This is a genomic window from Bacillus sp. AG4(2022) (assembly GCF_031844465.1).
Lineage (GTDB): Bacteria > Bacillota > Bacilli > Bacillales > Cytobacillaceae > Bacillus_AB > Bacillus_AB infantis.
In genome coordinates this window covers 916,155-973,135 of sequence record NZ_JAUZVH010000001.1, presented here as the reverse complement: position 1 = coordinate 973,135, position 56,981 = coordinate 916,155, and the positions used below count along the sequence as shown (strand labels likewise).

61 protein-coding genes and 1 tRNA gene (1 of these 62 only partly in view) are annotated in these 56,981 nt (G+C 45.7%); 47 read left to right on the top strand and 15 right to left on the bottom strand.

All coding sequences use genetic code 11. From position 1 onward, the window contains the following. The first annotated feature begins 10 nt into the window (after positions 1–10). The 3 genes from Q9R36_RS04785 (at position 11) to Q9R36_RS04775 (ending at position 3,598) form a co-directional block, all read left to right on the top strand. Positions 11–1,078, top strand: a complete 1,068-nt coding sequence (locus tag Q9R36_RS04785) for an ABC transporter ATP-binding protein (RefSeq protein WP_009794100.1) — start codon at positions 11–13, stop codon at positions 1,076–1,078. A gap of 1 nt (position 1,079) precedes the next feature. After that, a complete protein-coding gene (locus Q9R36_RS04780; protein ID WP_009794101.1) occupies positions 1,080–2,015 on the top strand; it encodes an ABC transporter ATP-binding protein in 936 nt (311 codons plus the stop codon). Positions 2,016–2,398: 383 nt separating this feature from the next. Then, positions 2,399–3,598 (top strand): putative glycoside hydrolase, encoded by a 1,200-nt coding sequence (locus tag Q9R36_RS04775; RefSeq protein ID WP_311224601.1) that lies wholly within the window; start codon positions 2,399–2,401, stop codon positions 3,596–3,598. 169 nt (positions 3,599–3,767) lie between these two features. Here the strand turns inward: Q9R36_RS04775 and Q9R36_RS04770 are convergent, their stop codons facing one another. Beyond that, positions 3,768–3,950, bottom strand: coding sequence for a hypothetical protein (locus Q9R36_RS04770; RefSeq protein ID WP_022543609.1), 183 nt, complete (start codon positions 3,948–3,950; stop codon positions 3,768–3,770). A gap of 259 nt (positions 3,951–4,209) precedes the next feature. Here Q9R36_RS04770 and Q9R36_RS04765 point away from each other — a divergent pair, with 259 nt between their 5' ends. The 6 genes from Q9R36_RS04765 to pepF all read left to right on the top strand — a co-directional run bounded on the left by Q9R36_RS04765 (position 4,210) and on the right by pepF (position 11,556). After that, entirely contained in the window at positions 4,210–4,785 is a 576-nt protein-coding gene (locus Q9R36_RS04765) for a GNAT family N-acetyltransferase (protein WP_022543610.1), read from the top strand. Positions 4,786–5,218: 433 nt separating this feature from the next. After that, the gene (gene spxA / locus Q9R36_RS04760; RefSeq protein WP_009794105.1) at positions 5,219–5,614 is read left to right on the top strand and encodes a transcriptional regulator SpxA; all 396 of its coding nucleotides are present in this window, start codon (positions 5,219–5,221) and stop codon (positions 5,612–5,614) included. Positions 5,615–5,968: 354 nt separating this feature from the next. Continuing rightward, positions 5,969–6,637, top strand: coding sequence for an adaptor protein MecA (gene mecA / locus Q9R36_RS04755; RefSeq protein WP_094768239.1), 669 nt, complete (start codon positions 5,969–5,971; stop codon positions 6,635–6,637). Between the two features lie 87 nt (positions 6,638–6,724). Then, positions 6,725–8,242, top strand: coding sequence for a cardiolipin synthase (gene cls / locus Q9R36_RS04750; RefSeq protein WP_311224600.1), 1,518 nt, complete (start codon positions 6,725–6,727; stop codon positions 8,240–8,242). 135 nt (positions 8,243–8,377) lie between these two features. Then, positions 8,378–9,622 carry a competence protein CoiA gene (locus Q9R36_RS04745; RefSeq protein WP_311224599.1) on the top strand — a complete coding sequence of 415 codons (1,245 nt, stop codon included), beginning with the start codon at positions 8,378–8,380 and terminating at the stop codon, positions 9,620–9,622. 104 nt (positions 9,623–9,726) lie between these two features. After that, positions 9,727–11,556, top strand: coding sequence for an oligoendopeptidase F (gene pepF, locus Q9R36_RS04740; protein ID WP_022543611.1), 1,830 nt, complete (start codon positions 9,727–9,729; stop codon positions 11,554–11,556). Between the two features lie 678 nt (positions 11,557–12,234). Here the strand turns inward: pepF and Q9R36_RS04735 are convergent. From Q9R36_RS04735 to Q9R36_RS04715, 5 genes are all read right to left on the bottom strand, one after another. Next, positions 12,235–12,414, bottom strand: coding sequence for a hypothetical protein (locus Q9R36_RS04735; protein WP_009794111.1), 180 nt, complete (start codon positions 12,412–12,414; stop codon positions 12,235–12,237). A gap of 249 nt (positions 12,415–12,663) precedes the next feature. Further along, entirely contained in the window at positions 12,664–13,542 is an 879-nt protein-coding gene (locus Q9R36_RS04730; protein WP_009794112.1) for a ClpXP adapter SpxH family protein, read from the bottom strand. Beyond that, positions 13,539–13,946, bottom strand: coding sequence for a globin domain-containing protein (locus tag Q9R36_RS04725; protein WP_009794113.1), 408 nt, complete (start codon positions 13,944–13,946; stop codon positions 13,539–13,541). The genes Q9R36_RS04730 and Q9R36_RS04725 overlap by 4 nt, the downstream gene beginning before the upstream one ends. A 286-nt stretch (positions 13,947–14,232) precedes the next feature. Continuing rightward, positions 14,233–14,853, bottom strand: coding sequence for a lytic transglycosylase domain-containing protein (locus Q9R36_RS04720; RefSeq protein ID WP_094768236.1), 621 nt, complete (start codon positions 14,851–14,853; stop codon positions 14,233–14,235). A gap of 35 nt (positions 14,854–14,888) precedes the next feature. Continuing rightward, positions 14,889–15,485 carry a CYTH domain-containing protein gene (locus Q9R36_RS04715; protein ID WP_101550863.1) on the bottom strand — a complete coding sequence of 199 codons (597 nt, stop codon included), beginning with the start codon at positions 15,483–15,485 and terminating at the stop codon, positions 14,889–14,891. 122 nt (positions 15,486–15,607) lie between these two features. Between Q9R36_RS04715 and Q9R36_RS04710 the strand changes: the two genes are divergently transcribed. The 4 genes from Q9R36_RS04710 to Q9R36_RS04695 all read left to right on the top strand — a co-directional run bounded on the left by Q9R36_RS04710 (position 15,608) and on the right by Q9R36_RS04695 (position 18,471). Beyond that, the gene (locus Q9R36_RS04710) at positions 15,608–15,970 is read left to right on the top strand and encodes a UPF0738 family protein (RefSeq protein WP_022543612.1); all 363 of its coding nucleotides are present in this window, start codon (positions 15,608–15,610) and stop codon (positions 15,968–15,970) included. A gap of 86 nt (positions 15,971–16,056) precedes the next feature. Next, positions 16,057–16,695, top strand: coding sequence for a GTP diphosphokinase (gene yjbM, locus Q9R36_RS04705; RefSeq protein WP_009794118.1), 639 nt, complete (start codon positions 16,057–16,059; stop codon positions 16,693–16,695). A 72-nt stretch (positions 16,696–16,767) separates the two neighbouring features. Then, a complete protein-coding gene (locus tag Q9R36_RS04700; RefSeq protein ID WP_009794119.1) occupies positions 16,768–17,565 on the top strand; it encodes an NAD kinase in 798 nt (265 codons plus the stop codon). Positions 17,566–17,583: 18 nt separating this feature from the next. Further along, positions 17,584–18,471, top strand: coding sequence for an RluA family pseudouridine synthase (locus tag Q9R36_RS04695; RefSeq protein WP_311224598.1), 888 nt, complete (start codon positions 17,584–17,586; stop codon positions 18,469–18,471). Between the two features lie 47 nt (positions 18,472–18,518). On the opposite strand, the gene prpE is transcribed toward Q9R36_RS04695, so the two are convergent. Continuing rightward, positions 18,519–19,259 (bottom strand): bis(5'-nucleosyl)-tetraphosphatase PrpE, encoded by a 741-nt coding sequence (gene prpE, locus Q9R36_RS04690; RefSeq protein WP_148950153.1) that lies wholly within the window; start codon positions 19,257–19,259, stop codon positions 18,519–18,521. Between the two features lie 156 nt (positions 19,260–19,415). Between prpE and mgtE the strand changes: the two genes are divergently transcribed. From mgtE to Q9R36_RS04670, 4 genes are all read left to right on the top strand, one after another. Beyond that, a complete protein-coding gene (mgtE, locus tag Q9R36_RS04685) occupies positions 19,416–20,789 on the top strand; it encodes a magnesium transporter (protein WP_009794122.1) in 1,374 nt (457 codons plus the stop codon). An 18-nt stretch (positions 20,790–20,807) separates the two neighbouring features. Next, entirely contained in the window at positions 20,808–22,667 is a 1,860-nt protein-coding gene (locus Q9R36_RS04680; RefSeq protein WP_148950154.1) for a monovalent cation:proton antiporter family protein, read from the top strand. A gap of 136 nt (positions 22,668–22,803) precedes the next feature. Further along, complete coding sequence (fabI, locus tag Q9R36_RS04675) at positions 22,804–23,577, top strand: enoyl-ACP reductase FabI (protein WP_009794124.1); 774 nt, start codon at positions 22,804–22,806, stop codon at positions 23,575–23,577. Positions 23,578–23,866: 289 nt separating this feature from the next. Further along, positions 23,867–24,415, top strand: a complete 549-nt coding sequence (locus Q9R36_RS04670; RefSeq protein ID WP_311224597.1) for a spore coat CotO family protein — start codon at positions 23,867–23,869, stop codon at positions 24,413–24,415. Between the two features lie 398 nt (positions 24,416–24,813). Here Q9R36_RS04670 and Q9R36_RS04665 read toward each other — a convergent pair whose 3' ends face one another. Continuing rightward, the gene (locus Q9R36_RS04665) at positions 24,814–25,311 is read right to left on the bottom strand and encodes a CotY/CotZ family spore coat protein (RefSeq protein WP_009794127.1); all 498 of its coding nucleotides are present in this window, start codon (positions 25,309–25,311) and stop codon (positions 24,814–24,816) included. Between the two features lie 172 nt (positions 25,312–25,483). On the opposite strand from Q9R36_RS04665, the gene Q9R36_RS04660 reads away from it, so the two are divergent. From Q9R36_RS04660 to spoVIF, 20 genes are all read left to right on the top strand, one after another. Further along, positions 25,484–25,819, top strand: a complete 336-nt coding sequence (locus Q9R36_RS04660) for a DUF1360 domain-containing protein (protein ID WP_022543613.1) — start codon at positions 25,484–25,486, stop codon at positions 25,817–25,819. A 394-nt stretch (positions 25,820–26,213) separates the two neighbouring features. Beyond that, positions 26,214–26,699, top strand: a complete 486-nt coding sequence (locus Q9R36_RS04655; protein ID WP_022543614.1) for a YhcN/YlaJ family sporulation lipoprotein — start codon at positions 26,214–26,216, stop codon at positions 26,697–26,699. Between the two features lie 12 nt (positions 26,700–26,711). Beyond that, on the top strand, positions 26,712–27,182 hold the full coding sequence (spoVAC, locus tag Q9R36_RS04650; RefSeq protein ID WP_035402683.1) for a stage V sporulation protein AC: 471 nt from the start codon (positions 26,712–26,714) through the stop codon (positions 27,180–27,182). Next, positions 27,183–28,199: a stage V sporulation protein AD gene (gene spoVAD, locus Q9R36_RS04645; RefSeq protein ID WP_311224596.1), complete on the top strand. Its 1,017-nt coding sequence runs from the start codon at positions 27,183–27,185 to the stop codon at positions 28,197–28,199. Between the two features lie 34 nt (positions 28,200–28,233). Further along, positions 28,234–28,590 carry a stage V sporulation protein AE gene (gene spoVAE / locus Q9R36_RS04640; RefSeq protein WP_022543615.1) on the top strand — a complete coding sequence of 119 codons (357 nt, stop codon included), beginning with the start codon at positions 28,234–28,236 and terminating at the stop codon, positions 28,588–28,590. 54 nt (positions 28,591–28,644) lie between these two features. Next, on the top strand, positions 28,645–29,367 hold the full coding sequence (locus tag Q9R36_RS04635; protein ID WP_396137102.1) for a DUF421 domain-containing protein: 723 nt from the start codon (positions 28,645–28,647) through the stop codon (positions 29,365–29,367). Positions 29,368–29,450: 83 nt separating this feature from the next. After that, entirely contained in the window at positions 29,451–29,582 is a 132-nt protein-coding gene (locus tag Q9R36_RS04630; protein ID WP_009794135.1) for a YjcZ family sporulation protein, read from the top strand. A gap of 150 nt (positions 29,583–29,732) precedes the next feature. Next, positions 29,733–30,941: an acyl-CoA dehydrogenase family protein gene (locus Q9R36_RS04625; RefSeq protein ID WP_101550848.1), complete on the top strand. Its 1,209-nt coding sequence runs from the start codon at positions 29,733–29,735 to the stop codon at positions 30,939–30,941. 18 nt (positions 30,942–30,959) lie between these two features. Next, the gene (locus Q9R36_RS04620) at positions 30,960–31,733 is read left to right on the top strand and encodes an SDR family oxidoreductase (protein ID WP_009794138.1); all 774 of its coding nucleotides are present in this window, start codon (positions 30,960–30,962) and stop codon (positions 31,731–31,733) included. A gap of 101 nt (positions 31,734–31,834) precedes the next feature. Continuing rightward, positions 31,835–33,451 (top strand): long-chain-fatty-acid--CoA ligase, encoded by a 1,617-nt coding sequence (locus tag Q9R36_RS04615; RefSeq protein WP_311224594.1) that lies wholly within the window; start codon positions 31,835–31,837, stop codon positions 33,449–33,451. A gap of 122 nt (positions 33,452–33,573) precedes the next feature. Next, positions 33,574–34,137 carry a TetR/AcrR family transcriptional regulator gene (locus tag Q9R36_RS04610; protein WP_101550845.1) on the top strand — a complete coding sequence of 188 codons (564 nt, stop codon included), beginning with the start codon at positions 33,574–33,576 and terminating at the stop codon, positions 34,135–34,137. Positions 34,138–34,207: 70 nt separating this feature from the next. Further along, entirely contained in the window at positions 34,208–35,095 is an 888-nt protein-coding gene (locus tag Q9R36_RS04605; protein WP_311224593.1) for a 3-hydroxyacyl-CoA dehydrogenase family protein, read from the top strand. Continuing rightward, positions 35,095–35,874: an enoyl-CoA hydratase gene (locus Q9R36_RS04600; RefSeq protein ID WP_094768225.1), complete on the top strand. Its 780-nt coding sequence runs from the start codon at positions 35,095–35,097 to the stop codon at positions 35,872–35,874. The genes Q9R36_RS04605 and Q9R36_RS04600 overlap by 1 nt, the downstream gene beginning before the upstream one ends. Before the next feature lie 13 nt (positions 35,875–35,887). Beyond that, complete coding sequence (locus Q9R36_RS04595; protein ID WP_009794143.1) at positions 35,888–36,304, top strand: acyl-CoA thioesterase; 417 nt, start codon at positions 35,888–35,890, stop codon at positions 36,302–36,304. Positions 36,305–36,321: 17 nt separating this feature from the next. Next, complete coding sequence (locus tag Q9R36_RS04590) at positions 36,322–37,389, top strand: phosphotransferase family protein (RefSeq protein WP_311224592.1); 1,068 nt, start codon at positions 36,322–36,324, stop codon at positions 37,387–37,389. Between the two features lie 36 nt (positions 37,390–37,425). Next, positions 37,426–38,169, top strand: a complete 744-nt coding sequence (locus tag Q9R36_RS04585) for a 2-phosphosulfolactate phosphatase (RefSeq protein WP_009794145.1) — start codon at positions 37,426–37,428, stop codon at positions 38,167–38,169. 36 nt (positions 38,170–38,205) lie between these two features. Then, entirely contained in the window at positions 38,206–39,972 is a 1,767-nt protein-coding gene (locus Q9R36_RS04580; RefSeq protein ID WP_311224591.1) for an acyl-CoA dehydrogenase family protein, read from the top strand. A 103-nt stretch (positions 39,973–40,075) separates the two neighbouring features. Next, positions 40,076–40,855: an enoyl-CoA hydratase/isomerase family protein gene (locus Q9R36_RS04575; RefSeq protein ID WP_009794147.1), complete on the top strand. Its 780-nt coding sequence runs from the start codon at positions 40,076–40,078 to the stop codon at positions 40,853–40,855. 11 nt (positions 40,856–40,866) lie between these two features. Continuing rightward, entirely contained in the window at positions 40,867–41,838 is a 972-nt protein-coding gene (locus tag Q9R36_RS04570) for a quinone oxidoreductase family protein (RefSeq protein WP_311224590.1), read from the top strand. 105 nt (positions 41,839–41,943) lie between these two features. Continuing rightward, a complete protein-coding gene (gene spoVIF, locus Q9R36_RS04565; RefSeq protein ID WP_009794149.1) occupies positions 41,944–42,198 on the top strand; it encodes a sporulation-specific transcription regulator SpoVIF in 255 nt (84 codons plus the stop codon). A gap of 55 nt (positions 42,199–42,253) precedes the next feature. Here the strand turns inward: spoVIF and Q9R36_RS04560 are convergent, their stop codons facing one another. Further along, the gene (locus tag Q9R36_RS04560; protein ID WP_311224589.1) at positions 42,254–44,539 is read right to left on the bottom strand and encodes a UvrD-helicase domain-containing protein; all 2,286 of its coding nucleotides are present in this window, start codon (positions 44,537–44,539) and stop codon (positions 42,254–42,256) included. A 248-nt stretch (positions 44,540–44,787) separates the two neighbouring features. Here Q9R36_RS04560 and Q9R36_RS04555 point away from each other — a divergent pair, with 248 nt between their 5' ends. Beyond that, the gene (locus tag Q9R36_RS04555; protein WP_022543618.1) at positions 44,788–45,069 is read left to right on the top strand and encodes a hypothetical protein; all 282 of its coding nucleotides are present in this window, start codon (positions 44,788–44,790) and stop codon (positions 45,067–45,069) included. Positions 45,070–45,091: 22 nt separating this feature from the next. On the opposite strand, the gene Q9R36_RS04550 is transcribed toward Q9R36_RS04555, so the two are convergent. From Q9R36_RS04550 to Q9R36_RS04535, 4 genes are all read right to left on the bottom strand, one after another. Beyond that, on the bottom strand, positions 45,092–45,766 hold the full coding sequence (locus Q9R36_RS04550) for a DUF421 domain-containing protein (protein WP_009794152.1): 675 nt from the start codon (positions 45,764–45,766) through the stop codon (positions 45,092–45,094). A 120-nt stretch (positions 45,767–45,886) separates the two neighbouring features. Then, positions 45,887–46,312: a GNAT family N-acetyltransferase gene (locus Q9R36_RS04545; RefSeq protein ID WP_009794153.1), complete on the bottom strand. Its 426-nt coding sequence runs from the start codon at positions 46,310–46,312 to the stop codon at positions 45,887–45,889. A 3-nt stretch (positions 46,313–46,315) separates the two neighbouring features. Next, on the bottom strand, positions 46,316–46,834 hold the full coding sequence (locus tag Q9R36_RS04540; RefSeq protein WP_022543619.1) for a YjcG family protein: 519 nt from the start codon (positions 46,832–46,834) through the stop codon (positions 46,316–46,318). Between the two features lie 251 nt (positions 46,835–47,085). Continuing rightward, positions 47,086–47,808, bottom strand: a complete 723-nt coding sequence (locus tag Q9R36_RS04535; protein WP_094768213.1) for an alpha/beta hydrolase — start codon at positions 47,806–47,808, stop codon at positions 47,086–47,088. Positions 47,809–48,122: 314 nt separating this feature from the next. On the opposite strand from Q9R36_RS04535, the gene Q9R36_RS04530 reads away from it, so the two are divergent. The 3 genes from Q9R36_RS04530 to Q9R36_RS04520 all read left to right on the top strand — a co-directional run bounded on the left by Q9R36_RS04530 (position 48,123) and on the right by Q9R36_RS04520 (position 51,776). Next, positions 48,123–49,121, top strand: a complete 999-nt coding sequence (locus tag Q9R36_RS04530) for a TAXI family TRAP transporter solute-binding subunit (RefSeq protein WP_009794156.1) — start codon at positions 48,123–48,125, stop codon at positions 49,119–49,121. Between the two features lie 173 nt (positions 49,122–49,294). Further along, positions 49,295–49,825 (top strand): DUF1850 domain-containing protein, encoded by a 531-nt coding sequence (locus tag Q9R36_RS04525; protein WP_311224588.1) that lies wholly within the window; start codon positions 49,295–49,297, stop codon positions 49,823–49,825. Next, the gene (locus Q9R36_RS04520) at positions 49,815–51,776 is read left to right on the top strand and encodes a TRAP transporter permease (protein WP_311224587.1); all 1,962 of its coding nucleotides are present in this window, start codon (positions 49,815–49,817) and stop codon (positions 51,774–51,776) included. The genes Q9R36_RS04525 and Q9R36_RS04520 overlap by 11 nt, the downstream gene beginning before the upstream one ends. A 171-nt stretch (positions 51,777–51,947) precedes the next feature. Here Q9R36_RS04520 and Q9R36_RS04515 read toward each other — a convergent pair whose 3' ends face one another. After that, positions 51,948–52,172: a hypothetical protein gene (locus Q9R36_RS04515; protein WP_009794159.1), complete on the bottom strand. Its 225-nt coding sequence runs from the start codon at positions 52,170–52,172 to the stop codon at positions 51,948–51,950. A 171-nt stretch (positions 52,173–52,343) separates the two neighbouring features. On the opposite strand from Q9R36_RS04515, the gene Q9R36_RS04510 reads away from it, so the two are divergent. The 3 genes from Q9R36_RS04510 to Q9R36_RS04500 all read left to right on the top strand — a co-directional run bounded on the left by Q9R36_RS04510 (position 52,344) and on the right by Q9R36_RS04500 (position 54,126). Then, entirely contained in the window at positions 52,344–53,171 is an 828-nt protein-coding gene (locus Q9R36_RS04510; protein WP_311224586.1) for an ATP-binding cassette domain-containing protein, read from the top strand. Beyond that, a complete protein-coding gene (locus tag Q9R36_RS04505; RefSeq protein ID WP_022543620.1) occupies positions 53,168–53,872 on the top strand; it encodes a hypothetical protein in 705 nt (234 codons plus the stop codon). Before Q9R36_RS04510 ends, Q9R36_RS04505 begins: the two co-directional genes overlap by 4 nt. 182 nt (positions 53,873–54,054) lie before the next feature. Further along, positions 54,055–54,126, top strand: a tRNA-Val gene (locus Q9R36_RS04500). Positions 54,127–54,229: 103 nt separating this feature from the next. Here the strand turns inward: Q9R36_RS04500 and Q9R36_RS04495 are convergent. Further along, positions 54,230–55,249 (bottom strand): LLM class flavin-dependent oxidoreductase, encoded by a 1,020-nt coding sequence (locus tag Q9R36_RS04495; RefSeq protein WP_009794162.1) that lies wholly within the window; start codon positions 55,247–55,249, stop codon positions 54,230–54,232. Positions 55,250–55,496: 247 nt separating this feature from the next. Here Q9R36_RS04495 and Q9R36_RS04490 point away from each other — a divergent pair, with 247 nt between their 5' ends. The 3 genes from Q9R36_RS04490 to Q9R36_RS04480 form a co-directional block, all read left to right on the top strand. Further along, entirely contained in the window at positions 55,497–56,087 is a 591-nt protein-coding gene (locus Q9R36_RS04490; RefSeq protein ID WP_022543621.1) for a molybdopterin-dependent oxidoreductase, read from the top strand. Positions 56,088–56,278: 191 nt separating this feature from the next. Continuing rightward, the gene (locus Q9R36_RS04485) at positions 56,279–56,608 is read left to right on the top strand and encodes a DUF3870 domain-containing protein (RefSeq protein WP_022543622.1); all 330 of its coding nucleotides are present in this window, start codon (positions 56,279–56,281) and stop codon (positions 56,606–56,608) included. 164 nt (positions 56,609–56,772) lie between these two features. Then, positions 56,773–56,981, top strand: partial view of a M55 family metallopeptidase gene (locus tag Q9R36_RS04480; protein WP_257990321.1) — the beginning only. The gene runs 616 nt beyond the window's last position; only the first 209 of its 825 coding nucleotides appear in the window; its start codon is at positions 56,773–56,775; the stop codon falls past the right edge of the window.

Sequence of the window (56,981 nt, the reverse complement as noted above, 5' to 3'; positions counted from 1 at the left end):
AGTGAGATAAATGGAAAAATTACTCGAAGTAAAAGATTTAAGAGTCTCATTCCAAACTTATGGAGGAGAAGTCCAGGCTGTCCGCGGCGTGTCCTTCGATCTTCATAAAGGTGAGACCCTCGCGATTGTCGGCGAGTCCGGTTCAGGTAAAAGTGTTACCTCCCAGACAATCATGAAATTGATTCCAATGCCGCCAGGCAGAATTGCTGGAGGACAAATTCTCCTTGATGGCGACGATATCGTTCCAAAATCGGAAAAGGAAATGGAAAAGATCCGCGGTAAAGAAATCAGTATGATTTTCCAGGATCCAATGACTTCTCTGAACCCGACAATGAGAATTGGCCGCCAAATCATGGAGGTGCTGATCAAGCACCAGAATATGTCATCTTCTGCTGCTAAGGATAGGGCGACAGAGCTTTTGCGCCTTGTTGGGATTCCAATGCCGGAGAAGCGTGTAAACCAATATCCTCATGAGTTCTCAGGCGGTATGAGACAGCGTGCTATGATTGCCATCGCACTTGCCGCAAGTCCAAAGCTTTTGATCGCGGACGAGCCTACAACAGCGCTTGATGTAACAATTCAGGCTCAGATTCTGGATCTAATGAAGGATCTTCAGAGCAAAATGGATACTTCCATTATCTTCATTACTCATGACCTTGGTGTAGTTGCCAATGTAGCAGACCGTGTTGCTGTTATGTATGCCGGCCAGATTGTAGAAATGGGAACAGTTGATGAAATATTCTATGATCCGCGCCATCCTTATACATGGGGGCTTCTGGCTTCCATGCCTAGCCTTGATAATGATGGAAAGACTGAACTTGCAGCAATTCCAGGTACTCCTCCTGATTTAACTAACCCTCCAGTGGGAGACGCATTTGCAGCGAGGAACCAGTTTGCATTGGCCATAGATTTTGAAGAAGAACCGCCAATGTATCAGATTTCTGAAACGCACTTTGCAAAAACATGGCTGCTCCATCCGGATGCACCGGAAGTAGAACCGCCTGAAGCTGTCAAGCGCAGGATCCGCAAGCTCTCTTCCACATTCGATAAGCCTGTTTTAGTGAAGGAGGGCAAATAAAATGGCTGAAAAGTTAATTGAAATCAAAAATCTAAAGCAGCACTTTAATGTCGGCCGCCCTAATATGGTAAAGGCAGTAGACGGCATTTCATTTGACATCTACAAAGGTGAAACGCTTGGCCTTGTAGGCGAGTCAGGCTGCGGAAAATCGACGACCGGAAGAACGATCATCAGACTGTACGATGCTACAGACGGACAAGTCCTTTTTGAAGGAGAGAACGTCCACGGAAGGAAATCTGCTAAAGAGCTGAAGAAATTCAACCGCAAAATGCAGATGATTTTCCAGGATCCTTACGCTTCCCTGAATCCTAGGATGACTGTAGCTGATATCATTGCTGAAGGCATTGACATCCATGGCCTTGCCACAAGCAAGAAAGAGCGTATGGAAAGAGTGTATGAGCTTCTTGAAACGGTCGGCTTGAACAAAGAGCACGCTAACCGTTACCCGCATGAGTTCTCAGGCGGTCAGCGCCAGCGGATCGGGATTGCCCGCGCTCTTGCCGTACAGCCTGAATTCATCATTGCTGATGAGCCGATTTCAGCTCTCGATGTTTCCATCCAGGCACAGGTAGTAAACCTGATGAAGCAATTGCAGCGCGAAAAAGGGCTGACTTATCTGTTTATTGCCCATGACCTTTCCATGGTTAAATATATCAGTGACAGGATTGGAGTTATGTACTTCGGCAAGCTGGTTGAAATTGCTCCGGCCGATGATCTCTACAATAACCCGCTCCATCCTTATACACAGTCCCTTCTTTCTGCCATTCCGCTTCCGGATCCAGAAACTGAGAGGACCAGAAAGCGTACAAGCTATGATCCTGCTGTCCACAATTATACGGACAGTGACCAAGTGGAGATGCGGGAAATTGCACCAGGACATTATGTTTACTGCTCTGAAAAGGAAGCAGCACAATATAAGGCCCAATACAAAAAATAACAAAAGACGATCTCATTCCGAGATCGTCTTTTGGCTTTTAATTACATCAAATAAAAAGAACAGCAAAAATTTTAGAATTATCGTTGCAGGTGATGTAAATAGCTAAGCTGTAAAAACGACCTATTTCGGAATGTGAAGTATCACTTTAACCCTTTTTCTCATTAACGCATTTTTCTTGTAATAATAATACAACATTTTGACAACAATTACTATTATAAATTTTCTATATATTCATTATTCCTATTAAAATCTTAAAAAATCCTTATTTCAAGTGTAATAGGAAAGAAGAGAGGGAATGAGTACTATGTTATTGCTTTTTACATATGTAAATGGAAGCAGGCTACCTTTATAATGAAAATACAAGGATAGAAGGGAGACGGAATATGAAGGCTCTGAAAATGACTGCGGCTGCTGCTGCTTTGTCTTCGCTCATCACAATACATGCCAGTGCGGAAGAGAGTGAAAAGCTGACAAACAGCTCCATGCCCGTAAGAGAATACATAGAAATGAAAAAAGAACTGCCAGCAGCCATGGCACGTTTTAAATATGACTCAGGCTATACCCTTGAATACCCTGACGCTGTAAGAGGAGTCTATGTTACCGGGCATTCTGCCGGCGGAGAAAAATTTAATAAGTTAGTAGATTTGATCGGCAAAACTGACTTAAATGCCATGGTTATCGATATAAAGGATGACTGGGGCAATCTGACCTATATTCCTGAAGGGAAATCCCCGTACAGCTCCATCGGCAAACCCTATATAAAAGACCCTGCAACGGTTCTGAAAACAATGGAGGAGAAGAAGATTTATCCTATAGCCCGTGTGGTTGTCTTTAAGGATAGCGTATTGGCCAATAGCAAGCCGGAATGGTCATATAAGGACGGGAATAAGGTCTGGTCAAATGGAAGAGGTGAATCATTCGTAAACCCATTCCTGAAAGAGGTTTGGGATTATAATGTCGGTATAGCCATTGAAGCCGCTAAGATGGGATTCCAGGAAATTCAATTTGATTATGTCCGTTTTCCTGAAGGGTTTGAAAAACGTGAAGAGACTTTAACTTATTCTACTGGAGAGTATAATGGCGCTGATGATAATGTTCAAAAAAGGGTTCAGGCTGTCACTGACTTTGTAGCTTATGCGAGGGAAAAGCTTAAGCCTTATGATGTACAAGTTTCTGTTGATATCTTTGGCTACAGCGCAACACTGCCGGAAGCACCCGGAATCGGCCAGAATTTCTCTAAGATTTCCTCCAATGTTGATGTCATTTCATCAATGATTTATCCGAGTCATTGGACGTCCTATTTCGGGATCAGCAAGCCAGATCTGGAACCATATAATCTTGTGGCAGAATATTCTAAGCTTGAGAAGAAGAAGCTTGCAGAGCTGGAAGAGGCGCCTGTATCAAGGCCATGGCTCCAGGACTTTACGGCATCGTGGCTGGGGGCAGGGAATTACAAGGCATACGGAAAGCAAGAGGTAGAAGCTCAGATTAAAGCCCTTAAAGACCAGGGGATCAATGAATATCTCCTTTGGAATGCAGGCAATTCCTACACAGAAGGCGTTGACTATACACCAGGGGAATAAAAAAGGAAAAGCCGGGCAATTGACCCGGCTTCATCTCTGTTCAATTGAGCGGCCATTTTCAGGCCAAGACCGCATGCTAATGGCTGTTATATCCTAATGAGCGTTAATAGCAGGATGTTATTTGACACAGAAGCTGTATGCGGTATCATAGTATATGGCAGGATCAGTTTTACTTTCTGCCGCCTACATTTTTCCACCCAGTCTGCACCTTTGCGGATTGATCCACAAATTCGGATTTTCGTTTACCGCCGAACAGCTTCTCGCCGATTCCATTCGCTGCAACTCCAATTATAGCAGTAATCCCAATCACGAGCAGGGCAACAATCGATAAATCCGCAGCAAATTCAATCATATAAACCTCCATCTTTCTTTTCACAGCAGCGCTGCGAATAATTTATAATGCCAAATGCCAGTGTCCTTTCTATTTATTGTAAAAGAACAGCAGTTATTAGAAAAGGTCTATTGTATAAATACTTTACATTTTGGCAAATTATTAGTGTATTTTACATGTGAGATTCAGAGCGGGGCAATTAAGCTCTGCAGCAGCCGGGGAAGTGTAGAGAAAGATGGATGCTTATCGGACTGGACTATTAAATAAAAGGAGCCAAAATATGCATTGGTATGAAAAATTGAATCAATATTTCCCTATCGAAGAAATGAAATCCCGCGAGCATATGGAGACGCTGCTCAAGGAACGCTCTGAAATCTACCATAAGGACGAAGGAAAGAACCATGTTTTGATGTATGTTGAACTGGATAACTTCGTGTTCATCGACTACCTGTTTGTTTCAAAGGCAGCCAGGGGACAGGGTCTTGGCCATAAACTCCTTGATAAGCTTAAGAAAAAGGGAAAGCCGATCATCCTTGAAGTAGAGCCGGTCGATTATGAAGACACCGACACAGAAAAAAGGCTCAAGTTTTACAAGCGGGAAGGCTTTGAGCATGCCCAATCGATCGGATATAGAAGGCGTTCCCTGGCAACAAAGGAAATCAACAGTATGGAAATCCTTTATTGGGCCCCTGGAAATGAATCGGAAGAACTGATCTACGAGAGCATGAAGAAGACATATGAGCTGATTCATACGTATAAAGATGCTCATTTCTACGGAGAATCCTACCAGCCGGTAGAGGAAGTACTGACATTTGAAGAAGACAAAAGTTCTGGAGATGTACTCAAAGGGCTCTAGGAAAAGTGCTGCTATTTTTGATAGCAGCATTTTCATTTTCATAAATTAATTGAGAATTTAAAATAAGGTTTACTGCCTGGACAGTATGGGTATAAAACATATAAAGGTCAAATGCGGCACCGGGCCATTATAAGTATTACATAAATATGGCCATCAAGCGGGGAAAGATGGAATCTATTAAAATTTTTGAAACTTTTATCTTTCTCATACGTCTTATATAGTAGAATGCTTAAGAAAAATGAACTGTAGAACCTTTGCATAAGTCTTTTAGCATATTTCTAAAAAGGGATACCAAATGCATCTTTAATGGTGTATAATAATTAATATAAATTACTAATTTAAAGTAATTTTAATTAAGGGTTCATATTTTCTGAGTATAATTCTTGTAAAAGATCTTTATATATGTCTAATTTAAGGAGTGTGAATTTGTAAAATGGTCACATTATACACTTCACCAAGTTGCACATCTTGCAGGAAAGCGAAATCATGGCTTGAGGAGCATGAAATAGGCTATAAAGAGCGGAATATTTTTTCCGAACCCCTTTCAATTGATGAAATCAAGGAAATCCTCCGTATGACGGAAGATGGTACGGATGAAATTATCTCTACGAGATCAAAGACGTTCCAAAAACTTGACGTGAACCTGGAAACCATGCCGCTTCAAGAGCTGTTTGAGTTAATTAAGGATAATCCAGGCCTGCTGCGCCGTCCAATCATTATTGACGAAAAGCGCCTTCAGGTTGGCTATAACGAAGATGAAATCAGACGATTCCTTCCGCGCAAAGTACGCACGTATCAGCTGCGGGAAGCACAGCGTATGGTTAACTGATGAATCAGCTCTTTATCTCTTTGAGATAAGGGGCTTTTTATTTTGTTCCTTTCCTTGACTGATTAATTATATGGGCCATATTGGCTTTCCGGCAAGCCAGTTGTTTGTACACAATTAAAATTTTTGGTAAGATTAAATGTACTAAAATGAAGCATATAGGCATACAATGGTTTTTTGAAACCTGCTTCATTTTAATTCCCTTTATCCCCTTTTTGTCATAAAATAGGAGTATAAGGCAACAATACTGTTACCTTCCTAGAAAGATTAGAGCCAACTATATTGGGTAAAGGATATAAACAACATCTTATGGGGGTATTTAGTCCCTTCAACAATCGCCGGAAGGGAGAGTTCTGAATGGAAATTGAACGGATTAATGATAATACTGTCAAGTTTTACATTTCTTATATTGATATAGAAGAGAGAGGCTTTGACCGGGATGAAATCTGGTACAACCGCGAGCGGAGCGAGGAACTCTTTTGGGAAATGATGGACGAAGTGCATCAGGAAGAAGAGTTCATGGTGGAAGGGCCTTTATGGATTCAGGTACAAGCTTTGGATAAAGGGCTCGAGGTGCTGGTCACCAAGGCGCAGCTTTCCAAAGACGGCCAGAAATTTGAACTTCCCGTTCCTGAGGATAAGCTGAAAGATCTGCCTGTTGAAGAGAGGATCGAGGATTTGCTGGATCAGCATTTCACAAAGCATGAAGATGAAGAAGACTCTTCTTATGAAGATAATCTTGAGTTTCTTCTGAAATTTGATGATTTTGAAGATATCATTTCCCTTTCCAAAACTTCCAGCCTGGATTCCTTGGAAACAAAGCTTTATTCATTTGAAAATAAATACTATCTGTATGTTGAATTTCCTGATGAGGAAGATCTTGATGAAGAGCAGATTGATAATGCTTTGAGCATCCTGCTTGAATTCGGGCATGAAACCCAGACGACGATCCACCGGATTGAAGAATACGGTAAGCTTATAATAGATGGAGATGTCTTCGGGGAGCTCAGGAAATATTTTGATTAAACAATGCCGATTTCTGAATGAAATCGGTGTTTTCTTTGTATATAGAAGGCAGCATGATTTTGCCGGTTGGGACAGGTGACAGCCATAATGAAAAACGCCGTAAGGATTACCATATTCAGCGGATTCCTGATCTTACTCCTTTTTGCCATTAATAAATTTTTTCCGGTCAATGGCGGCTTTCTGGGCTACTTCAGCCTGTTGGTAACTTTATCCGTCATATTTATCGGGTTCATCATTTTCCTTGAAAACCGCCACCCCTCACAGACTTTGACCTGGCTCGTGGTTTTAGGCGGTTTCCCCCTGCTCGGATTTATTTTCTACCTCCTTTTCGGGCGGAACTACCGGAAGGAAAAGATGTTCCGGAAAAAATATTTCTTGGACAAAGAAGCTTTCAGGAAAGTCCAGGAAAACCATGGGAGAAATTATGCTGAAAAAGTACGGCAGATGGGGGAGCATCAAAGAAAGCTTTTCCGTTTGGCCCATGAAATCGGGAACAGCCCCATTTCCTTTGCTACCAGCACAAGAATCCTTACAAATGGAGAAGAAACCTTCAATCAGATCCTTGAATCTCTCCGGAATGCCACCCATCATATCCATATGGAATATTATATTGTCCGCCATGATCAAATCGGGATGGAGATTAAAGAGATACTCATGCAAAAGGCGGGGGAAGGGGTCAGGGTTAAATTTTTGTACGATGCGGTGGGCTCCTGGAAAATGTCCAAGAAGTATATTCGCGACCTCAGGTCATCCGGGGTGGAGACAGTTGCATTCGGTCCAGTAAAAATGCCGCTCCTGAACAGCAAATTCAACTTCCGGAATCACCGTAAAATCATTGTCATTGACGGCAATACAGGTTTTATGGGCGGCCTTAACATCGGTGATGAGTATCTGGGGCGCAATCCGCATTTCGGTTTCTGGCGTGATACCCACCTGATGCTGCAGGGGGAAGCGGTCCGTACACTGCAGCTCATTTTTTTGCAGGATTGGTATTATATGACCAATGACAGCTTTTTGACAGCTGAATATCTTACTCCGGTTCCCGAAGAGAACAATCATGGCGGAGTACAGCTGATTGCCGGGGGCCCGGATAATGAATGGAGTGTCATTAAGAACATCTTCTTCTCGATGATTACTTCTGCGAAAGAGTCCGTCTGGATTGCTTCTCCTTACTTCATCCCTGATGAAGACATATTCACCGCCATCAAAGTGGCTGCCCTGAGCGGGGTGGATGTCCGCCTGCTGGTGCCGCATCGACCGGATAAGCGTATTGTTTTCCATGCATCAAGGTCTTATTTTCCTGAATTGCTTGATGCAGGCGTCAAGATTTATGAGTATCAAAAAGGCTTTATGCACAGCAAGATTGTGATTGTCGACAATGAGCTGGCTTCTATCGGAACATCGAATATGGATATGAGAAGCTTTCACCTGAATTTTGAAGTCAATGCTTTTCTTTTTAAAACTCACAGTACACAAAAGCTTGCTTCTGAATATCTGCTTGATCTTAATGATTCTCAGGAAATTACAGGTGCTCTGTTCGGAAAGCGGCATATTGGGTACAGGCTGCTTGAATCAACTGCACGCCTGCTGTCACCACTGCTTTAGGATCTATGACCATAACATATGAGGAGAATGCCGCAGCAGCTGCTGCGGCATTTTTCTATGAAGGGGTAATCTCTGGCAGGATATCGATTTCAAACAGCGAATTATATAGTAATGTAAAAAGAAAGGAGGAGAATTATGCTGACAGCAATCCGTAAATCAGGCAAGTTTATCAACTCTGCTGACTTCACGGATAGGGAAACACTGCGGAAGCTCAAGGTAAAGGAGGGCAGCTTCCTCTGTCCAGTATGCAGGGAAAAGGTAATGCTTAAGGTTGGAACCAGGAAGATACCCCACTTTGCCCATTATAAGGAACATTCCTGTGAAGCATCCTTTGAAAATGAGTCAGAGTACCATATGAAGGGAAAGCTGGATATTTACCGGTGGCTGATAGCCAATAATGTGCATGCCAGGCTGGAAACTTATATAAAAAGCATCAAACAGCGCCCTGATATATGCTTTGTATATGCCGGGAAGAAATTTGCCGTTGAATTCCAGTGCTCCCCTATTCCAGAATCGCTGTTCGCCAGCAGGACTAGTGCTTACAAAGAGGCAGGCTTCACGCCCATCTGGATACTCGGAGGAAAAGAGATCAGGCGGACCTCAGCCCGAAAAGCAAGCTTCTCTGAATTCCATTATTCTTTTGTCAATCGTTCATCAGATGCTCCATATCATTTGCTTTCTTACTGCCCCGATGTACAGAGCTTTATTTTCCTCTCCAACATCTGCCCGCTTACCACCCGTAATGTCCTGACAGACTTCTCTGTCATACCGCTGCATCAAATGAAATTTCCAAATCTAATAACTGCCCCGCGGATTGTCCGTTTTCCGCCGGCAGACTGGCAGAAGGAAATCTGCAAGCTCCAGCAAACCTATTCGCTGACCCCCAATACATTCAAACATCCCTTCTACATGGCCATATATCAAGCAGGCTTACATCTCTCCCTGCTCCCGCCGCATATCGGCATTCCTGTCCTTCATTCTCTCTGGATTTCAACACCTCCGCTAGTCTGGCAGGCGTATCTGCATACTGACTGTTTCATAGGCCTGAAACCTGGAGAGAAGGTGACTGAGAATGAAATCATGCAGTCTCTGAAGCGGCGCATACGTGCTGGAGATGTGAAAGTCAGGGAGCTCCCTCTTTCAGAAGGAGAATACAGCCTGGCTGTTACAGAATATTTCTGCCATTTATCAGCATCCGGAGTCTTTCAGTTTGAAGGAGAGGGGAGATACAGGCTCGCTCACGAATGGACTATCCCTAAGACAATGGATGAAGCCGGACTACTGAGAATGCGCTTTTATACAGGAATGGCGAGATCTGAAGACACTCCCTTCCCATATGAAATGGGGAATAATGAAAACAGCATCACTGACATACAATAAGGAGAGATTTATAATAAAGAAGGAATTTCCCTTTAAAGGTAGAAATAACTAGTGAACCGAATTTTTATTCGGACCACGAAATAACTGAAATGGAGGATATAGACATGGCAAATGAAACTGCAGTAAAGAAATTGCCTTCAAGAAGTGAAATAAAGCCGGAAGATACATGGAGGCTTGAAGATATTTTTTCAACTGACGATGCCTGGGAAAAAGAATTCCAGGAAGTGAAGCAGCTGCTTCCTGATGCGGGCGGGTTCCAGGGCAAGTTGGGGGACAGCGCAGACAAGCTGTATGAAGCGCTTCAATACCAGGATCATCTCCTTGAAAGGCTGGGCAGGCTCTACTCATATGCCCATATGAGATATGACCAGGATACGACCAATTCCTTTTACCAGGGACTGGATGACCGCATTAAAAATCTGTATTCCCAGGCAGCGAGCAGCCTTGCCTATATTGTGCCAGAGATCCTGGCAATCGATGAAGAGAAGATCAGCAGCTTCCTTGATGAAAAAGAAGAGCTAAGACTCTATAAGCATTCTTTGGAGGAAATTAATCTTCAAAGGCCCCACGTATTATCTGCAGAAGCAGAAGCGCTGCTGGCTCAGGCTTCAGAAGTCCTTGATGCACCAGGGAACACATTTGGCATGCTGAATAATGCCGATCTTGAATTTCCATCCATTAAAGATGAAAACGGGGAAGAAGTCGAGGTTACCCATGGCCGCTATATCCGTTTCCTGGAGAGTGACGATCAGCGAGTCCGCAGGGATGCCTTTAAAGCGGTATATGATACTTATGGTAAATTCAAGAATACTTTTTCAAGCACCTTGAGCAGCAATGTCAAAAAAGATAATTTCTATGCGCGTGTCAGGAATTATGATTCTGCCCGCCATGCTGCACTTTCGGATAATAATATCCCTGAAAGTGTCTATGAAAATCTGGTCAATACGGTCAATGACAACCTCCATCTTCTCCACCGCTACATTAAGCTGAGAAAAGAGGTCCTGGGCCTTGAAAAGCTTCATATGTATGATCTCTTCACACCTCTTGTCAAAGATGTGAAGATGGAAATTCCTTATGATGAAGCAAAGGATTATGTACTAAAAGGACTGGAGCCGCTGGGAGAGGAATATCTTTCAGTATTAAAGGAAGGGTTTGAAAACCGCTGGGTCGATGTCCATGAGAATAAAGGAAAAAGAAGCGGGGCTTACTCTTCAGGTGCATATGGCACAAATCCATATATTCTGATGAACTGGCAGGACAATGTGAACAATCTGTTCACCCTTGCGCATGAATTCGGGCATTCTGTCCACAGCTACTACACAAGAAAAACGCAGCCATATCCTTACGGAAATTATTCAATCTTTGTGGCAGAGGTAGCTTCCACATGCAATGAAGCCCTCCTTAACGACTATCTGCTGAAAACGATTGATGATGACCAAAAAAGGCTTTATCTGCTGAATCATTATTTAGAAGGGTTCCGGGGCACGGTGTTCCGCCAGACCATGTTCGCTGAATTTGAACATCAGATCCACCAGAAAGCCCAAAATAATGAGGCATTAACAGCAGAGGCACTGACACAGGATTATTATGAGCTTAATAAAAAGTATTTCGGCGAAGAAGATATCATCATCGACGAGGAAATCGGGCTGGAATGGTCCCGGATCCCTCATTTCTATTACAATTACTATGTTTATCAATATGCTACAGGCTTCAGCGCCGCAACTGCACTAAGCAAGCAGATCCTCGAAGAAGGTGAGCCGGCAGTCGAAAGGTATATCAACTTCCTGAAAGCAGGAAGCTCGGATTACCCGATCGAAGTGCTGAAAAAAGCGGGTGTTGACATGACAAGCCCTGCTCCGATTGCAGATGCCTGCAAGGTATTCGAGGAGAAGCTGAACGAGATGGAAGAACTCTTGAACAGGGTTAAGCAGTAAAACAGAAAAGGGGATGGACTTATTCCCTTTGTGAAGTCCACACAATGTGAGAAACCACTCAAAAAGCATGTTAAATCGTATATGATTTAGCGTGCTTTTTTTAGTGGTAACATTAATGTTTTGATATTTCTATTTGCAAGTTAGGACTGTAATATGAAATGAAGAAATGCTGCCGGTGAGCATTTTGATGGGCTGAAGTATATTGGAGAAGTGCGGCAGTGAAGACTTAAGGTGAGTAATGCGCTGAATCTGGAGATTTGGCGCTTATTTGCGGACTGGAGATAGTTTGATTGGGAAGAGGGGGGCGTATATTTGCGAGTTTGTGAGGATATTTGCGGGATTTTTAATATATTTGCGAGTTTTGGGATATATTTGCGACTCTGCTGAGTTTATTTGAGGGTTTCCGTTCTTATTTGCGAGCAGGGATGGGAGGGACTGGCGGAGTTGAGCGGGCATCGGGCAGGAAGGAAGCTGCTGCAGGACGATATTAGCAACTTTTCCTGTTTATTAGCAACTTTCCTGGTTTACTAGCAACTTTCACCATATATTAGCAAGTTTTCAATTATATTAGCAACTTCCGCCATATATTAGCAACTCTGCAAACCTTCACCTCGGCATCCCTTTAAAACTGCTCCAGACTTGCTGGTCACACCTGAACAGTCACCTCCGCACTTCCGCTTAAAAACCTTTAAACCGCCTCCTTTCATTTATATACAGCACCAGGATTAGTAGGGCCACGAATAAAAGAGGGGAGGTGATGATGAGGGGCAGCATTTTCATGAGGCCCAATATATTCAGAATGAAAGCAGCAGTGACTGCCAGTATGATCAGAAATAAGATGACTTTGCTTTTAAGCATACTTAACCTCCTGGTTATGGTTTTAGGCTTCAGGGCTTGTATATGTATATGCAAAAAGCGGGGGATAATTTCGTGACAATTTTGTGAAGAGATGAACAATCTATTGTTCATTCTGCAGCCAGTATGATATGATGTATTTGTGACATAGTTCACAAACGATCAAACCCCCTTTCTATTATTGAAACATACACTCCCATCCTGAAATATAAGAAAAGCCCTGCATCTGCAGGGCTTTTCTTATATCCTGTGTTATTCTCCGCAATATCTCCAAAAAGTCCCGTATTTTGCAGGGAGCTGTTCGACCAGCTGCTTCAATTGGAGTTTTTTCATTTCTTTTTCTACTTGTGAAACCGTCATATTGTATACAACTGCAATTTCCTTGGTTGCTACCAGCTTGAAGTATCTCAGGAATGCTTCAAGGGATGGCGGCTCAGAAGGTTCAGGCTTCATCTGCAGCATTTCTTCAATGATCTGCACATACACCTCATAAGGGTAATAGCCTGTGACTTTAATTCCTTCTTCTTCAATATTTTCATTGAAAAATACAAGAGTAGGTATTTCCTGTACATCCATTTCTGAAGTGATTTTCAGGTCACATTGAAAAGCTTTAGCAGCGCTGTCTGAGTGGATATCGGCAACAAATTCGACAACGTCAAGCCCGACATTCTGTGCACAGGATTTGAGGACATCGAAGTTTGAAATGTTCTGCTTTTCAAGGAAAAGCACCTCCTGCAGCTTCCGCAGAAATCGGATCCCTGCTTTTCTTCCCTGCAGCTCGGCTGCCTTTATCGCGATGGAAGCCAGATGCGGGGACGAGACAGGGTTTTCAAACCAGACATTGCCATCACATGACATCCCTGAACGGCTTGCGGTTTTTTCCCAATAGTCCGCGAGGCTTTCCAGCCTCTGCTTCCTTCCCATGTTGAGGGAGGCAAGCCTGCCGCTAAGGACATGCTTAAAGGAAAAGTAGCTTCCATACTCTATCATCAGTTTCTTAATAATCGGTTCCAGCGCCCAGCACTCGGGACAGAGAGGATCGACGAACATGTAAATCTCAATCCGCTTTTTCTCGATGCCCTGGCAATGAGGAGATGCATGGATGAATTGAGAAGTTTCTTTTTCCCTCACTTGCTCTCACCTTTCATCATATCTTTTTCTGGTGTATTGATCATATGCTGTGCCGTTAATGCGAGCCGGGAGAAGAAATGCTGCCTGAAGTCGCCTTCCAATCCTGTTGCATCCATAGCCTGTTCCATGCATGACAGCCATGCCTTTGCCCTTGTTTCCGTAATTTCGAAGGGGAGGTGGCGGGCTCTTAGCATAGGGTGCCCATGTTCGGATGTATATAAAGCAGGTCCTCCAAGATATTGTGTCAGGAACTGTTTTTGCTTTCTGGCCGTTTCAGTCAGGTCATCAGGGAAGATAGGAGCGAGATCAGGGTGCTGTCCAACCAGGCTGTAAAAAACATCAACAAGCCGGTGAAGTTTTTCTTCGCCAATAGCATCGAACGGTACAGTCATTTTCTCGGCCATTATAAAAACTCCTTTTCGAGTTTAATGAGTAAGTTTCCAAAAGATTAGTTATAGCAGAAACATTATCTTTTAATATTCCTGTGCTTTCTTTATTTTAACAACGCCCTTTTTATATCTCAAACAAATAGCTTGAGGACAAGCAGCACAAAGTGGCGGCATTCATTACTTTAACCAATATCACGGAATTTTTCCAGCGTGAACCATTGTCAGCTCAATATGAAGGTTTTTCCCGCAAAAAAAAGCCTTCCGCATAGCGTGGGCTGCAGAAGGCTTTCTCGCAAGGTTCTTATGCTAAGAAGCTGCCGGTCACTTTTTTTACATAGTTCAAAGTTTCTTTAAAAGGAGGGATGCCTCCGTATTTATCGACATTTCCCGGGCCTGCATTGTATGCTGCAAGCGCCTTTTCAATGTTGCCCCCATATCTGTCCATCATTTCACGCAAATACTTGCTGCCGCCAAATATATTGTCGCGGGGATCAAATATATTTTTGACGCCAAGGCCTTTGGCTGTTTCCGGCATGAGCTGCATCAGCCCGGAAGCCCCGGCAGCACTGACAGCACCGGGATTGAAGTTGGATTCCTGTTTGATGACAGAGTGGATGAGCTTGGCAGGAAGCTTGTACAGCTCTGCTGCCTCATTGATGATATCTGAAAAAGGTTCCCCATTTCCGCCGGAAAGCTTTGTAAAGCTTACTGGAGGAAGTGCCGCAGCCATCTTTCCAGACAGGAATGTTTCTCGTCCGGTTTCTGCAGACTCCTGTCCGCCGGGTGCCTCATCCGATGCCATCATTTCATTCATGATGCTGGTAAAGACACTGCCCAAGCCGGAGTCTGAAGGAGTACTGTTGCCGCCGAAATTCTGGAGGGCCTGGAGTTCAAGCATCACTTTCAGTTGGTCAATGTTCATTGCTGTCTCCTTTTATATAACTGCCAAAGCTTTAATCATTCAGCAGTGTGCATGTTTAATTTTTGACGGTAAAACCTCTTAATTTTATTTTCGGTCTTTCTTTCGGGAATGTTTAGGAGTTTCAGGAAAAGGATAAATTCCTTCTTTCCTTTTTCGCTGTCACTTACCTCATATTCTAATTCATAATCCTCGCAATTTAAATAGGAACTATGGTCGAGAACCATCAGGCCGCCATTATAAGCTTTTTCGGCCCGTCTGGTAGAAAGGGATCCAAAGTATTCAAGTTCAGCAGCAGGAATTTTCATGATTTCAAGCGCCTCTTTTATGAGGCCGTCCGGGATGCTTCCTGTTTGCATGCAGGCATCCGCTTCCGTTTGCGAAAGCTCTATATTTGTCTCGAGAAGCCCTTCGTCTGCCGGCTGCTTGAGCGTCATTTCATATGTCCCGTTTTTAAAACGGATTCTTAACGCGCTCATTTTGTCCTTGAGCTTAAAGTCCGGTGTATCAAAATAATGGTTTTCCTGCGAGAAAAAATCTGCCGGTTTAACCTGCAGAAAGGCTGCCGCCTTCTCAAATTCATGCTGCTCCAGCATGTTCTTGTATTCTATTTCAATGTGCTGTGAATGGCTCATATTATGTGTGCTCCCCTGAGTATAGTCATTTTTATTATCTCTTTCTTTCAGACAGACTTCAATCCTTAGGATATAGAAACAACCTGTGATAAAATAGGGGAGAGTATGGGAGGTTGGAATTCATGAATAAAAAAATAGACATAACCAATGCGGCACTGACAGAAACGAATGAGCTGCTGCTGGAGACAGAACAGGATATTAATGGGCTTAAGGCGAATGGACAGATGCTGGTCGATTCAGATAACCTGGCATTTGTTTATATTGCGGAAAGCAATGATGAATATACATACATAGTCCTATCAGAAGGCATATGGGCTGCCATGAGCCAGGCCCTCGCAGCAGGGGCGGATGCCTATCTGGCAAACGGCCCTGGCAGGCTGCATCTTCCTCAATTCAGGGAGGAACTCGGCTATCTGATCGAGAATATTAAAGGCAACAGCAATTATGGAGATGAAATGGTGGCAAAGGTGGAAGCCGCCTTCTGAAAAGCGCAATAGCCCCCGGCAGAAAGGCTGGTGCAACCCGGCCTTCCTCCGGAAAATAGAGAAAATGGGATGAGGTGAAGATGCGCATGAAGCATTGGGATCAATTTTTAGCACCTTATAAGCAGGCTGTCGAGGAATTGAAGGTAAAACTGAAAGGGATGAGGGGCCAGTTTGAACTTGATTCCTCAAGTTCCCCGATTGAATTTGTGACAGGCAGGGTAAAGCCGATTGCGAGCATATTGGATAAAGCCAATCAAAAGGGGATACCTCTTGATAAATTGGAAACCGAGATGCAGGATATTGCGGGCTTGAGGATGATGTGCCAGTTTGTGGATGACATAAAACTGGTTGTTGAAATGCTCCGCCGCAGGAACGATTTCGAGCTGATAGAGGAAAGGGATTATATTTCCCACAAAAAGGCAAGCGGCTACCGTTCCTATCATGTCGTCATAAGATATCCTGTCCAAACGATCAATGGCGAGAAAAAAATCCTTGTTGAAATCCAGATCAGGACGCTGGCCATGAACTTTTGGGCGACTATAGAACACTCACTGAATTATAAATACCGCGGCCAATTTCCAAAGGATATACAGATGAGGCTGAAAAGGGCTGCTGAGGCTGCCTTCCGCCTGGACGAAGAAATGTCCCTGATCAGAGGAGAAATCCAGGATGCACAGGCGTTCTTCACCCGGAAGAAAGAGCATCAGAAGGAAGGCGGAAGCTGACGGCGGCAAGGCTTCTGTCCACTACAAGGGCAAAGGTCAAACTGGGATTTTGAAAAGGAGAGAAAAAGCACAATGAAATTTGCCATTACGTCTAAAGGCGACTCCAAATCAAATACACTTATGCATAAAATGAAAACGTATTTACTGGATTTCGATTTAATATATGATGAGGATCAGCCGGATATTGTTGTATCCATAGGCGGGGATGGCACGCTTCTCTATGCTTTCCACCGGTACAGCAGCAGGCTGGAAAAAACGGCTTTCGTCGGCATACATACAGGACATCTTGGCTTTTATGCTGATTGGGTGCCGGAAGAAATCGAAAAGCTGGTGATTGCCATTGCCAAAACGCCGTACCAGGTGATTGAATATCCGCTTCTTGAAGTGATTATCCGCTACCAGCATGGAGGAAGGGAAACGAGATATCTGGCCCTGAATGAGTCGACAGTCAAGAGCATCGAGGGCACATTGGTAATGGACGTGGAAATCAGGGGACAGCATTTCGAGCGCTTCAGGGGAGACGGGCTCTGCCTGTCCACTCCATCAGGAAGTACGGCTTATAATAAAGCGCTTGGAGGGGCCATTCTCCATCCTTCGCTGCCTGCCATCCAGTTTGCGGAAATGGCTTCAATCAATAACAGGGTATTCAGGACGCTGGGTTCACCGCTTGTCCTGCCGGCCCATCATACGTGCATGCTGAAGCCGGTAAATGTACCGGACTTCCAGATTACAATTGACCATCTGACGCTCCTGCACAAGGATGTAAAGTCGATCCAGTTCAGGGTGGCGGATGAGAAGATCAGGTTTGCCCGTTTCCGTCCATTCCCATTCTGGAAAAGGGTGCATGATTCATTTATTACCGACAACTAAGAAGGGAAGGGCCCGTCCATGGATTCGTTCACATTAAATTGGAGAATCGATAAGCAGGACAGCGGACAGTCCATTAAAGATTATCTGAAGCAGCGTGAAATTTCCAAAGCTGCCCTGACTGATATAAAGTTCAGCGGCGGGAAAATCGAAGTGAACGGCAATGAGGAAAATGTGCGCTATACGCTAAATGAGGGGGACTGCCTTTCCGTCAGGTTTCCTTCTGAAATGCCGAGTCCAGGGATGGAAGCAGAAGACATTCCCCTGGCTATCGTGTATGAAGATCCTTATGTACTGGTTGTCAACAAGCCAGCCGCTATGAGCACGATCCCCTCAAGAGAGCATCCACGCGGAAGCCTTGCGAATGCACTTATCGGCTATTACAGGAAAATCGATCTGGCATCGACGGTCCATATTGTGACAAGGCTTGACCGTGACACTTCAGGGCTGGTCCTGGTTGCCAAGCACCGCCATGTCCATCACTTAATGAGCACACTGCAGAGGGAAGGCAGGGTTAAGAGAACCTATGAAGCCTTTGCAGAAGGAAAGCTATTCCCGGTAGAAGGGTCCATTGAGGCACCGATTGCGCGCAAAAAGGACAGCATCATTGAAAGGGAAGTCAATTTCCTTGAAGGGCAGTATGCCTGCACACATTATAAAGTAAAAGGAACCGGAGAGTTCACTTATGTGGAGCTGGTGCTTGAAACAGGGAGAACTCACCAGATTCGGGTCCATCTTTCCCATCTCGGCCATCCCCTGCTTGGAGACGGGCTGTATGGCGGGAATAAAAATCAAATCAGCCGCCAAGCCCTTCATTGCCGGGAGCTCCGTTTTTTTCATCCGTTCCTGGAGAGGGAGCTTTGCTTCTCAGCCGGGCTGCCTGATGATATGAAGGCACTGCTGGAATAGAAGACAGCCGCCTTTTTAGGCGGCCGTTTTACTATGCCGGCAGATGTTTAAAGGATGTCCCGGAACTTTTCTGCATTGAAAGGCATGGAGGAGCCGACAGAAACCAATTCCATTTCCGGGTATCTCAAGGCTGTAAGCTTGTTGCCAAAAACGGCACCTGTATCAATATTAAAGGTTGAATTGACGGTTCGCGGTTCCTTCACGGGCGTGTGTCCATACACAATGACCCTCTCTCCTTTATACGCCTTTGCCCAGTCCCTTCTTTCAGGAGTGCCATCTGCATTGTTCTTCCCGGTAATGTCTCCGTATAATACAAAAGTTTTCACCTTTGCATTATTTTTCCCGATATATTCTTCCTTGATCCCCGCATGGGCAATGACGAGCTTTCCCCCGTCAAGCACCTGATAGAGGGGAGCCTTTTCATACAGTTCCATGAATTTTCTTCTTATTTCTTTTTTTTTCTTATGGGGAAGGGCTTCATATTCAGCAGCAGTGGTTTCAAGGCCGTGGGTAATCTGGACTTTGTTGCCCAGGAAAAAGCGGTAAAGCTTATTGCAATGGTTGCCCGGTGAATAATAGGCTTCCTGCCGCCTGGCTGCAAGCTCCCAGACAATCTCAACCGTTTTCAGCGACTCGGGGCCCCGGTCAGTCAGGTCACCGACAAAAGCAAGCTTTCTCCCATCAGGATGGATGGGGATGCCGGTTTCCCAGGAATAGCCCGTCTTCATAGTGAGTGTTTTGAATTCAGCAAAGCATCCATGTATATCCCCAATGATATCAATTTTCATTCTGTTCCTCCTCCGCCTATCATTTAAGCAGGTCTTACTCAGTATATTTGAAATCCTCAAAATATTCCTGTGGGAAGATTTTAATGACGACAAAAAAACAAACATTTGCTAGTATAGTAAAGACTGTTTTAGTATACCCGGAAGGAGGGGTAAATCATGCCCGATATGCAAGAAAGACCCTCGGAGCAATATAACCGCGAGCTGCTGCTCCAGTCTTTACAAAATGAAGATTTAGATGTTTTCAGGGAGGAGTTCCTTGATCTGCACCCTTATGATCAAGCTTCATTTTTTAAGGAGCTGGAGGAAGAAGCCCGTTCAGTCATCTATCAATTCCTGTCCCCGGAAGAGATGGCAGGTCTCTTTGAAAATCTGGAAGTGGATGAGGAAGAATACAAAGATGTACTGGCTGAAATGAATCCAAGCTATGCAGCAGATATGCTGTCAAATATGTATGCTGATGATGCGGTCGATGTCCTGAATGAATTGGACAAAGACCAGGCTGCAAGCTATCTGACCATAATGGACAGTGATGCGGCACAGGAAATCAAAGACCTGCTGCATTATGAAGAATATACGGCAGGAAGCATCATGACGACCGAATTCATTTCGATCTCCGCCAATCAGACGGTCCGTTCTGCTATGTATATCCTGAAAAATGAAGCCCCCCGGGCCGAAACAATCTATTATGTATACGTAGTGGATGAAGACAAAAAGCTGGCAGGGGTCATTTCCCTCCGTGATCTGATTGTGAACGATGACGATACGATGATCGCGGAAATCACCAATGACCGGGTCGTCTCAGTGTCGGTGGGCGAAGATCAGGAGGATGTTGCCCGAAAAATTAAGGATTATAATTTCCTGGCCTTGCCGGTAGTGGATTTTCAGAATCATTTATTGGGAATCATAACAGTTGATGATGTAATGGATGTCATGGAAGAAGAGGCATCAGACGATTATTCCAAGCTAGCAGCGGTTTCTGACATGGATACTCTTGATCGAAGTCCATTTGCTGCTGCCAGAAAGAGGCTGCCATGGCTTATTATCCTGCTGTTTCTGGGGATGATGACTGCCAGTCTGATTGGACGGTTTGAAGAAACGCTGAGCAAGGTGTCCATACTGGCTGTGTTCATACCGCTTATCGCCGGCATGGCTGGCAATACGGGCACACAGGCCCTGGCAGTTGCTGTACGCGGGATTGCAACAGGCGACCTTGAAAGGGAGAACAAATCGAAGCTTATATTCAGGGAAGCAGGGACAGGGGTTATTACAGGGACGATCTGCGGGATATTGGTCAGTCTCGCTGTATGGCTCTGGCATGGCGATATTTATCTTGGCCTGCTTGTCGGCATTTCCATTTTCTCTACATTGATTGTTGCAACACTCGCAGGGGCGCTCGTACCGTTGATCATGCACCGTATGAAGATCGACCCGGCAGTTGCTTCAGGACCTTTTATTACGACAATAAATGATATTATCAGTATTTTAATTTATTTTGGGATGGCCACATTGTTCATGAGCTATCTGATTTAAATCGGAGGAGGAATAGATATGGAGCATGGAGCATCTGTTGCTTCTCTTGTTATAGTCATTCTTGCAGCGTTTATCACACCTATTGTGCTGCATCGATTGAAGTTAAACTTTATCCCTGTGGTCGTGGCGGAAATCATTGTCGGCCTGATCATAGGAAAAAGCGGGTTTGACCTGGTTCATGAAGACATGTGGCTGGAAACCCTCTCGACCCTCGGCTTTATTTTCCTGATGTTTTTAAGCGGGCTTGAAATTGACTTTTCGGCTTTCAAAAAGAGCAAGAAAAAAGCAGTCCTGCCAAATGGAAAGCCTGAGCCAAACACGTTTCTTGTTGCGTCCATTGTGTTTGTCGGGATTTTCGCTGTATCGCTGCTGCTTTCCTATTTGTTTGTCCTGGCAGGATTCATTGATAATGCTTTCCTGATGACCCTGATCATTTCGACCATATCCCTTGGGGTGGTAGTGCCTACATTGAAAGAAGCCCATCTGATGAAAACGGGGATCGGGCAGATCATCCTGCTGATCGCAGTCATTGCCGACTTGGCGACAATGATCCTCCTGGCTGTCTTTGTGTCGCTTAATGATGGCGGTGAAGGCAATACCTGGCTTCTGCTCGTATTATTCGGCGCCGGAGTCATCCTGTTTTTTGTCGGAAAGAAGTTCCAGAAACGCAATTTCATTGAGGCGATGTCAACCGGTACAGTTCAAATTGGCACGAGAGCAGTTTTTACACTCATTCTGCTCTTGGTTGGCCTTTCTGAAACGGTTGGCGCGGAGAATATACTCGGTGCATTCCTGGCAGGTGTGCTTGTGTCCCTGCTTGCACCAAATCAGGAAATGATTCATAAACTGGATTCATTCGGCTATGGCTTCCTGATTCCTATTTTCTTTGTAATGGTCGGTGTTGACCTTAATGTGTGGACGTTATTCAGCGATCAGAAGATGCTTATGCTTATTCCGCTTCTGCTGATTGCCCTGCTTGCTTCCAAGCTTGTCCCAGTTCTTATTCTCAAGAAATGGTATGACGCAAAAACTGTGATAGCATCAGGGTTCCTGCTGACATCCACGCTGTCTCTTGTCATTGCGGCAGCAACCATCGGAGAAAGGATGGAGATCATCACAGCAGAGATGAGCGGAACGCTGATCCTGGTTGCAATCATTACCTGTGTGCTGACTCCGATTGTCTTCAAAAAGCTTTTCCCGAAAGAAGCTGCAGAGGAAAAAATGCTCAAGGTCGCCTTTATTGGCGCCAACCAGCTTACACTTCCGGTTTACAGTGAACTGAAATCCTCGCTGTATGAACCAAAGCTGTACCATAAAAAGCAAGAGAAGTCTGATAAGCAGATTGCCGATTCCCTTTTCGAGATAGAAGAGGTTGATGATTTCACAGTGGGTGTCCTAGAGGGTACAGATGTTTTCAATTCGGATATTGTTGTGATTTCTACAGGTGATGAAGAAGCTAATGCCACATTATCCGTCGCTTTCAAGGAACGGGGAGTAGAGCGGGTCATCTGCCGCATCGAAAGCCCTGACCTGGAAGAATCCCTTCGTGAGCAGGAAGTGGAAGTCTTCTCAGTGCTTTTATCGACAAAGGCGCTTTTGCGTGCTCTAATCGAATCTCCTAGCGTGATGAATATCCTGACCAATCAGGAAACATCCCTGTATGAGATCAAGCTGCTGAACAGCCAGTTTGACGGCATGACCTTAAGGAGATTTCCATTTACCGGGGATGTTATTTTTGTCCGCATTTTCCGCGGAATGGATTCAATTGTCCCGCATGGGGATACTGAGCTTCAGATGAATGACAGGCTGATCGTTACAGGTTCTAAAGAGTATGTGGATGAATTGAAGCGTGAGCTTGAGTTCTGCGAATGGTGTTAATCAGCATCATAGAAAGCCGGCCGTTTAAGATGGCCGGCTTTCTTATATTCTTTAACAGCACTTTCCTTTTAGCTGATTATGTAGTAATATTAGTACTAGGTACTAATAACATGTATTAATATAGGAGGCACCGACTATGACTCTGTCTTTAGCAGGAAAAACATATGTTGTAATGGGAGTGGCCAATAAACGCAGCATAGCATGGGGAATTGCCCGTTCGTTGCATGAAGCAGGAGCGCGCCTGATTTTTACATATGCAGGAGAACGCCTTGAAAAGAGCGTAAAAGAGCTGGCAGGCTCACTGGAAAATGCAGATAGCCTTGTCATCCCGTGTGATGTGACAAATGACGAAGAAGTTGCTAAATGCTTCGCAGAAATTAAAGCCCAGGCAGGAACCATCCATGGCGTCGCCCATTGCATCGCCTTTGCCAATAAAGAAGAGCTGCAGGGGGATTTCATGAACACGACCAGGGACGGATTCCTGCTTGCCCATAATATCAGCTCTTATTCTTTGACAGCAGTGGCAAAGGAAGCAAAAGAATTGATGACCGATGGAGGAAGCATTGTCACACTGACCTATCTGGGCGGAGAGCGTGTTATGCAGAATTACAATGTTATGGGAGTTGCCAAGGCGTCGCTCGATGCAAGCGTGAGATATCTTGCATCAGATCTTGGCAAATCAGGTATACGGGTTAATTCTATTTCTGCTGGCCCGATCCGTACCTTGTCTGCAAAAGGTGTCAGCGACTTCAATTCAATCTTGAGGGAAATTGAAGAAAAGGCCCCTCTGCGCCGCATCACCACACAAGAAGAAGTCGGAGATACTGCGGTGTTCTTATTCAGCGATATGTCCAGAGGAATCACTGGGGAAAACATCCATGTTGACTCCGGTTTCCATATCATGGGCTAATAAAAAAATTGGCAGGCCATTTCCTTGGCCTGCCTTTTCTATATGTAAATGGGGGGTAAAACCTGAAGCGCAGGAAGCAATCCCGCACTAAGGTTCCGTATATTCCAACAATAGCACATGATTGTGAACCATATATTCCCCCCGTGTTAATCCTTTGTAAAGCTGCTCATCTGATGATTTTATTTCTCTGCCGCGATATCTGCGAGTCTAAGATACTTGGTCGCCCTGTAAACGAATTTGCCCATTTTGCATACATATATGAAGGAGAAACAATGCGGAGGTGCACAGGGTGGAGAAAAAAACAAAAGAACCTATGCTTTATATTCATCAGCCACACTTTAAAATGCCCGAAATCAAAATGCAGGAGGTTTATTCTGCAAAAAATGCTAAAAAACAGGCTGCTGCTCGTCAGGCAAGCGATAATCACAAAAAAAGCAAGCCGGCCGTACAAAGGGAAGAGTCGATTTTCGGTCCAGCCAGTCATGAAGCTGATTTGCCTGAAAGTAATGATGATGTCCAGTCTGCAATCAGAGATTATCAGGATGCTCAGCTTGAAAAGAAGGAAGAAGAATCACGGAAGCAGGGGTTCTTTTCTTTTCAGAGAGTAAAGCCATTCAAAGAAATGAATGTCGAAGAAAGGCTCGATTATCTGATCCATTTTCCCAAGCAGCTGCCGCCGGTTCCCTGCCTGATTTTAACGGAAGAAAAGACATACAGAGGGATTGTGCAGAGCATGCCTTCAGAAGATAGGGTAGAAATAAAACTTATGGATCAATCCTTAGAAACGATTTCTGTAAAGTCTATAAAAGAAATCAGGATGATTGGCTTCACAAAGTAATAAGCACGCAAAAAAGCCAGCCTTCGGGCTGGCTTTTTAATGAATAGGAATCATATGATTATGATTTTCGGGGCTGAGCAAGCGCCTTCAGCATTTCAATTTGTCCAGCTGCAGCGGCTGGATCCTCTAGTCATAAGCCACGGTAGAATTAAAGGCAAAGAACGCCTTTTATTCTACCGCGTCTTATGCTTGAGGCCCACAGGATGTGGGTCATGCAGACGTTGCCACAGGACGTGGCGTTCTTAGTCTGCGCTCCTTAATGGGCAAGCCGCCTCCGCATTTCAATACAAAAACAAAGCGGTCCGCCGGTCAAAGCCGGCGAACGCCAAGTGTTTGACTTGCCTGACTTATGCAAAGAAGGTTCTAACTCAGATGGGCCATTCAGAATGGCCAAGGTGCTAGTCACAGATGTCTAGGTTGACATCGGCGATGCACTGCACAGCACAGAAGCATTTCAGGTCGACTGTGATGCAGTCATTCGTCTTGACAAAGCGGTCTACCTGGCAGACCTTTTTGAGGTCGATGCAGCAGTCTTCTGTGAGATCTACTGTATCATAGCCATCATGTGTTCTTTTTTGCGGTTCTAGGACGCGGAGCACTGCGCAGCAGTTATCAAAAACATCTTCTACACGGAAGAAGATAGATACGCAAGAGCAGTCGCTGCCTCTGAAGAAAGCATGGAATGGTGACCCGTCAGCTGTTTTCAGGACAAAAACGCGTGTATCGGCATTTTGCCTTTTTGACGGAGAAACCAGTGTCCCAAGCGGCTCCAGGAAACAATTTGTCGGGCACTCGCATACATCTTCGGCATTATCTTGAATATCTTTTATCGCACGAACCACTTCGCAGACACAGCTTTTTGAGCCATAAACATCGTCTTTTTTTCCACAACCCATTATCTTTTCCTCCTTTATTTCTTGTGATACTACACTAATAACATATTGCCGGAAGGGCTTATGGGTTACGGACAAACGCCTTGTTTCTGAAAATTAGGCAGTTTTTTTTCTGCTGTGCATAAAGTATAGTACTGCATCAGCTGTAGGAAAAAACTCAGAAGAGGGGTACATGATGTTCATATCACTATGGGAATTCACTGTGCTGGCCTTTGCCGCCTTCCGGCTGACAAGGCTGATTGTATTTGATTCGATTACCGAATTCTTCAGGCAGATTTTTTTGGAAGAGGTTGTGGAAAAAGGAGAAATGTATTATGTGACGAGGCCGGGATTGATCAGAGGCTTTATCGGCGAGCTTATCAGCTGTTATTGGTGCACAGGCGTATGGGCCTCTGCATTGCTTTACCTCTCCTATCTTTATTTCCCCATGGCAGCGGCCCCTGTCATCTTTATCCTTGCCATCGCCGGTGCTGCTGCAGTTATTGAATCGGTCATTCAGCGGCTTATCTGATATCTTTGAACTATGGCACTGTGCCGGCACAGGCGCTGGTTTGCATGCATAAACTGGCACTGTGTACTGAAATTTAAATAATGGAGGCATCCTTATGTTAAGTGCTGATAAACCGGTTCAGGGGACAGTGTCCCGGCCTGTCAAAAAGAAAAAAAAGAAGAAGGGCTGCAATTGCGGCAAAAAGAAGGGGAACAGCTGAATAAGAAGGCAATAAGGTGCCTATTCAAAAGCCGCATTAGCGGCTTTTTAATTTTTTTTCAACTTTGATTACTGTCCAGCCTCATTTGTTTTTCTTATTTGTCATTTTTTACAAGTTGGTTTTATTCATAAATTGCTGTTGCCGCGAGGAAAATATAAGAGCGAATAAATCCACTTTACATAGGAAGGATTGTATATGAACAGAAAACAGATGTTTAGAAGGTCAATGGTCATCCTGGCCGCCATTCTGTATGTGAGCGGCTGCAGCAACGAGCAAAAGACCGCGGAAAGCCGTCTGGCACTAATAAAAACGACGAACCCGCAGCCTTTGCTTCTTGATGAAAAGAAAGAGGAGCGGAAGGATTTGGCGCCAAGGGTTAAAAAGGAAATCGAAGCAATCGAAGAGGTTTATGATGTTGCGGTGGTTGTAGGCGAAGAGGAAGTTCTTGTGGCCTATAAGGTGAAGCATCTTAAGCGCTTCCGCATGAAAAAAATTGAAAAGACGATCAATAAGCGACTGGAAGAAAAGTTTCCTAAAGAAGACTTCATTGTATCCAGCGACTATAAAATCTTCCTTGAGGCTGTGGAATTGAAGGAACAGATGGAGGACCCGGCTTTCCCGCGCAAAAAGGCCAAGGATAAGCTTGAAAAAATCATCAATATGAAAAAAGAGCTCACATAGAAAGGGGCGAAAATAGTGGCAAAGAGCAAGACACCCGAGCAGAAGAAATATGAACAGCTTGAACAAAAGCATGAAACAAAGCGCCCGGTCCTGAAGAACTGCCTGAAGGCGTTTTGGGTGGGCGGGGTAATCTGTGTGATTGGCCAGGCCATTACTTATTTTTATATATATTTCTTTGATTTTACAGAGCAGACAGCAGGAAACCCTACAGTCGCCACTATGATTTTCATATCCATGCTGCTGACAGGCTTTGGAGTATACGACCATATCGGCCAATATGCCGGAGCAGGTTCCGCTGTACCGGTTACAGGCTTTGGAAATGCAGTTATTTCTGCTGCCATAGAGCACCGGACTGAAGGGTTTGTGCTTGGGGTGGGAGGAAATATGTTTAAGCTCGCCGGGTCAGTTATCTTATTTGGGGTTTTTTCCGCTTTTGTAGTAGCTTTGGTTAAAACACTATTAGTCATGTGGGGGGTGCTGTGAATGCTGAAAGGTAAACAATCCTGGATATTTCAGAACCGGCCTGTCATTCTTTCCACTGGCGTCTCTGGGGGGCCTTTTGAAGCAAAGGGCAACCTTGCCAGGGACTTTGATATCCTTCACGATGACCTCTGGATGGGGGAAGACTCCTACGAAAAGGCGCACAGAGTCCTGATGGAAGAGGCAGCAAAGACAGCCATGCAAAAGGGTGCTGTAGAGAAAGATGATGTACAGTTTTTTATTGCCGGGGACCTGATTAACCAGATTACGCCCAGCAGCCTTGCAGCAAGAACGATCCAGCTTCCGTATTTTGGAGTATTCGGAGCATGCTCGACTTCAATGGAAGGTCTGGCATTATCTGCTTTTATCATCAATTACGGAGGAGCAAAGAAGATCATTACCGGCGCTTCAAGCCATAACTCTGCCGTAGAAAAGCAGTTCCGCTATCCAACCGAATATGGGGGGCAGAAGCCTCCTACTGCCCAATGGACCGTGACGGGCGGTGGCGCTGCTCTTGTGGGCGAAAATACAGGGCAAAAAGATATGCCGGCTGCTGTTTCTGCCACAATTGGAAAGGTCATCGATATGGGACTGTCCGATCCTTTTAATATGGGAGGGGCCATGGCACCTGCAGCTGCTGACACGATTTCAGCCCACTTCAGGGATATGGAAATTGATCCTTCCTATTACGACTTGATCGTCACAGGAGATCTTGGAAAGATTGGGAGGGAGACAGTCCTTGAGCTATTGCAGAATGACGGGCTTAACATTGATGAGAACAGGTTTGCGGACTGCGGCCTTTTAATCTACAAAGATGATCAGCCAGTACAGTCAGGAGGAAGCGGGGCGGGCTGTTCAGCTTCCGTGCTTTACGGTCATCTGCTGAACAGGATGAAGCAGGGGGAATTGAAAAGGATCCTTGTGGTGGCAACAGGCGCTCTCTTGTCCCCGCTGACCTTCCAGCAGAAGGAAAGCATTCCCTGCATTGCCCATGCCGTAGCGATTGAAATGACTCAGTAAATAAGGAACCAGAGTTCAGAAAGGAGATTTGTGGATGCTAGCAATGTTTTTTTGGGCTTTTGTTGTAGGAGGGGTCATTTGTGTGATCGGACAGCTTTTCCTGGATATAGGCAAGCTGACTCCGGGCCATACATTAAGTTTGTTTGTCGTTATTGGCGCGGTATTGGACGGGCTTGGGCTTTATGAGCCTTTTGCTGATTTTGCCGGTGCAGGCGCAACCATTCCTATTACCAGCTTTGGCAACTCACTGGTCCACGGCGCCCTTCAGGAAGCAGAGCAGCACGGCCTTGTGGGTGTCCTGACGGGAATGTTTGAAGTGACAAGCTCTGGTATATCTGCTGCTATTGTATTTGGGTTTATCGGCGCTTTGCTGTTTAAGCCTAAAGGATAAGCCGGAATTCGGGGATATTGGATAGCATGGTGCTATGGATCACCATTAGGGTTAATAAGAGGAGGCTGGCATGGTGCCGGACTTTGGAGCAGCAATCATAAGATCGTTTTAATCATCATCGCGCTATTTTTTATCACTAAAGTGCTCGGAAAAAAACAGCTCTCTTCTTTATCTTTTTATGAGTATATTGTGGGCATAACAATCGGCGATATTGCTGGGAGCATCTCGATGGATCCAAGGCTCCGCCTGGCATCCAGCCTCCCGGCGCTCCTGATTTGGTCCGCAACCCCCTTGATTGTATCCCTTTTATCCCTGCGTTTTCCTATATTCCGGGCTGCTGTGGAAGGAAAAGCAACCGTATTCATTGAAAATGGCAGATTGCTGAAGGAAAAGGTGAAAAAGGAAAAGTATACGATGGATGAACTTCTGGAGCAGCTGAGGCTGAAAAGTATTTTCGAGCCTGAAGATGTCGAGTTTGCCCAGCTTGAAACAAATGGGCAGATCAGTGTTCTTTTAAAAAAAGTCAAACAGCCTGTCGTCTATGAAGATTTGGAATGCTTTCGGCCCGCTGTGGATGAGCCGAAGGCAACTGGTAATGCCGGACAGGAACTGTCTGCTGCAAACATACTGGCTTGCATGGCAAAGTGGCAGGAACAGTTTGAGCAGTTGTCTGCAGAAGCACCCCAATTCTCTGAAGCCTGCAGACAGTTTTCTGCAGAGATTGAAACTTTCCGCAAACAGATTCAGCCAGTTTTGAAAGTCCAAAAAGAAAATTGAGAGCAATACTGGGAGCTTGCCCACACAACTTTTGTCAATTCTCATATGTTATAAGTGAGTAAAGACAAAGTGAGGTGACTTTGATGGGCTACGGATATGGCGGATGCGGCTACGGCGGCGGCGGTGGCGGCGGCTATTACGGAGGATCAACTTTCGTACTAATCGTTGTATTGTTCATTTTGTTGATTGTTGTTGGAGCTAGCTTCTATAACTAAAAGTGAGGAAGAAGAGCTGCCTAAGGGCAGTTCTTTTTTTTGTATCTATAAAGACAGAATTTTTAGAACAATAGTTGAATAATTTTCTGAAAAGAGTATACTATTTTACATACCGACCGGTTAGTAAGTTAAGGAAGGAGCTTTTTAAGAATGGATTTTTCTTATTCAGGCAGAGTGAAGGATTTGCAGGATAAGCTGACAGAATTCATGGAAAGGCATGTATATCCTGCTGAACATTTGTATGAAAAGCAGCTTAATGAGCAGGATTCCCGCTGGAGCGGGGTTCCGCAAATTATGGAAGAGCTGAAGGAGAAGGCGAAGGCGGAGGGTCTGTGGAATCTGTTCCTGCCTGACAGTGAATATGGAGCTGGCCTGTCAAATCTGGAATATGCCCCGCTGTGTGAAATCATGGGCAGATCCCTGATTGGTCCGGAGGTTTTTAACTGCAGCGCCCCTGATACAGGGAATATGGAGGTGCTGGTCCGATATGGGAGCGATGAACAAAAAAAACGGTGGCTTGATCCTCTTTTGGCAGGCGAGATCAGGTCTTGCTTTTCCATGACCGAACCCGGGACTGCTTCATCGGATGCAACAAATATTGAGGCAAGCATCGAGCGGGATGGAGATGGATATGTCATAAACGGCAGAAAGTGGTGGTCTTCCGGTGCAGGAGATCCAAGGTGCCGTGTGGCTATTGTGATGGGAAAGACAGATAAAAGGGCAGCACGGCATGAGCAGCAGTCTATGATACTTGTGCCCCTTGATGCACCGGGAGTCTCGATTGAACGCATGCTCCCTGTATTCGGCTATGACCATGCACCGCACGGGCATGCAGAGATTACATACAAAAACGTCAGAGTCCCAAAGGAAAATATCATCTGGGGGGAAGGGAAAGGTTTTGCGATTGCCCAGGGCAGACTCGGCCCGGGAAGGATCCATCATTGCATGAGGCTGATCGGGGCGGCTGAGCGAGCACTTGAAATTATGTGCAGGAGGGTCCAGACAAGGACTGCATTCGGAAAGCCGCTGTCAAGCCAGGGAGTGATAGGCGAATGGATTGCAGACTCCCGGATTGAGATTGAGCAGGCCAGGCTGCTGACGCTTAAAGCTGCTTATATGATGGATACAGTCGGTAACAAAGAAGCAAAAGCAGAAATTGCCATGATAAAAGTCACTGCTCCCTCTATGGCACTCCGGGTTTTGGACAGAAGCATCCAGGCTATGGGAGGAGCGGGCGTTTCCGATGATTACCCGCTGGCTGCACAGTGGGCAAATGCCAGGACATTGAGGCTGGCTGACGGTCCTGATGAAGTGCACAGGGCACAGATCGCAAAATTGGAATTGCGGAAGCATCAATAACTAAATGGAGGTTTTTATATGAATGTGATGGGACTTTTTGATCTTAAAGGGAAAACGGCGATTGTCACAGGCGGGGGAAGAGGCCTTGGGGCCCAGATTGCTGAAGGGCTGGCAGAAGCAGGCGCCAATATCGTCATCTGTTCGCGTAAGCTTGAGGCCTGCAGGGAAACCGCTGCCCATCTCGAAAGCCTTGGTGTTAGAACCCTGGCGCTGCAGTGTGATATCTCCAATCCGGACGAGGTTCAGCAGATAGTGGACAGAACAGTGGAGGAGTTTGGCACGATTGATATCCTTGTCAATAATTCTGGTGCAACCTGGGGGGCGCCTGCTGCAGAAATGCCTCTGGAAGCATGGAAGAAAGTGATCGATGTCAATGTAACCGGGACCTTCCTGATGAGCCAGGCGGCAGGGAGGGTGATGATAGAGCAGAAGAGCGGCAAAATCATCAATATTGCTTCAGTTGCAGGCCTGGGAGGGACAGACCCGCGTGTCATGGATACGCTGGGCTATAACACGAGCAAAGGTGCAGTCATTACCATGACAAAAGATTTGGCAGTTAAATGGGGAAAATACAATATTAATGTAAACAGCATTGCCCCTGGTTTTTTTCCTACAAAAATGTCACAGGCCATTATTGAACATGGAAAAGATCCTATCCTTGATGCAACACCCCTCAAGCGCTTCGGTACTGACCAGGATCTGAAGGGGGCAGCACTTTTCCTTGCATCGGAAGCATCAAGCTTTGTAACAGGCAATGTCCTGGTGGTAGATGGAGGCACTCACGCCATGTAGCAGATAGACGTGTCTGCTGACTGTGAAAAACATTGTAAGCCTTTTCATTACTCTTTGGTATTTCGCTATTAAACTACGCTTTTAATACAGGAGGTATAAAGATGAGCACAAAGAACTGGCTTGCCCATTATCCCGATTCAGCTTCAAGAGAAGTGGAGGTTCCTGACATAACCCTCCCGACAATGCTTGATGATACGGCAGAACAATATCCGGAGCATATCGCATTATCTTTTTACGGAAAGAAGATCACCTACCGGGAACTTCGGCAGCATGTCAGACTGTTCGCGGCTTCCCTGCAGGCGGGCGGTTTTGAGAAAGGAGGAAGGGTCGCTGTCATGCTCCCGAACTGTCCGCAATATGTCATCTCCTATTACGGCATCCTTGCCGCCGGCGGGATCGTCACCCAAGTGAACCCGATGAGTGTGGAAAGGGAAATCGAATATATTTTAAATGATTCGGGTGCAGAAAGAATGATTGCCCTTGATGCATTTTATCCGAAGGTCAGCAGTGTACGCAGCAATACGCCACTTAAAGAAATCATAGCAGTAAGCCTCCAGCCGTCCGCCGTGGATTTTGGCGAAGACAGCACCTTTGAGAGCTTCCTGCAGCGGGGCAATGGAAACTTTGCACCGGTTATGATGGAGCCGGAGCATGATACAGCCGTACTTCAGTATACAGGGGGGACGACTGGACGTTCCAAAGGAGCCATGCTGACCCACAGAAATATTATCGCCAATGTGGTGCAGTCTTACGAGTTTTTCAAGCAGACTATTGATATCGGTGAAGAACGCTATCTGACTGTCATCCCGCTGTTCCACGTGTTTGGCATGACCTCCTGCATGAATCTTTCGATTTATACTGCTTCAGAATCCATCATGCTGCCAAGGTTCGAACTCGATGAGGTGCTGGAAACGATAAAAAATGAGCAGCCGACAGTCTTCCCGGGTGTTCCGACGATGTACGGAGCTATTACAAATCACCCCAGGGCAGAGGAATACGGCATCGACAGCATTGAGGTCTGCAACAGCGGCAGCGCCCCGATGCCTGTCGAGGTGCTGAAGGAGTTTGAAAGAAAGACGGGTGCTGTCATCCTGGAGGGCTACGGGCTTTCTGAAGCCTCTCCTACCACACACTGCAACCCGGTATTTGCAGCCCGCAAAGCGGGGAGTGTAGGGATCGGTTTTCCTTCAACTGACTATAAAATAGTGGATTTGGCATCAGGAAGCCAGGAAGTCCCTGCCGGTGAGCTTGGAGAAGTGATCATAAAGGGGCCGCAGGTGATGAAGGGCTATTGGAATATGCCTGAGGAGACGGCACATGCGCTGCGGGACGGCTGGCTTTATACAGGGGACATTGCAAGGGTTGATGAAGAAGGATACCTATACATCGTCGACAGGAAAAAAGATATGATCATCGCGAGCGGCTATAACATCTATCCGCGCGATATAGAAGAAGTGCTCTATGAGCACCCTGCCGTCCAGGAGGCGGTGGTGATCGGCGTTCCTGACGCGTACAGGGGAGAAGATGTGAAAGCAGTCATCGTCCTAAAATCGGGCAAACTGGCGGACGAAACGGAAATCATGGAATTTTGCCGCGCCAATATGGCTGCGTATAAGGTGCCGGGCATCATTGAATTCAGGGATGCACTCCCGAAAACAAGTGTTGGAAAAATACTCCGCAGAGCATTGCGGGAGGAAGCGGGAACAGGCCGGCGTTAAGACAGGTTGTTTACATGGCACTCCTATGCTGAAAAAAGGCTTTCCGATGGGCATTCTTAGAAAGAGACATCCAATTCATGGTATAATTCCTGGCGATATTCAAAGATTGAGAGGACATCATTATGAAGGAAAAAATAACAGAACAAAGCATCCGCTTATTTGACAAAAAAGGGTTCAGCGAGACATCAATCCAGGATATAGTCGATTCAATCGGAGTGACCAAAGGAACCTTCTATTATTATTTTTCAAGCAAGGAAGAACTGCTGATGGATATACACCTCCGTTATATAGATGATCTTCTGTCACAGCAGGAAAAAATCCTCAAAAACAGCAATGCCGATTGTAAAGGTAAATTGTATGATGTTGTCGCCATGCTGATCGGAAGCATCGAAAATCAGGGGGCAAGCGCCAAAGTGTTTTTCAGGGAAATCAGGAATCTGAGTGAAGAGAGGCTGGGCCAGATTATCCCGAAGAGGGACCGGTTCAGGACCAATATTGAAGCGCTGATAGCAGAAGGCATCAGGAACGGGGAGTTCAGGGAGGATCTTAATGCCTCAATCATTACATTCGGCATTCTGGGTGCCGCTAACTGGAGCTACCAGTGGTTCAGCCCGAACGGAAGCGTCCCGGATTATGAAGTGGCGCGCATATTCACGGATATGGTTTTGAACGGAATCACCAATTAAATCAGGAAAGGAAACTGACTCTTTCCTGCTAGCTGGATAGTATACCTGATAGTGATATTAAAAGGGGGAAATGCTGATGGCTTTGACAGTGAAAAATATTACCGTGGTTGGTGCAGGACAGATGGGCCACCAAATCGCCATGCTCTGTGCATTGGGAGGATTTGAAACCACCCTGCATGACATGCAGGAAAAAGCATTGGATCAGGCTCAGGAAAAGCTCCGCGGAATTATGGATAAATGGGCAGCCAAAGGGAAACTGCCATCAGAACAGATAGAGGCTGCATTCAGCAGGCTCCGCTGCACATCTGATTTTGGGGAAGCTGTAAAGTCTGCCGATTTTATCATTGAGGCGGTCGTTGAAAAGCTCGAGGTCAAGAGAGAAGTATTTTCAATGCTTGAGGAAATGGCGCCGCCGCATGCCATATTTGCGACGAACAGCTCAACCATTGTCAACAGCCTGCTGGCCAATGCGGCAGACAGGCCGGAAAAGACAGTCAATATGCATTTCTTCTTTCCGCCGCTGGTTATGGATTGCGTAGAGGTTGTCATGAGCAGCCGGACTTCTGAAGAAACGGCTGAGACAGCGATGGAAGTCTGCAACGCCATCAACCGTACTGCTGTCCTCCTGAAAAAAGAGATTTCCGGGTTTGTCGCCAACCGTATTCTTGGGGCCCTGCAGCGTGAAGCGGTCCAATTATATGAACAGGGCATTGCAGACTACAAGGATATTGACATCATCTGCAGAAAGGCGCTTAACCATCCGATCGGCCCCTTTGAGCTGATGGACTTGTCAGGAATTGATGTCGGCTATTATGTGATGGAGCAGCGGTATGCAGAAACGGGTGATCCGCTGGATAAGCCTGCTGCCTGTATTGAAGCAAAAGTAAAGGAAGGCCACCTGGGCAGAAAGACAGGAAAAGGCTGGTATGAGTATGGGAAAGAGGGAGCGGTGCGCTGATGGGAAATTATGTGCATATTCATTTTGAAAATAAAACTGCTGTACTGACAATCATGAATCCGCCGCTTAATGTGCTGAGCAAAAAGGTATTTCAGGAGCTGGGCGAAGCCTTTGAATCTCTTAGAACCAATGACGGGGTGGTGGCTGTCCTTCTCACTGGATCTGGAGACAAAGCATTTGTTGCAGGTGCTGACATTAAAGAATTTCCGGAGATGATGAGCAATCCCCGCATGATTGATGAGGTAATGTCTACGCATGAAGTGCTGAACAGCATAGATCAATTCCCGAAGCCTGTCATCGCTGTCCTGAATGGCCTTACGTTCGGCGGAGGATGCGAGCTAGCCCTTGCATGTGATATCAGGATCGCGGAGGAGCATGCTCAAATCGGCCTTCCGGAAATAAAGCTGGGCCTTTTTCCCGGCGGCGGAGGAACCCAGAGGCTGCCCCGGCTGATTGGTGAAGCAAAGGCCAAAGAACTGATGTATACTGGTGAGCCTGTTTCAGCGGAAGAGGCTGCAAGGATCGGCCTTGTCAATAAGGTCGCAGCTTCGGGGGAGGGCATGCAAAGTGCAAGAGAGCTTGCAGCCAAGATAGCCGGCCATTCACTGCAGGCGCTTTCCAGAATCAAGCAGGCAGTGGATGGAGGTCTCGACAGGACTTTAGAAGAAGGCGTAAAGCTTGAAGCCCGCCTGTTTGAAGAGGTGTTCCGCACGGAGGATATAAAAGAAGGAGTCAAGGCTTTCATCGAAAAAAGAAAAGCGGAGTTCAAGCACCGCTAAGGGAGGATGCCCCATGCAGGAAACGCAGGTCAAAGTCCGTTTTTGTGAAACTGATGCCCTTGGCCATGTGAATAACACAAGTTACTTCGTTTACTTGGAGGAAGCCAGGATAGAGTTCTTCGAATCGCTTGGCTACAGCATGGATACCAGGAAGTGGAGCTTCATCCTTGCTTCCACTAAATGCGATTTTCTGAATCAGGGCTATTTCAATCAAAAACTGGCCATCACAACTTATGTTTCTAAAATAGGGAATAAGAGCTTTCAGCTGGAGCATGAAATCCTTTGTGCGAAAACAAAAGAGCCTATAGCCAAAGGAAATGCTGTCATCGTATATTTTGACTTTGAAGCACAGCAGAGCAGCTCCTTGCCGGAGGACCTGAGGGAAGGGCTCAAAGGATATTTACACGAGAAGAATAATTTGAAAATTTAAAAAAGGAGGCGCTGTACATGCCTGCCGGCAAAGACACAATAATGGTAAGAAAAGGAGAAGAGCTGGATTTGGACAGCCTTGTCAGATTCCTGGAGAGCAATGTGGACTTATTCCCGGGCGGGCCTCTTGAAGTCCATCAATTTTCAGCCGGCCATTCCAATTTAACCTACCAGCTGAGGTCGGGGGATTGGGAAGCAGTCCTGAGACGTCCGCCCCTTGGCCCTGTGGCTGCCAAAGCCCATGATATGGAACGTGAATTCATCATACTGAAGGAATTGAACAGCATGTTCTCTCCAGCACCCAAGCCACTCATCTATACGGGGGACGACAGCATCATCGGAAGTCCATTCTTCCTGATGGAAAGAAAGAATGGGATTGTATTGGATACAGAGTTTCCCGGGCATATCACCCCTTCCGTGGAGCTTTGCCAGCATCTGTCAAAAACCATGGTCGAAAAGCTGTCCGAGCTGCATTCTCTTCCTTACCGGGATACAGGCCTTGAAAAAATCTGCCGTCCTGAAGGGTTCATGGAGAGACAGGTCCACGGATGGATCAGCCGTTTCGAGAAAGCGAAGACCGAGGAAATTAAAGAGGCAGCGGCGCTCATCAAATGGCTGTCGGCAAACATCCCTTCCGAGAGCGGCCATAGCATCATCCATTATGACTATAAGCTGAACAACAGCATGTTTGATCATAAACTGGAAGCTATGACAGGACTGTTCGACTGGGAAATGTCTACGGTTGGGGACCCGCTTGCGGACCTGGGGGCTGCCATGAGCTATTGGATTCAGGAGGACGACCCAGATCTGCTGAAATATGGCCTGGGCAAACCGCCAGTAACTGCCTTGAAGGGCTTTTATTCCAGGAAGGAATTTATGGAAGCGTATGCAAAGCGAAGCGGAAGGGATATAAGCGGCATGAACTTCTACCTGACCTTCGCTTACTTTAAGCTTGCTGTCATCTGCCAGCAAATCTATTACCGCTATAAAAAAGGGCAGACAGCCGATAAGCGATTTTCCCAGTTTGACAGGTTTGTCAGAAGCCTTATCCAGCACAGCTCAAGTATTGCCTATGAAAAGGCATAACAGAAATGCAAGTCAGTATTTTACCGGGAGGCATCTATGGGCAAGATTCATCTGCTGCTGAAAAAAGAAGAAATCAATGAACAGAAACTGCGGGAAGGCAGCAAAATAGCTGTTGTGCTGGATATCCTGCTTGCAACCACAAGCATCACTTCGGCATTAAAGGACGGAGCAGCCCATGTCATCCCGGCAGAAAGCTGTGAAATAGCGAAAGTCCGATTTGACGAGGATGATTCCGGCGGGATGCTTCTTGCCGGGGAATCTGACGCACAACCTGTCGCAGGCTTTGTTTATCCAAGTCCGAAGGTTCTTAGGCGGCAGGTGAGCGGAAAGACGCTGATCCTTGCAACTACCAACGGGACAGTTGCCCTTGCAAAGGCAGATGCAGCAAAAAAGGTATATGCTTCGTCTCTATTAAATAACTTTGCAGTGGCGGAAGCGATCAGTGAAGAAGATGGGGATCCCACCATTGTCATCATCTGTGCAGGAAATTCAGGGGAATTCAGCCTTGAGGATTTCTATGGAGCAGGACATTTGATTGACTGCCTCCAAAAAACAGGCAGGAAGTCTTATGAGCTGACGGATGCAGCTCTGGCGGCATTGCTCTTCTTTCAGACAAAGCGGGACAATGCCGAGGAAGTCTTGGGAAATTCATATGTCGGCGGCCTTCTGGCCCGCCATGGCCTCAGTGATGAACTTACCTTTGCAGCCGGCTTAGACAGTATTCATATTGTCCCAGTTTATAAGAATGGACTCATCTCGGCAGCAAAGGCGTGCAAATAGGAAGGCATTTTTTAAAAAAAAGGAGGAGTGAGCAGCATGGCAAAAACAAAGAGCATGGGCTCCGGGTTTCTGTTATCGGAGATAGATGAAGGCCAATTGTTTACACCAGAAGATTTTACTGAAGAACACAAAATGATCGGCACTTCAGCAAGGCAGTTCATTGAGCAGGAAGTGGCCCCTTTAAAGGAAGAAATCGAGAGCCAGGATTTCGGGCTGGTGAAGGAGCTGCTGAAGAAAGCCGGGGATCTCGGACTGCTGGCACACAGCATTCCTGAACAGTACGGCGGGCTTGGATTGGATAAGATCACTAAAGGTATTGTAGGTGAAAATATCGGAGCCTCAAGCGGCTATGGTGTGGCCCATTCCAACCATACTTGCATTGCCACCCTGCCGATCACCTATTTTGGAACCGAAGAGCAAAAAAATAAATATCTGCCTAAGATGGCGTCCGGAGAATATATCGGCGCCTATTGCCTGACAGAGCCGAATGCAGGATCTGACGCCCTTTCCTCCCAGACTGTGGCGCGCCTCAATGAAGCGGGGACGCATTATATTCTGAACGGGACGAAGCTTTATATCACTAATGCGGCTTTTTCAGATACCTTCATCGTTTATGCAAAGGTTGATGGAAAGGATTTTACTGCCTTTATCTTAGAAAAGGATTTTCCGGGCCTGGTTCTGGGGCCTGAAGAAAACAAAATGGGCATCAAAGGTTCATCAACCAGGTCTGTCATCTTGGAAGATTGCGAGGTGCCTGCTGAAAATATGCTCGGGGAGCAGGGGAAAGGCCATGTAATCGCCCTGAACGTCCTCAATTTGGGCCGCTTCAATCTAGGGTCGGCCTGCATGGGAGCTGCCAAATACAGTCTGAAGAAAGCAGCACAATATACACAGGAGCGGGGGCAGTTTGGACGAAAGATCGCTGACTTCCATGCGACAAAAGAAAAAGTGGGAAAAATGGCAGCGAGGATCTATGCCTCTGAATCTATGCAATACAGGACAGCAGGACTGCTTGAAGAGGCGCTGGGCGATGTATGGGACAGCCCTGATTCCCGCCTTGCAGGGAAGAGGATGAGCGAGTATGCCTCAGAATGTGCTGTCTGTAAGGTATTTGGATCGGAAACCCTTGATTATGCAGCAGACGAAACATTGCAGCTTTATGGGGGCGCCGGATTCATAAAAGAATATGGCATCGAACAAATATACAGGGACTCCAGAATTAACCGGATCTTTGAAGGCACAAATGAAATCAACCGGCTGCTCATTCCGGCAGGCTTGTTTAAGAAAGCTGCAAAGGGAGAAGTGGATTTCAGGGAGCTGACCGAAGAAGCGGCATCCGCCATCCTGCAGCCTGCATCTCTTAATGGAGTCCTGGCTATGGAGCGGGAGGCAGTCTCCCTGATGAGACATGCGTTTCTGCTTGCAGCAGGCCTGGCCCTGCAGGTTCACGGCCAGCAGATTTCGGAGGAACAGGAAACGCTGATGAAGCTTTCTGATATGGCGATATCCTTATATGCGGCCGAGTCGGCAGTCTACAGGACATATAAAAGCATCAATAAAGCCGGGGAAGAAGCATCCTTACAAAAAATTGACCTGGCCAGATCTTATCTGGAAGAGGCATTGTGGGAATGTGAGAAAGCCTTCAGGACTCTTTCTTCGGAACTGGCATTACGGGAAGATGTAAAAAAACTGGCCTCCGCTGTTGAAAAAGGATTCAGAAGAATAGAGCTGAATGGGGGAGGCTTCAGCCGGAACCGGAGAATTGCTGAAAGAATTTATCAAGCAACCCGCTATGTATGCTAGAAGCAGCAGAAAACTTGAGGAGCTTTGCAATGGGGACCGGCTGTGCATGCCGATTGAGGTTTTCTCATGTCCAAACCTTATATAACCGATTGGGGGAGAGAATATGGATAATCAGCACCTGCTTTCTGAAAAAAAAGCCAGTGTTCTGCTTTTAACGCTGAACAGACCGGACAGCCTGAATGCTTTCAGCAGTGAAATGATTACCGGCCTGACTAAAGCATTCCGCCAGGCTGATCAGGATGAGGATATTAAAGCAATTGTCTTATCCGGCGCAGGCAGATCTTTCTCTGCAGGCGGAGACGTAAAAACAATGGGGCAGGCAGGTCCGGCAGAAATCTATGAACATATCGGGAAACTCAATGAGTGCATTTTAAGCATAAAAGCCGCCAGCAAGCCTGTCATTGCTGCTGTTCATGGATTCGCAGCAGGAGCTGGCTTCAATCTCGCACTCGCATGTGATTTGATCATTGCTGCAGATGACAGCCGCTTTGCGATGAGTTTTTCACAAGTGGGGCTAATTTCAGATGGAGGGGGATCATTTTTCCTGCCGCGGCTGATCGGGCCTCATCTTGCAAAGGAGTTTTTCTTTACGGCTGAAGCGATACCTGCGGACAGGCTGCTGCAGATGGGGATTGTCAGCAGAATTGTACCTGGCACGGAGCTGAGAGAAGAAGCGTTGGCTGTGGCAGAAAAGCTGGCATCAGGACCTGTCAAAGCATATGGGATGATGAAGAAGCTGATTGATGGCGCCCATGCCTCTACACTTGAGGGGGTATTGGAACAAGAACGCCTTATCCAGACGATGATGGCCGGAACAGAAGATCATTTAGAGGGAATTGCAGCATTCAAAGAAAAACGGAAGCCGCAATTCCAGGGAAAGTGAGGGGAACTTATATGAAGGCAATTCAGTTAAAGGAATATGGAGGACCTGATGTCCTGAAGCTTGTTGAAATGGACGTTCCAGAGCCAAGAGGACATGAGGTGCTGATTCAAATCCGCTCGATTGGCGTTAACTATGCCGATACAGCAAGGAGAGAGGGCCAGTATGTAGTAAAAACCCCCCTCCCCTTCATTCCTGGTGCGGAAGTGGCTGGAGTGGTCAAGGCAGTTGGAGAAAAGGCGGATATAGTGCCGGGCACCAGGGTAGTGGCACTGATAGAATCCGGCGGATATTCGGAATTTGCCATTGTCGACAGCAGGGGGCTCATTCCCATTCCGGAAGGACTTGACTTCCATGAGGCAGCGGCACTGCCCCTCCAGGGACTGAGCGCTTATCACATTTTAAAGACAATGGGGAGGCTTCAAAAAGGAGAAAATGTTCTTGTCCATGCAGCTGCTGGAGGTGTGGGAACACTGGCAGTCCAGCTTGCCAGGATATTTGGCGCTGGAAAGATTATCGCGACAGCCAGCTCAGAGCAAAAACTCAGACTGGCCGGGGATATGGGGGCTGACGTTCTGGTGGACTATACAGAAAGCGGATGGGAGGAGAAAGTAAGGGAAGCAACAGAGGGCAAGGGGGCCGATCTGGCACTTGAAATGGCCGGGGGAGAGGTTTTCGCTAAAACCATGAAGTGTCTCGCACCGTTTGGAAGGGTTGTCGTCTATGGCGTGGCAAGCGGAGAGCAATACAGAATGTACCCATCCTCACTGATGGCACGGAACCAGTCTGTGATTGGATTCTTCCTCCCGCAAATCATGAAAATGCCGGAGCTTCTTCATTCAAGCATGAAGGAACTGCTCGGCTACCTGGCAGAAGGTAAATTGAAGCTGACGGTCGGCGGAATTTATCCCCTGGAGGAAGCTCCATTTGTTCATGAACAGATGCAGGGGAGGAAAACGAGCGGCAAACTGATTTTAACGCCTTAAAACCTGCTGAAGGCAAATTTTTAGGCTTTTCTTCTTATTCATTTCACCTTTTCAGCCCTCCTTCATACTATATAAAGTAGTTTAAGAAGGAGGCTTGAATTCAGCATGGATAATGGATTCTTTAAAAATATCGAGAAGAAAACAGGCGTTAATATGAAAGATATTCTGGAGCTGGCGAATTCTTTGCAGAATGCAAATTTCAAGGATGAAAAAACTGTCCGCAGCGTAATCCGCAGGGTATCCCAAATTGCCAACAAGCCGGTCCCAAAAGCAACAGAAGATAAAATTGTACAATCCATCGTCGCGGACGGCAAACAGCTGGATTTCAATACAATCAGCCAGATGATCAATAAAAAATAATCTGCAGAAAAGGACTTGGAGCGTGCCAAGTCCTTCTTTGCCTTCTTATGCCATTTTAGCTCCTTACCGGTGCAAGAAACCTGGAAGGCCTCGCCTTTTTGCCCCGCCTTTTCTGCGGGACAGATATGAACAGCTCCTCCTGTGCCCGTGTAACCGCTACATATAATAGCCTTCTTTCCTCTTCCATCGGGTCAGGGTCCCCATTCCTGTAAGCTTCAAGGGCGAAGTCATGGGGGATGCTCCCGTCAACAGCCCCGATAATATAAACAGTCTTATATTCAAGGCCTTTTGAGCGGTGAATCGTACTGAGTGTTATGCTATTGTCCCTTATATTGCCGGGCTTTTTCATTTCTTTATTCATGGCGCGCATATGCTCGGCATGCTCAAGAAATTCTGCTATGCTCTCAAAATTGTTGGCAGCAACCTTTAAATCGCGAATATCATCTGAGCCTTTTTCCATACTGGAGCCTTCCAGCCCGCGTTTTTTAAGAAAGTCATTGAATCCGAGTTCTTTTTCTATCATATCAATGGCAGCTGCAGGACTCTTCGACTTGATGGAACGAATCGATGGGACAGCCCTTGCCAGCTTTTTCTCCTGAAAAGCAAATCCTGTTTTCACATCAGCAAGGCACTCGAGAAGAGTCCTGTCGGTCAGTATGCTTTCTGCTTTCAAGTCCTGCAGTACAGATTGCTTCAGGAAGAGCGCAGGGAGGATATTTTTGATGGATTCCTGGCTATCCTCATCAAGAGCCAATTTTAAGAAAGCCAGGAGGGTCCTCACTAAATAACGATCGTAAAATGATTCAGCATCCTGGTCAATCCTGAATGGCAGGCTGGAATTGGCCAGCCTTTCAAAAATGGCCCTCATCCCTGCGTGGGTCCTGAATAATACCGCAAATTCCCCTGGACTTCCGCCCTGGGAAATCTTCTCCTGGATATCGGTCACGATCATCGTCGCTTCTTCTTCCTCATCAAGCGGGAAAAAGAGGAGAGGCTTCCTTGCTTTTGAATACTGGGCTTTCATCTTTTTGTCGCGCCGCTGCTTGTTTTTGACAATGATGCTGTTGGCCGCAGACACGATTTCATGTGCGGAACGGTAGTTCTGATCAAGCACAACGATGCTGGCAGCCGGGAAATCTTTATCAAATTCGAGCAGATACCGAGGGTCGCTTCCCCGGAACGCATAAATAGACTGATCATCATCTCCGACTGCACAAACATTATTACTTTTTGCGGAAAGCATCTTAATCAGCTCATACTGGACTTTATTGATATCCTGGAATTCATCAATAAGGAAATAGTGAAAGCGGTTTTGATAAGACTCCAGAATATGGGGATGCTCCTGGAAAAGACGGTAACAGCCAAGAAGCATATCATCAAAATCGAAGAGCCTGTGAATCTCTTTATATTCTTCATAGAGCCTGTATAATTCTGTAACCGTTTTGTCCCAATCAGTTGCAGGTTTTGTGTCCTGTGGAAGAATAAGAGAGTTCTTCCAGAAACCGATTTTCTGCAGAGCCAGATCGAAAGCAAAGTCCTTTTCATCGATTTTCAGCTCTTTTGCAGCCCCTTTTAAAATCTGCTCCCGCTGCCATTCTTTTTTTAGCAGCTTTTGAGAGTTCCATCCTTCTCTGTCATGAAAGGAGAGGATGCGGTAAAAAATACTGTGGAAGGTGCCGGCAAGGAGCTGCTGTGCCTGGGCAGACTTTATGCCTGGATAGTCAATCAGCCTTCTTTTCATTTCAGCAGCAGCTTTAGCTGTGAAAGTAACCAGCATGATGGATTTTGGGTCTATTCTCAGCTCTTGGAGCATATAAGCAGTACGGGTGGTTAAAACCCTCGTCTTTCCGCTGCCTGCCCCGGCCAGAACAAGCAGGGGTCCGTCGATATGAGATACAGCAGCAGATTGTGCAGCATCCAGTTGGAATCCATTGTCTGCGAGATCCTTCAGGTATCCGCTGGCAGCTTTGTTTTTAAGAGGCATAGACTGGAAAGGGGCACCTGTTTTTACAAATGAAGCTTCCTGGAACACAGGAGGAGGCATTGTCTCAGCAGTGATCGTCCTCGATTTAGGCAGCCTGAACCCGCCGGCGGAGATTTCCGCTTCAACCGGCTCTTTTTTCACCTCGTTCAATGTCTCCTCTGCATCCTGGCATTCAGCATTGGAGTGAAGATGGTAGAAGTGGGGGGAAGCCTGTATCCCCAAGTACATCCTCACCCGCTCTCCGCAGGCAGGACAGAAAAGATTGCCCTTCTTTCCTTCATCATAGATTTTTTGGAATTCTTCGCGGCTGTAGTTATCTATATTAATAGTCTGTTGCCGGTAAACAGCAGTTTTCATGAAAAGTCATCCCCGTTTTTCTAGTTCATCTATTATGTATTGAATACCCATAAACCTGGGTTTCCACCTGGAAAAAATAAATATTTTATACCCGTAAACATGCCGAAGCCGGCGAAGTCTATCATAACAAAACAAGTGATTTAAAAAAAGGAGTTTCCTCAGTTTATCACGCGGGCCAAGGGGTATAGGAAGGAAAATATACATTTTCGGCAAAGTCTGGAAAAGACCTTGAAATGGAGGAATGGACAATGGGGTATATCGTGCCTTTCAATCATTATCAATACAATCAGTATGCTGTGAGGGACTTGGATAAAAAGCAGGATCCGTTCCGGCTTTATCCAGTTTCAAGGGTGAACAGAGTGGAAAATGACACACAATGGTTCCAGCCGGAGCAGCTGTTTCAATTTTCGCGTCCTGCTGAGACCCGATACTCGGAGGAAAAGCCGGCGAGGAAGGTAAATGAACGGACTGTTGAAAGAGTGTACGGGGACATGACAGGTAAAGGGACACTATTCAGCGAATCAATTTAAGGGACGTAAAGAAAGGGAGAGCCTAGAAGGTCTGCACATGCAGGGGCTCTCCCTTTTTCCATTCAGCGTAAAGCACATCTTTGACCGTTTTAGCTCCCCATCCCTTCAGTTCGGTTTGAAGCCTGCTTTCATCCCAATGGATCATATGCAGATTATCGGTGACAATTTCACCGTCAAGCACCAGGGTGACTGGAAGCTCTTCCGGCTGCAGCTGGATTTTGAAATCCTTGGCTGCAGGGGAGCTGTATTCCGGTTTCTTAAGCACGCTTACTGTCCCATCTGTTTCAAGTATCGCATACTCGCATTCGCGTATTGAAAAAATATCCTTGGACCTCAATAGATGCTGCAGCTGATTGATGTCAAGGTGATTCTTCTTTAAAGAGTCGTATACAATCTTCCCCTTTTTAATGACGATCGATGGTTCTCCCTCTAAAAAACGGCGCATTCTTTTATATCTCTGTGTCAAATACTCAGTGAAATAAATCAATACTCCCCATAAGAAGACGGCAAACAGGATTTGCCCCAGGCCGATCTCCTTATCAAATAATGCATTTCCCACCAGTTCTCCCAAAACAAGGGCTGAAACAAAGTCAAATGTTGTGATTTGGGTGATCTGTGTTTTGCCCAGGAACTTAGTGATTAAAAAAAGGGCGGCAAAACCCACAACCAGCTCTGCGAAAATATGCAGATATTCCATGGCTATAACTCCTTTTCGTCCTTATTATTTTCATAGTATGTACGGACATGGAGGAAATTATTGACTGGGAAAAGTATTTTTCAATAGGAAAGGCGCCCTGAAATAAGGGCGCCCGGGTTTTTATAAGTACTTTTTCATTGTGCGGTGAGGGATGCCAGCATCCATAAATTCCTCAGAGACCACTTCATAGCCCAGTTTGCTGTAAAAAGGGATGGCCTGTGTCTGGGCATTCAGCTTAACAGCAGGAAGTTCCTGCTCTCTGGCAAGCTCTTCGATTTTATCCATGACAGCCTTGCCAGCCCCAATTTTGCGGGAATCTTTAAGGACGCAGATCCTTTCAGCCTTCCCGACCCCATCTACGACTCTGTACCTTCCGGCTGCTGCCGGAAGGTGGCTGTCATCGTAGAGAATGATATGGACGGCTTCCTTTTCGAACTCATCATACTCTTCTTCTTCTGGGACCTGCTGTTCGTCTATAAAGACGATTCGCCTGATATTATATACATCTTCAATCTCTTGCTGTTCAACTGCTTTTTTTACGATCACGATTTAAAATTCCTTTCCAAAACGAAATGTTTCATATACTGTCCAAGAACCGTTTTCCAGCTGATAGAGCAGATGGAAGCGGTCGATTGTTTCCTCATAGTTGACACGCTCCATGCGGAGTGAGCCGAAGACATCGGAATGCTCGTCATCCGAGAGCTTTTGCCCGACTGTAATATGGGGAACAAATGCATATTCCTGATTTTCGCCCCCGGGAAATATTTGATTGATTTCCGTGTGGAGTGCATCCAGGTAATCATCTGGTTCAACCTTAAGGTAAATCACGTTGTTGACCGGTTGAAAAGAGCTGAACTTATTGACCTTCATATTAAAAGGCCTAGCATTCTCAGCTGCTTTATGAAGCTTTTCGGAAAGCGATTCAGCCTGCTCATCAGTTGCCTCAAAAGCACCTTTCAGTGTCAAGTGCGGCGGAATGAGAGCATAATGCGGATCATAGCGCTTCCGATAGGAATTGGCCAGATCTTGAAGTTTCTTTGCAGGAAATATAACTATTCCATATTTCATCCTGAATACCTCCATTGATAAAAATGATAAGCACATATATAAGATTTGTTTATCTATTATAACAAATTTTCCGACTTCAATGATATAACAGGTGCTTTTTTAAGGCCGATTGTTTTTGAAAATCAATAAAATGTCTTAGGATTGAAGGCTGAGGACGCCTTTTTTGCTAATGCGTCTTGTGCTTGAGGGCGTTGCCAGGACGCGGCGTACTTAGTCCGCGTTCCTCGATAGAACAGTCGCCTCCGCTTTTCTTAAAGCATGTGCTTCAAAGCTCTTTTAAAGTCCGGCTGCCAGTATTTCCAGGTATGATTGCCTTCGAATTCGTCGTAGAAATATTGAAAACCTCTCTCAGATAATATGGATGAGAGACTTCTATTTGGTGTAAGGAAGTCTTCTATTTCTCCTTTAGTCGTTTTTACTTCTGTCTCTTGCGTGCCGATTACATGATAGATATTCAGCAGGCCGGGGGTTGGAAAGCTCCGGGCAGCTTTAAGGATGCTTTCGTCCACATAAGGAGATTGAAGGATTGTTTTCCCGAATGTATGCGGGTATTCCAGCGAAGCCAGGAGCGAGACTGAAGCGCCAAGTGAGTCTCCGGCCAAAATGCGGCCCTGCCCCATTTGGTAAGTAGGGAATTCTGCATCAAGGTAAGGCACGAGCTCATGTGCCAGGAATCGTATGTACGCCCTGTGTTTATCTCCCTCCGGATGATATTTGCTTCTGCGGTCATGCACATTTTTATAAGGGATGCCCACAATGATAACGTTTTCTATTTCTCTTTTGTGAAGGAGCTCGTCCGCTGCCCGTCCTGCCCGTCCCATTTGGAAATAATCCTTTCCATCCTGGGCAATGAGAAGGGAATATTTATAAAGAGGAGAATAAGAGGGAGGAAGATAGATAAGTATATCCAGCTCTTCTCCCAGCTCCCTGCTCTGAAAAGAGATTTCTTTTATCGTTCCTTTTTGAATTTCCATTCCAGACCTCCATTAACAGCTTTGTAAGCCTTTTAAAAGGAATTCTAACATAAGAATTTAAGAATTGCCCAATCTGTGCACCTTATTGGTTCAGCCTATTGCAGTAATATGTTATCATTGGATAATAAATCCAATTTTAATCCATTAATATTAATAACTCTTCAACATTGAAGGCAAAGACAGTTTTCCTTGCCGGCATAACCGCCCCACTATTGGTTTTAGGACCGACCAAGGGATGGTAATTGACAATTGTGCAAAAGTTTATGTTAAAATAAACTTGAGAAATTCTAAATAAAAACAGAGGGGGAAATTCTATGAAAAGAAAAAGTTTTCTACTTTCAGCAGCATTGCTGCTGGCGCTTTCTATGATTCTTGCTGCCTGCGGCGGCAATTCAGATGAAGGCGGTTCAGACAATGGAGGGGAAGGCGGATCAGAAAAGCCTAAATTCCTCAGCATCGTTACCGGTGGAACCGGCGGTACATACTTCCCGCTTGGAGGCGCATTTGCGGATATCATTTCCGATGAAACCGGCATCCAGGCCAATGCTGAAACATCAGGCGCTTCTGCCGAGAACATGAATACGCTTAAGGATGGAAATGCTGAAATTGCTTTTTCACAAACTGATATTGCCTCATATGCAAAAGATGGAAAGCTGATGTTTGAAGGTTCTGCTGTTGACAATGTCAGCGCTATCGGAACGCTTTATCCTGAAACGATTCAAATCGTCACTACAGCTAAATCCGGCATCAAATCTGTTGAGGATTTGAAAGGCAAGAAGGTTTCTGTCGGTGCTCCAGGTTCAGGCACGAACCCGAATGCAGAACAGATCCTTGAAGTGCATGGGATGACATTTGATGACATCGACAAGCAGGATCTTTCTTTTGACGAGTCTACTGCAGGTATCCAGGATGGAACTATCGATGCGGCTTTCGTAACTGCCGGAACTCCTACTGGTGCTGTTGAAGGTCTTTCAGCAACTGAAGAAGTTGTCATTGTTCCTATCGAACAAGACAAAATTGATGCTCTGATTGAGAAGTACCCTTATTATATCCAGGATGAAGTCCCATCTGGAACTTACGGACTCTCTGATGCAGTAGCAACTGTTGCTGTACAGGCGATGCTTGTCGTGGCAAATGACCTGTCTGAAGATACGGTTTACGACATTACTAAGGCTATCTTTGAAAACACAGACAAGATCACACACGCAAAAGGCAAATTGATTACAGCTGAAAGTGCTCTTAATGGGGTAGGCATCGATGTGCACCCGGGAGCTCAGAAGTATTTTGACGAAAAAGGCGTAAAAGCCGAATAGTCTGCTGATTTTTCTAAATGGCTTCACCCTGGCCGGCGCCGCAAACCTGAACAGGTTACCGCGCCGGTCAATTCTCTTTAAGAGGACCTGAAGTTTAAGTCAGCCTTAGCCCAATGAGAGATGGGCCAGGTGAAGGTGTTGGCCTTCATCCCATTTTCTAACAGGGGGTCCTGATGAAAAAACGAACTAGATTGAAGAGAGCATTATTGCTGCTTCCCCTCTTAATTGCTGCCATTGCAATTATTATCTTTATCCCTTACAAAAAAGCACTTGTAATTCAATACCAAAATACAGGCAAAGTGCTTGCCTATATCCCTTTCACCGAGGAAGAAATTTTTAAAATAAAATATACCCATTCAATCCATCTTTCAGATGTGGTAGAGAGCTATAAACCAACAAAGGATTTGAAGATCCGGCAATACGAGCTTATGTATGAAGATTTTGCCATCGGCATGCCTGACAACGCTTCCGCAGGTGAGGTATTTGAACAAAAGGACGGGAAATACTATATCCGGAATATGAATAGAGTATTCCCTCATTTTGATATGCGGACAGGCAAGGTCAGGGCAAATCATAGAATTATATATTACGGAACCGAGTATCCTATGGCAGGTTTTATCGAGCCGGGAACATGGGTAAGATTTACAATTGATAAAATAAACATTTACCAGCAGTTGGAAGGAGTGAATATCCTTGAGCAATAAAGGAGAAACACTGACTCAGGAACAGCAGCAGGAGCTGCTCGAAAAATATGATCCCGAAGCGGGGACGCGAAAGCTGAAGGGAGTGCTGGGATGGATTGTCTTTTTAGGCTTGCTGTCCTTCTCCCTATTTCAGCTTTACACTGGAATATTCGGTGTATTGACAGCGCAGCTACAGCGTTCCATCCACTTGGGATTTGCACTTGCGCTTATTTTTCTTCTTTTCCCGGCGAGGAAAAAGGACAGGGGGAAAAAGCATAAGGTAGCTTGGTATGATTTAATCCTTGCCATTGCTGCGGTTGCAGTAGGGGCATACTGGCCGCTTATGATTGATGAAATCGTTATGAGGGTCGGCCGTTTGACTGATCTTGATTTTTATATTGGACTTACAGCAATCATCCTTGTCCTTGAGGCAACCAGGAGGGCAGTCGGGCTTCCTATAACCATCATTGCTGCCCTTTTTCTTGCGTATGCCTTATACGGTCCTTATATGCCCGGATTCCTTGCGCACAGAGGCTTGGATCTCCAAAGGCTGGTGCAGACGATGTTCTTTACAACCGAAGGGATATTGGGTACGCCCCTCGGAGTTTCTGCCACCTTCATTTTCCTGTTCCTGCTGTTCGGGTCGTTCCTGGTAAAAACGGGTGTGGGGCAATATTTCAATGATCTGGCTGTCAGCATTGCCGGAAAAAGGACAGGCGGGCCTGCGAAGGTAGCGATCTTCTCCAGTGCACTTCAGGGTACGATCAGCGGGAGCTCAGTTGCCAATGTGGTAACTTCAGGTTCTTTTACAATCCCGATGATGAAAAAGCTTGGATACAAGAAGGAATTTGCCGGAGCCGTTGAGGCAGCAGCTTCTACAGGCGGACAGCTGATGCCGCCAATCATGGGGGCTGCGGCCTTCCTGATGGTCGAATTCATTGGCGGAGGCATCACCTACTGGGATATTGCCAAAGCAGCAGCGATTCCTGCCCTTCTTTATTTCACGGGGATATGGATCATGACCCACTTTGAAGCGAAAAGAATAGGGCTCAGGGGCCTGAAGAAAGAAGAAATGCCAAACCGCAAAGAAGTGCTGAGCAAAATCTATCTGCTGCTGCCTATCCTGGCAGTGGTCGTCCTGCTTATGAGCGGTATGAGTGTAATTAGGGCCGCTCTCTGGTCTATCCTCATTACAATAGCAGTCAGCGCTATCAAAAAAGAAACCAGGATTAATTTTAAAGATGCTATTGACGCGCTCGTTGACGGTGCAAGAACTGCCCTTGGTGTAGCCGCTGCAACCGCAGCTGCCGGCATTATCGTCGGGGTGGTAACCAAGACAGGGCTGGGGCTGAAGCTGGCAAATGGACTGCTTGATCTGGCCGGCGGTGCTTTAATACCGACGCTTATGCTGACCATGGTGGCTGCAATCGTTCTGGGAATGGGTTCACCGACAACTGCGAACTATGTTATCACGTCTACGATTGCGGCACCGGCCATCATTTTGCTTGGCGTGCCTGATTTATCGGCTCACTTGTTTGTTTTTTATTTTGGCATCATTGCCGATATCACACCGCCTGTTGCGCTTGCAGCTTTTGCTGCTGCAGGGGTTTCCGGAGGAGAGCCAATCAAGACAGGCGTCAATTCGGCGAAGCTGGCAATCGCGGCCTTCATCATTCCATATATGTTCGTTCTGTCACCTGAATTACTAATGATAGATACTACTTGGTATTATCTGATTTGGGTGGTCTTTACCGCTTTGGCAGGAATGATGGCAATTGGGGCAGGGGTAATCGGCTACTGGTTCAGAAGATTAATGTGGTTTGAACGCATAATCGGCATTGTTGGTGGTTTATGCCTCATCTATCCAGAAACTTTAACAGATATAATCGGCCTTGTTTCATTTGCAGCTCTTATCATCCTTCAGTTCGTTATTAAAAGGGATGATTCACTAAAGCCGCAGACTGCAGGCTGAATTACAAAGGGAGTCCAATCGGGCTCCTTTTTTGAATGATTAAAATTGTGATAATATGGATGTGGAGAAAGATTTTTGAATATTAACATAGCTTGATTGCAAATCGAGTGGGGCGGAGGCGAAATATAGGTGGCCAAAGCAGAAGAGCTAATCCCAATACAAATATTGAAATTAGCTGATTTTACGGTATGTCTGCTCTTTTTCCGGCATGAGCGAAAGAATGTTTTCGAGCTTGAAGATTCTCATTTGCCTTCTTGTGAAGCAATAGGCAAGAACGGTAGTCCCATTTATATCCTTTACTAAAATCTTCCTTTGTGTCAGCTTGTTCTTGGCTGAAAGATAGATTACCTGTATAGCCATATTTTTTTCCATTGATCTGTATAAAATGCCTTTCATTTAGTTTTCCTCCCATTAAGCCATCTTAGGGCTTTCATTTCTTGTATTTTTATTATATGCGAACAAATGTTCTTTTTCAAGTAAGAGGCTTAACTTTTTTCATTTTTTTACATTTTAGAGTCACTTGATATATCGGTGCTTGCTTTAAAGAAAATCGACTAGGGGATTGCTATGAATAAGCATATGATTGAATTAATTGAGGCAGAGAAAAACATAAAAGGGAAGATGATTCTCACTAATATCAATTTAAAGCTGGATGAGGGAGAACGGGCAGCTATAATCGGGCACAATGGCTCCGGGAAAAGCACCTTATTGAAACTGATGGCAGGATTTTTTGAACCTACTGCCGGAAGCGTAAAAAGGAGGACCAAGAAGATCGGGTTTGTTCCTGAACATTTCCCTGATCAAAATCGGTTCAGGATGAGAGAGTTTCTTTTGTCTGCAGGAAGAATGGGAGGCCGAACGAAGTCAGAGCTTGAGGAAGAGATTGAATATTATGCTGAGTTATTCAATGCAGAAGGGTTTCTGGAAACTCCCTTGAAGAATTGTTCTAAGGGAACGATGCAGAAGGCTGGGATTATCCAGGCCCTTCTGCTGCAGCCGGATGTTCTCCTCCTGGATGAGCCATTGACCGGTCTGGACGAGGAAGCCCAGCAGGCATTCCTCAGGTACCTTCCAGGCCTTAAAGGAAAAATGGCCATTGCTTTTACTGCTCATGAAAACTTCCTTGTCAGAGAGGCGGCGGACAGGGTGATTGAATTGGAAAATGGTTCTGTTGTATCTGATGTTAATAATGTTGCAGAAGCCGTAAAATACATAAAAGCCCTAGTCCCGCATATTTCTATCCTAAAAGAGTTGCCAGCTGTTCAGTATAGCCAATTGGACCATAACCTGTTTATTCTTAAAGAAGCAGCTTCGGCATCAGACGTCCTTCTAAAAAGCCTTCTTGATTCTGGCTGTTCAATTGTTGAAGTGATAGAAAGGGGGGGAGCGCTTTGATGGCTTTCCTTCAGTATCAGCTCAGAAGTGTAATCAGATCTTACAGATTCCTGCCTCCGTATACTGTTTACCTGGTCTGGATTTTCGTATTGTACACCTACGAAGGGGCACCCGTCCTTAGCAGCTACGCGGTCTCATCGATTGCTTTATATTTGTGTACAGCCTGGCTGGGCATGCTTTTCTTTTCCTTGGATCAGGAACAGGAAAAGTTTATCCTTATGTCACACCTGGGCAGCAAAAAGAAATACCTTGCTGGCAAGGCGGCTGCTGTGTTTGTCTCCTCCCTGCCGCTCATGATATTTGCTATCTACTTTCCTGTGATCACAGGAAGCTTTAGATTGGAAATGGAGATTTCTTTTTACCTGCTGGCTTTCTATGCCCATATTATGCTGGCGATTCTGGGCCTGCTTGTATCAATGCTTTTCTCTGGCGGACTGAACGCGGATAAAAGGTATGCCTGGCTGGCCGCTGTTCTCATACTTACAGCTTCATTAGCAGCAGAATCAGCCGCAGATGAGTGGAAGGGAGCTTCCTGGTTCCTCTGGCTGCTGCCCCCTGTCATGAGGGCGCTGAGTTATCTAAGCCAGGGGGACATTGCGGCTAAACTGGCACCATTGCTAAAAGACAGTCTGATTATAGTGGCTTACTGTTTGGCAGCAGCTGCTGCGGGGGTTCGTTTATTTTTAAAAAAGGAAGCGTGAATGGACATCGGGTGAGGATTCATATTTAACAAATTGGTTAAGGGGAACTGTCACATGCCTCTTTAGGCAATGGAGACGTTCTCCAAACCGCAAAATAAAAAATATATTAAAACGAAAAAATATCTGAAATAGTATTGACTTTGCCCCGAAAATGAATATAATTAAATATGTAGTTAAGACACGATCTGATAGTTCAGCGGGAGAATACTTCCTTGACAGGGAAGGGGTCGGGGGTTCGAATCCCTCTCAGATCATACTGAAGGATGCGTGGCAGTATAATGCCACGCATCTTTTTTTGATGATATTTAGTATAGAAGCAAAAAAGGGCTGCCGAGATTTATCGGCAGCCCTTTTTGTTTACTGTTTTTTCATGATCTCACTAACAATTTCAAATGACCGCAAGCGGGCTTTGTGATCATAAATTTGGGCGTTGACCATGAATTCATTAGCCTGAGTTTTGTCCAGGAATTCCTGCAGCTTCTTCTGCACCGTTTCTGCATCGCCAATAATGGATGAGCCAAGCTGCTGCTGCAGCAGAGCCTTTTCGTATTCACTCCATAGTTCATCCATGTTGTCGACAGGCGGCTTCAGGGCACCTGGTGTATTGCGGATCAAATTAAGGAACTGCTGCTGCATGCTAGTGGCGAGCCTTTCAGCTTCTTCCTGTGTATCAGCGGCAATCACATTGACCCCTACCATTGCATAAGGCTCAGATAGTTCATCTGATGGCGTAAAATGGCTTCGGTAAAGCTGAAGGGCAGGCAGGGTATTATCAGGAGAGAAGTGGCTGGCAAACGCAAAAGGCAGTCCCAGCTGGGCAGAGAGCCTGGCGCTGAAGCCGCTTGAGCCCAAAAGCCAGATCGGTATATTCAAGCCTTCGCCTGGAATGGCTCTTACTCTTTTCCTTTCAGCCGGCGACTCTGCTTCAAAATACTCCCGGAGTTCTTCAAGCTGTTCAGGGAAATCCTGTCCATCGTTTCCGCGGTCCCTGCGCAATGCATGTGCTGTTAGCTGGTCAGTGCCCGGCGCACGCCCGAGACCAAGGTCGATTCTGCCCGGATAAAGAGATTCCAATGTACCGAACTGCTCTGCAATGACAAGCGGTGCATGGTTCGGAAGCATAATCCCGCCGGAACCAACCCTGATGCTAGAGGTTCCCCCGGCGACATGTCCGATCACAACAGAAGTAGCAGAGCTGGCGATCCCTGCCATATTATGATGCTCTGCAAGCCAATAGCGCGTATAGCCCCATTTTTCGGCATGCTGTGCGAGGTCCAGAGTATTCTTCAATGAAACCGCTGCTGTACTGCCTTCATTGATAGGTGAAAGATCAAGTACAGAATATTTAATATCGCTTAACTTTTTATTCTCAGACATATTGTCACTTCTTTCTTCTGGAATGGCGGCTGCTGCAGTTCATCAGCTCATGTCTATTTTATCAGCAGTAATTAGTCTCTCAAAATATTATGATTTAAACCGGAAAAATCCCGCTGGCCAGGCTTATATCCCATTGGGTATTTGCGGGGAGGACTGCCTGAAAAAGTGATTGGTAAAGGGGATTTCTTGCGGGAGGAAGCTGCAAAGGTTATTCTTAATGAAAATATAATTGTAAAGGATGATGACAGTGAAGCGGGTGCTGCCGCCAGGGCAATTTGAAACTGAAAAATGGCCTGTTCTCCACCAGGGCGATGTTTATGAATTTGATGAAGCTTCTTGGGATTTCAGGCTCTTTGGAGAGGTAGAAGAGGAGGTTTCCCTGTCATATGCTGAAATGATGATGCTGCCAAAAACGGTGTCCAGCATTGATATGCATTGTGTGACTACCTGGTCCAAGTTTGGGACCAGGTTTGAAGGCATCGCTTTAAGGGAACTGCTGCAGCTGGTCAATATCAAGGAAGATGTCAAATATATAAAGATATACGGGTATTATAACGGGGACCGTTTTGGCTACTCTGCAAACCTGCCTCTGGGGGACCTTCTAGGCAATGACGCCCTGTTTGTATACAGATGGAAGGATGAAAACCATGAATGGCAGGAAATATCCCCTAAGCATGGCTACCCGCTGAGATTCATACCTCCAGCCTCTTTCTATTTGTGGAAAGGCTCAAAATGGGTATCCGGCATCCGTTTTATGAAAGACGATGAAGAAGGCTTCTGGGAGGAGCTTGGCTACTCCATGACCGCCGATCCGTTTAAGGAGGAAAGATACAGATGAAGGGACTTTTTGGTCCTTTCTAATAACTATTGAAGCTTGAATAGATAAAAAATTTAGAAAAATCCATAAAAATAATTGTCAAAGCAGTCTCTGTTATATTACAATTTCCATAAGGGCGTGTGCATTATAATGAATATTTATGTTCCCGCATAAATGCCTCATATAATATCCCCGCGCCGCAGGAGGGCAATATGTATCAGGACAGCACAGTGTATATTATTGGAGACAGCAAGACATCCTCCAATAATCCGATCATGCAGAAATACAATGGTTTTTTCATTGCACTCGTCATTGACAGGGACACACATAAGATTGAAGATGCAGAATGCTCTTCAACAATTGGGCTGACTTCCCTGTTTGTTAAGTCATTGTTTGCAGGGAAATCCATGCTGGAGGAAGAAGGCATCCTTTCTGAAATAGAAGCGCGGTATTTTGGTTCTTCCCAGAAAGCGCTGATGGTTGCTTTTAAGAATGCCAGCATAAAGTACAAGCAAATAGCCGGAATAAATTTAAATGTATAGCTGCTTTTTCTGCTGAACCCAGATAAAATCCAGCTGTTAGAGACTCTCTCTGGCAGCTGGATTTTTTTAATAGCCTAAGTTCTATTCATAACGCTATTGAAATATAGTAATTCATCCGCTATAATAGTAAGAAAATTCAAAATATTTGAAAGTGTGGAGAGTCTATGAAAATATATCTATCGGTCGATATGGAAGGCATAACCGGGCTGTCTGATTATACCCATGTTGATTCTTCCAGGCACAATTATGAGAGAAGCCGGATCATTATGACAGACGAAGCTAATTTTATTGTTTCAGAAGCATTTGACCGGGGTGCTTCTGAGGTGCTGGTGAATGACAGCCATTCCAAAATGAATAATCTTCTTGTTGAGAG

Coding starts and splice junctions, on each gene's coding strand:
- Q9R36_RS04785 (WP_009794100.1), top strand. CDS start 11: ATGGAAAAATTACTCGAAGTAAAAGATTTAAGAGTCTCATTCCAAACT.
- Q9R36_RS04780 (WP_009794101.1), top strand. CDS start 1,080: ATGGCTGAAAAGTTAATTGAAATCAAAAATCTAAAGCAGCACTTTAAT.
- Q9R36_RS04775 (WP_311224601.1), top strand. CDS start 2,399: ATGAAGGCTCTGAAAATGACTGCGGCTGCTGCTGCTTTGTCTTCGCTC.
- Q9R36_RS04770 (WP_022543609.1), bottom strand. CDS start 3,950: ATGATTGAATTTGCTGCGGATTTATCGATTGTTGCCCTGCTCGTGATT.
- Q9R36_RS04765 (WP_022543610.1), top strand. CDS start 4,210: ATGCATTGGTATGAAAAATTGAATCAATATTTCCCTATCGAAGAAATG.
- spxA (WP_009794105.1), top strand. CDS start 5,219: ATGGTCACATTATACACTTCACCAAGTTGCACATCTTGCAGGAAAGCG.
- mecA (WP_094768239.1), top strand. CDS start 5,969: ATGGAAATTGAACGGATTAATGATAATACTGTCAAGTTTTACATTTCT.
- cls (WP_311224600.1), top strand. CDS start 6,725: ATGAAAAACGCCGTAAGGATTACCATATTCAGCGGATTCCTGATCTTA.
- Q9R36_RS04745 (WP_311224599.1), top strand. CDS start 8,378: ATGCTGACAGCAATCCGTAAATCAGGCAAGTTTATCAACTCTGCTGAC.
- pepF (WP_022543611.1), top strand. CDS start 9,727: ATGGCAAATGAAACTGCAGTAAAGAAATTGCCTTCAAGAAGTGAAATA.
- Q9R36_RS04735 (WP_009794111.1), bottom strand. CDS start 12,414: ATGCTTAAAAGCAAAGTCATCTTATTTCTGATCATACTGGCAGTCACT.
- Q9R36_RS04725 (WP_009794113.1), bottom strand. CDS start 13,946: ATGGCCGAGAAAATGACTGTACCGTTCGATGCTATTGGCGAAGAAAAA.
- Q9R36_RS04720 (WP_094768236.1), bottom strand. CDS start 14,853: ATGAACATTGACCAACTGAAAGTGATGCTTGAACTCCAGGCCCTCCAG.
- Q9R36_RS04715 (WP_101550863.1), bottom strand. CDS start 15,485: ATGAGCCATTCACAGCACATTGAAATAGAATACAAGAACATGCTGGAG.
- Q9R36_RS04710 (WP_022543612.1), top strand. CDS start 15,608: ATGAATAAAAAAATAGACATAACCAATGCGGCACTGACAGAAACGAAT.
- yjbM (WP_009794118.1), top strand. CDS start 16,057: ATGAAGCATTGGGATCAATTTTTAGCACCTTATAAGCAGGCTGTCGAG.
- Q9R36_RS04700 (WP_009794119.1), top strand. CDS start 16,768: ATGAAATTTGCCATTACGTCTAAAGGCGACTCCAAATCAAATACACTT.
- Q9R36_RS04695 (WP_311224598.1), top strand. CDS start 17,584: ATGGATTCGTTCACATTAAATTGGAGAATCGATAAGCAGGACAGCGGA.
- prpE (WP_148950153.1), bottom strand. CDS start 19,259: ATGAAAATTGATATCATTGGGGATATACATGGATGCTTTGCTGAATTC.
- mgtE (WP_009794122.1), top strand. CDS start 19,416: ATGCCCGATATGCAAGAAAGACCCTCGGAGCAATATAACCGCGAGCTG.
- Q9R36_RS04680 (WP_148950154.1), top strand. CDS start 20,808: ATGGAGCATGGAGCATCTGTTGCTTCTCTTGTTATAGTCATTCTTGCA.
- fabI (WP_009794124.1), top strand. CDS start 22,804: ATGACTCTGTCTTTAGCAGGAAAAACATATGTTGTAATGGGAGTGGCC.
- Q9R36_RS04665 (WP_009794127.1), bottom strand. CDS start 25,311: ATGGGTTGTGGAAAAAAAGACGATGTTTATGGCTCAAAAAGCTGTGTC.
- Q9R36_RS04660 (WP_022543613.1), top strand. CDS start 25,484: ATGTTCATATCACTATGGGAATTCACTGTGCTGGCCTTTGCCGCCTTC.
- Q9R36_RS04655 (WP_022543614.1), top strand. CDS start 26,214: ATGAACAGAAAACAGATGTTTAGAAGGTCAATGGTCATCCTGGCCGCC.
- spoVAD (WP_311224596.1), top strand. CDS start 27,183: ATGCTGAAAGGTAAACAATCCTGGATATTTCAGAACCGGCCTGTCATT.
- spoVAE (WP_022543615.1), top strand. CDS start 28,234: ATGCTAGCAATGTTTTTTTGGGCTTTTGTTGTAGGAGGGGTCATTTGT.
- Q9R36_RS04630 (WP_009794135.1), top strand. CDS start 29,451: ATGGGCTACGGATATGGCGGATGCGGCTACGGCGGCGGCGGTGGCGGC.
- Q9R36_RS04625 (WP_101550848.1), top strand. CDS start 29,733: ATGGATTTTTCTTATTCAGGCAGAGTGAAGGATTTGCAGGATAAGCTG.
- Q9R36_RS04620 (WP_009794138.1), top strand. CDS start 30,960: ATGAATGTGATGGGACTTTTTGATCTTAAAGGGAAAACGGCGATTGTC.
- Q9R36_RS04615 (WP_311224594.1), top strand. CDS start 31,835: ATGAGCACAAAGAACTGGCTTGCCCATTATCCCGATTCAGCTTCAAGA.
- Q9R36_RS04610 (WP_101550845.1), top strand. CDS start 33,574: ATGAAGGAAAAAATAACAGAACAAAGCATCCGCTTATTTGACAAAAAA.
- Q9R36_RS04605 (WP_311224593.1), top strand. CDS start 34,208: ATGCTGATGGCTTTGACAGTGAAAAATATTACCGTGGTTGGTGCAGGA.
- Q9R36_RS04600 (WP_094768225.1), top strand. CDS start 35,095: ATGGGAAATTATGTGCATATTCATTTTGAAAATAAAACTGCTGTACTG.
- Q9R36_RS04595 (WP_009794143.1), top strand. CDS start 35,888: ATGCAGGAAACGCAGGTCAAAGTCCGTTTTTGTGAAACTGATGCCCTT.
- Q9R36_RS04590 (WP_311224592.1), top strand. CDS start 36,322: ATGCCTGCCGGCAAAGACACAATAATGGTAAGAAAAGGAGAAGAGCTG.
- Q9R36_RS04585 (WP_009794145.1), top strand. CDS start 37,426: ATGGGCAAGATTCATCTGCTGCTGAAAAAAGAAGAAATCAATGAACAG.
- Q9R36_RS04580 (WP_311224591.1), top strand. CDS start 38,206: ATGGCAAAAACAAAGAGCATGGGCTCCGGGTTTCTGTTATCGGAGATA.
- Q9R36_RS04575 (WP_009794147.1), top strand. CDS start 40,076: ATGGATAATCAGCACCTGCTTTCTGAAAAAAAAGCCAGTGTTCTGCTT.
- Q9R36_RS04570 (WP_311224590.1), top strand. CDS start 40,867: ATGAAGGCAATTCAGTTAAAGGAATATGGAGGACCTGATGTCCTGAAG.
- spoVIF (WP_009794149.1), top strand. CDS start 41,944: ATGGATAATGGATTCTTTAAAAATATCGAGAAGAAAACAGGCGTTAAT.
- Q9R36_RS04560 (WP_311224589.1), bottom strand. CDS start 44,539: ATGAAAACTGCTGTTTACCGGCAACAGACTATTAATATAGATAACTAC.
- Q9R36_RS04555 (WP_022543618.1), top strand. CDS start 44,788: ATGGGGTATATCGTGCCTTTCAATCATTATCAATACAATCAGTATGCT.
- Q9R36_RS04550 (WP_009794152.1), bottom strand. CDS start 45,766: ATGGAATATCTGCATATTTTCGCAGAGCTGGTTGTGGGTTTTGCCGCC.
- Q9R36_RS04540 (WP_022543619.1), bottom strand. CDS start 46,834: ATGAAATATGGAATAGTTATATTTCCTGCAAAGAAACTTCAAGATCTG.
- Q9R36_RS04535 (WP_094768213.1), bottom strand. CDS start 47,808: ATGGAAATTCAAAAAGGAACGATAAAAGAAATCTCTTTTCAGAGCAGG.
- Q9R36_RS04530 (WP_009794156.1), top strand. CDS start 48,123: ATGAAAAGAAAAAGTTTTCTACTTTCAGCAGCATTGCTGCTGGCGCTT.
- Q9R36_RS04525 (WP_311224588.1), top strand. CDS start 49,295: ATGAAAAAACGAACTAGATTGAAGAGAGCATTATTGCTGCTTCCCCTC.
- Q9R36_RS04515 (WP_009794159.1), bottom strand. CDS start 52,172: ATGAAAGGCATTTTATACAGATCAATGGAAAAAAATATGGCTATACAG.
- Q9R36_RS04510 (WP_311224586.1), top strand. CDS start 52,344: ATGAATAAGCATATGATTGAATTAATTGAGGCAGAGAAAAACATAAAA.
- Q9R36_RS04495 (WP_009794162.1), bottom strand. CDS start 55,249: ATGTCTGAGAATAAAAAGTTAAGCGATATTAAATATTCTGTACTTGAT.
- Q9R36_RS04485 (WP_022543622.1), top strand. CDS start 56,279: ATGTATCAGGACAGCACAGTGTATATTATTGGAGACAGCAAGACATCC.